Annotated in this window: 58 protein-coding genes (1 of these 58 running past the window's edge); 16 read left to right on the forward strand and 42 right to left on the reverse strand. The window is 53.9% G+C overall.

The window, feature by feature from the left end:
- Positions 1-4: 4 nt before the first annotated feature.
- Complete coding sequence (locus tag WC562_09465; GenBank protein MFA5056374.1) at positions 5-1,456, reverse strand: 3-oxoacyl-[acyl-carrier-protein] synthase III C-terminal domain-containing protein; 1,452 nt, start codon at positions 1,454-1,456, stop codon at positions 5-7.
- Between the two features lie 688 nt (positions 1,457-2,144).
- On the opposite strand from WC562_09465, the gene WC562_09470 reads away from it, so the two are divergent.
- A complete protein-coding gene (locus tag WC562_09470) occupies positions 2,145-3,341 on the forward strand; it encodes a pyridoxal phosphate-dependent aminotransferase (protein MFA5056375.1) in 1,197 nt (398 codons plus the stop codon).
- Between the two features lie 314 nt (positions 3,342-3,655).
- Here the strand turns inward: WC562_09470 and WC562_09475 are convergent, their stop codons facing one another.
- The 4 genes from WC562_09475 to WC562_09490 form a co-directional block, all read right to left on the reverse strand.
- The gene (locus tag WC562_09475) at positions 3,656-4,891 is read right to left on the reverse strand and encodes a hypothetical protein (GenBank protein MFA5056376.1); all 1,236 of its coding nucleotides are present in this window, start codon (positions 4,889-4,891) and stop codon (positions 3,656-3,658) included.
- 111 nt (positions 4,892-5,002) lie between these two features.
- Positions 5,003-6,463, reverse strand: coding sequence for a hypothetical protein (locus tag WC562_09480; protein ID MFA5056377.1), 1,461 nt, complete (start codon positions 6,461-6,463; stop codon positions 5,003-5,005).
- A gap of 209 nt (positions 6,464-6,672) precedes the next feature.
- Positions 6,673-6,915, reverse strand: a complete 243-nt coding sequence (locus WC562_09485) for a type II toxin-antitoxin system HicA family toxin (GenBank protein MFA5056378.1) — start codon at positions 6,913-6,915, stop codon at positions 6,673-6,675.
- On the reverse strand, positions 6,912-7,121 hold the full coding sequence (locus WC562_09490) for a 2-oxoisovalerate dehydrogenase (GenBank protein MFA5056379.1): 210 nt from the start codon (positions 7,119-7,121) through the stop codon (positions 6,912-6,914). The genes WC562_09485 and WC562_09490 overlap by 4 nt, the downstream gene beginning before the upstream one ends.
- Before the next feature lie 224 nt (positions 7,122-7,345).
- Here WC562_09490 and WC562_09495 point away from each other — a divergent pair, with 224 nt between their 5' ends.
- The 5 genes from WC562_09495 to WC562_09515 all read left to right on the forward strand — a co-directional run bounded on the left by WC562_09495 (position 7,346) and on the right by WC562_09515 (position 10,807).
- Positions 7,346-7,783 carry an SRPBCC family protein gene (locus tag WC562_09495; GenBank protein MFA5056380.1) on the forward strand — a complete coding sequence of 146 codons (438 nt, stop codon included), beginning with the start codon at positions 7,346-7,348 and terminating at the stop codon, positions 7,781-7,783.
- Positions 7,784-8,142: 359 nt separating this feature from the next.
- Positions 8,143-8,886, forward strand: coding sequence for a TIGR04255 family protein (locus WC562_09500; GenBank protein ID MFA5056381.1), 744 nt, complete (start codon positions 8,143-8,145; stop codon positions 8,884-8,886).
- On the forward strand, positions 8,876-9,376 hold the full coding sequence (locus WC562_09505) for a hypothetical protein (GenBank protein ID MFA5056382.1): 501 nt from the start codon (positions 8,876-8,878) through the stop codon (positions 9,374-9,376). The genes WC562_09500 and WC562_09505 overlap by 11 nt, the downstream gene beginning before the upstream one ends.
- Positions 9,327-9,767, forward strand: a complete 441-nt coding sequence (locus WC562_09510; protein ID MFA5056383.1) for a hypothetical protein — start codon at positions 9,327-9,329, stop codon at positions 9,765-9,767. The genes WC562_09505 and WC562_09510 overlap by 50 nt, the downstream gene beginning before the upstream one ends.
- A gap of 59 nt (positions 9,768-9,826) precedes the next feature.
- Positions 9,827-10,807, forward strand: coding sequence for a hypothetical protein (locus tag WC562_09515; protein MFA5056384.1), 981 nt, complete (start codon positions 9,827-9,829; stop codon positions 10,805-10,807).
- A 45-nt stretch (positions 10,808-10,852) separates the two neighbouring features.
- Here WC562_09515 and WC562_09520 read toward each other — a convergent pair whose 3' ends face one another.
- The 6 genes from WC562_09520 to WC562_09545 all read right to left on the reverse strand — a co-directional run bounded on the left by WC562_09520 (position 10,853) and on the right by WC562_09545 (position 16,457).
- A complete protein-coding gene (locus tag WC562_09520) occupies positions 10,853-11,290 on the reverse strand; it encodes an acyl dehydratase (protein ID MFA5056385.1) in 438 nt (145 codons plus the stop codon).
- A gap of 201 nt (positions 11,291-11,491) precedes the next feature.
- Positions 11,492-11,950 carry a MaoC/PaaZ C-terminal domain-containing protein gene (locus tag WC562_09525; GenBank protein MFA5056386.1) on the reverse strand — a complete coding sequence of 153 codons (459 nt, stop codon included), beginning with the start codon at positions 11,948-11,950 and terminating at the stop codon, positions 11,492-11,494.
- 282 nt (positions 11,951-12,232) lie between these two features.
- Entirely contained in the window at positions 12,233-13,249 is a 1,017-nt protein-coding gene (locus tag WC562_09530; protein ID MFA5056387.1) for an NAD-dependent epimerase/dehydratase family protein, read from the reverse strand.
- Between the two features lie 78 nt (positions 13,250-13,327).
- Positions 13,328-14,263, reverse strand: a complete 936-nt coding sequence (locus tag WC562_09535) for an NAD(P)-dependent oxidoreductase (GenBank protein MFA5056388.1) — start codon at positions 14,261-14,263, stop codon at positions 13,328-13,330.
- A gap of 586 nt (positions 14,264-14,849) precedes the next feature.
- Positions 14,850-15,410 carry a DUF6125 family protein gene (locus tag WC562_09540; protein ID MFA5056389.1) on the reverse strand — a complete coding sequence of 187 codons (561 nt, stop codon included), beginning with the start codon at positions 15,408-15,410 and terminating at the stop codon, positions 14,850-14,852.
- Between the two features lie 96 nt (positions 15,411-15,506).
- Positions 15,507-16,457 carry an Lrp/AsnC family transcriptional regulator gene (locus WC562_09545; GenBank protein ID MFA5056390.1) on the reverse strand — a complete coding sequence of 317 codons (951 nt, stop codon included), beginning with the start codon at positions 16,455-16,457 and terminating at the stop codon, positions 15,507-15,509.
- Between the two features lie 406 nt (positions 16,458-16,863).
- Here WC562_09545 and WC562_09550 point away from each other — a divergent pair, with 406 nt between their 5' ends.
- The gene (locus WC562_09550; protein ID MFA5056391.1) at positions 16,864-19,218 is read left to right on the forward strand and encodes a PAS domain S-box protein; all 2,355 of its coding nucleotides are present in this window, start codon (positions 16,864-16,866) and stop codon (positions 19,216-19,218) included.
- A 180-nt stretch (positions 19,219-19,398) separates the two neighbouring features.
- Entirely contained in the window at positions 19,399-19,743 is a 345-nt protein-coding gene (locus WC562_09555) for a hypothetical protein (GenBank protein ID MFA5056392.1), read from the forward strand.
- Positions 19,744-19,809: 66 nt separating this feature from the next.
- Here the strand turns inward: WC562_09555 and WC562_09560 are convergent, their stop codons facing one another.
- Both WC562_09560 and WC562_09565 read right to left on the reverse strand, forming a co-directional pair.
- Positions 19,810-20,772 carry an IS6 family transposase gene (locus tag WC562_09560; protein ID MFA5056393.1) on the reverse strand — a complete coding sequence of 321 codons (963 nt, stop codon included), beginning with the start codon at positions 20,770-20,772 and terminating at the stop codon, positions 19,810-19,812.
- A complete protein-coding gene (locus tag WC562_09565) occupies positions 20,769-21,344 on the reverse strand; it encodes a hypothetical protein (GenBank protein ID MFA5056394.1) in 576 nt (191 codons plus the stop codon). The genes WC562_09560 and WC562_09565 overlap by 4 nt, the downstream gene beginning before the upstream one ends.
- Before the next feature lie 149 nt (positions 21,345-21,493).
- Between WC562_09565 and WC562_09570 the strand changes: the two genes are divergently transcribed.
- The gene (locus tag WC562_09570) at positions 21,494-21,631 is read left to right on the forward strand and encodes a DUF5679 domain-containing protein (GenBank protein ID MFA5056395.1); all 138 of its coding nucleotides are present in this window, start codon (positions 21,494-21,496) and stop codon (positions 21,629-21,631) included.
- A 149-nt stretch (positions 21,632-21,780) separates the two neighbouring features.
- On the opposite strand, the gene WC562_09575 is transcribed toward WC562_09570, so the two are convergent.
- The 3 genes from WC562_09575 to WC562_09585 form a co-directional block, all read right to left on the reverse strand.
- The gene (locus WC562_09575) at positions 21,781-22,290 is read right to left on the reverse strand and encodes a YbhB/YbcL family Raf kinase inhibitor-like protein (GenBank protein ID MFA5056396.1); all 510 of its coding nucleotides are present in this window, start codon (positions 22,288-22,290) and stop codon (positions 21,781-21,783) included.
- 284 nt (positions 22,291-22,574) lie between these two features.
- Positions 22,575-23,777, reverse strand: coding sequence for an acetyl-CoA acetyltransferase (locus WC562_09580; GenBank protein ID MFA5056397.1), 1,203 nt, complete (start codon positions 23,775-23,777; stop codon positions 22,575-22,577).
- Positions 23,778-23,792: 15 nt separating this feature from the next.
- Positions 23,793-25,211 carry a hydroxymethylglutaryl-CoA synthase gene (locus tag WC562_09585; protein ID MFA5056398.1) on the reverse strand — a complete coding sequence of 473 codons (1,419 nt, stop codon included), beginning with the start codon at positions 25,209-25,211 and terminating at the stop codon, positions 23,793-23,795.
- Positions 25,212-25,646: 435 nt separating this feature from the next.
- Here WC562_09585 and rsmG point away from each other — a divergent pair, with 435 nt between their 5' ends.
- Together rsmG and WC562_09595 are read left to right on the forward strand one after the other, a co-directional pair.
- Entirely contained in the window at positions 25,647-26,381 is a 735-nt protein-coding gene (gene rsmG / locus WC562_09590; protein MFA5056399.1) for a 16S rRNA (guanine(527)-N(7))-methyltransferase RsmG, read from the forward strand.
- Positions 26,378-27,463 (forward strand): lysylphosphatidylglycerol synthase transmembrane domain-containing protein, encoded by a 1,086-nt coding sequence (locus WC562_09595; GenBank protein MFA5056400.1) that lies wholly within the window; start codon positions 26,378-26,380, stop codon positions 27,461-27,463. The genes rsmG and WC562_09595 overlap by 4 nt, the downstream gene beginning before the upstream one ends.
- Positions 27,464-27,645: 182 nt before the next feature.
- Here the strand turns inward: WC562_09595 and WC562_09600 are convergent, their stop codons facing one another.
- The 8 genes from WC562_09600 to WC562_09635 all read right to left on the reverse strand — a co-directional run bounded on the left by WC562_09600 (position 27,646) and on the right by WC562_09635 (position 34,201).
- Entirely contained in the window at positions 27,646-28,326 is a 681-nt protein-coding gene (locus WC562_09600) for a hypothetical protein (protein MFA5056401.1), read from the reverse strand.
- The gene (gene tsaA / locus WC562_09605; GenBank protein ID MFA5056402.1) at positions 28,290-28,751 is read right to left on the reverse strand and encodes a tRNA (N6-threonylcarbamoyladenosine(37)-N6)-methyltransferase TrmO; all 462 of its coding nucleotides are present in this window, start codon (positions 28,749-28,751) and stop codon (positions 28,290-28,292) included. The genes WC562_09600 and tsaA overlap by 37 nt, the downstream gene beginning before the upstream one ends.
- Positions 28,752-28,855: 104 nt before the next feature.
- Positions 28,856-29,146 (reverse strand): GIY-YIG nuclease family protein, encoded by a 291-nt coding sequence (locus tag WC562_09610; GenBank protein ID MFA5056403.1) that lies wholly within the window; start codon positions 29,144-29,146, stop codon positions 28,856-28,858.
- 288 nt (positions 29,147-29,434) lie between these two features.
- Positions 29,435-30,619, reverse strand: a complete 1,185-nt coding sequence (locus tag WC562_09615; GenBank protein ID MFA5056404.1) for an electron transfer flavoprotein subunit alpha — start codon at positions 30,617-30,619, stop codon at positions 29,435-29,437.
- 138 nt (positions 30,620-30,757) lie between these two features.
- Positions 30,758-30,925, reverse strand: a complete 168-nt coding sequence (locus tag WC562_09620; protein MFA5056405.1) for a hypothetical protein — start codon at positions 30,923-30,925, stop codon at positions 30,758-30,760.
- Positions 30,922-31,701, reverse strand: a complete 780-nt coding sequence (locus WC562_09625) for an electron transfer flavoprotein subunit beta/FixA family protein (GenBank protein MFA5056406.1) — start codon at positions 31,699-31,701, stop codon at positions 30,922-30,924. The genes WC562_09620 and WC562_09625 overlap by 4 nt, the downstream gene beginning before the upstream one ends.
- The gene (locus tag WC562_09630) at positions 31,698-32,855 is read right to left on the reverse strand and encodes an acyl-CoA dehydrogenase family protein (protein ID MFA5056407.1); all 1,158 of its coding nucleotides are present in this window, start codon (positions 32,853-32,855) and stop codon (positions 31,698-31,700) included. The genes WC562_09625 and WC562_09630 overlap by 4 nt, the downstream gene beginning before the upstream one ends.
- A gap of 122 nt (positions 32,856-32,977) precedes the next feature.
- Positions 32,978-34,201 (reverse strand): homocitrate synthase, encoded by a 1,224-nt coding sequence (locus tag WC562_09635; protein ID MFA5056408.1) that lies wholly within the window; start codon positions 34,199-34,201, stop codon positions 32,978-32,980.
- 141 nt (positions 34,202-34,342) lie between these two features.
- Here WC562_09635 and WC562_09640 point away from each other — a divergent pair, with 141 nt between their 5' ends.
- The 5 genes from WC562_09640 (at position 34,343) to acpP (ending at position 36,796) form a co-directional block, all read left to right on the forward strand.
- On the forward strand, positions 34,343-34,804 hold the full coding sequence (locus WC562_09640) for a DUF177 domain-containing protein (protein MFA5056409.1): 462 nt from the start codon (positions 34,343-34,345) through the stop codon (positions 34,802-34,804).
- Position 34,805: 1 nt separating this feature from the next.
- On the forward strand, positions 34,806-35,000 hold the full coding sequence (gene rpmF / locus WC562_09645) for a 50S ribosomal protein L32 (protein ID MFA5056410.1): 195 nt from the start codon (positions 34,806-34,808) through the stop codon (positions 34,998-35,000).
- 18 nt (positions 35,001-35,018) lie between these two features.
- Entirely contained in the window at positions 35,019-35,960 is a 942-nt protein-coding gene (fabD, locus tag WC562_09650) for an ACP S-malonyltransferase (GenBank protein ID MFA5056411.1), read from the forward strand.
- 154 nt (positions 35,961-36,114) lie between these two features.
- Positions 36,115-36,531: a transcription antitermination factor NusB gene (gene nusB / locus WC562_09655; protein MFA5056412.1), complete on the forward strand. Its 417-nt coding sequence runs from the start codon at positions 36,115-36,117 to the stop codon at positions 36,529-36,531.
- A 4-nt stretch (positions 36,532-36,535) separates the two neighbouring features.
- On the forward strand, positions 36,536-36,796 hold the full coding sequence (gene acpP, locus WC562_09660) for an acyl carrier protein (GenBank protein MFA5056413.1): 261 nt from the start codon (positions 36,536-36,538) through the stop codon (positions 36,794-36,796).
- Between the two features lie 24 nt (positions 36,797-36,820).
- On the opposite strand, the gene trxB is transcribed toward acpP, so the two are convergent.
- From trxB to WC562_09750, 18 genes are all read right to left on the reverse strand, one after another.
- Positions 36,821-37,738, reverse strand: coding sequence for a thioredoxin-disulfide reductase (gene trxB / locus WC562_09665; GenBank protein ID MFA5056414.1), 918 nt, complete (start codon positions 37,736-37,738; stop codon positions 36,821-36,823).
- 28 nt (positions 37,739-37,766) lie between these two features.
- Complete coding sequence (gene trxA / locus WC562_09670) at positions 37,767-38,090, reverse strand: thioredoxin (GenBank protein ID MFA5056415.1); 324 nt, start codon at positions 38,088-38,090, stop codon at positions 37,767-37,769.
- Between the two features lie 15 nt (positions 38,091-38,105).
- Complete coding sequence (gene plsX / locus WC562_09675; GenBank protein MFA5056416.1) at positions 38,106-39,080, reverse strand: phosphate acyltransferase PlsX; 975 nt, start codon at positions 39,078-39,080, stop codon at positions 38,106-38,108.
- Positions 39,077-40,051 (reverse strand): acyl-CoA dehydratase activase, encoded by a 975-nt coding sequence (locus WC562_09680; GenBank protein ID MFA5056417.1) that lies wholly within the window; start codon positions 40,049-40,051, stop codon positions 39,077-39,079. Before WC562_09680 ends, plsX begins: the two co-directional genes overlap by 4 nt.
- A complete protein-coding gene (locus WC562_09685; protein MFA5056418.1) occupies positions 40,041-41,192 on the reverse strand; it encodes a M20 family metallopeptidase in 1,152 nt (383 codons plus the stop codon). Before WC562_09685 ends, WC562_09680 begins: the two co-directional genes overlap by 11 nt.
- A 95-nt stretch (positions 41,193-41,287) precedes the next feature.
- On the reverse strand, positions 41,288-42,406 hold the full coding sequence (locus tag WC562_09690) for a site-2 protease family protein (protein MFA5056419.1): 1,119 nt from the start codon (positions 42,404-42,406) through the stop codon (positions 41,288-41,290).
- A gap of 103 nt (positions 42,407-42,509) precedes the next feature.
- The gene (gene speB, locus WC562_09695; protein MFA5056420.1) at positions 42,510-43,385 is read right to left on the reverse strand and encodes an agmatinase; all 876 of its coding nucleotides are present in this window, start codon (positions 43,383-43,385) and stop codon (positions 42,510-42,512) included.
- 36 nt (positions 43,386-43,421) lie between these two features.
- Positions 43,422-43,874, reverse strand: a complete 453-nt coding sequence (gene speD / locus WC562_09700) for an adenosylmethionine decarboxylase (protein MFA5056421.1) — start codon at positions 43,872-43,874, stop codon at positions 43,422-43,424.
- A gap of 330 nt (positions 43,875-44,204) precedes the next feature.
- Positions 44,205-44,408, reverse strand: coding sequence for a zinc ribbon domain-containing protein (locus WC562_09705; protein MFA5056422.1), 204 nt, complete (start codon positions 44,406-44,408; stop codon positions 44,205-44,207).
- A gap of 157 nt (positions 44,409-44,565) precedes the next feature.
- Positions 44,566-44,895, reverse strand: coding sequence for a hypothetical protein (locus WC562_09710; protein ID MFA5056423.1), 330 nt, complete (start codon positions 44,893-44,895; stop codon positions 44,566-44,568).
- A gap of 150 nt (positions 44,896-45,045) precedes the next feature.
- Positions 45,046-45,375, reverse strand: coding sequence for a hypothetical protein (locus WC562_09715; protein MFA5056424.1), 330 nt, complete (start codon positions 45,373-45,375; stop codon positions 45,046-45,048).
- 1 nt (position 45,376) lies between these two features.
- Positions 45,377-48,454 (reverse strand): FAD-binding and (Fe-S)-binding domain-containing protein, encoded by a 3,078-nt coding sequence (locus WC562_09720; protein ID MFA5056425.1) that lies wholly within the window; start codon positions 48,452-48,454, stop codon positions 45,377-45,379.
- A 25-nt stretch (positions 48,455-48,479) separates the two neighbouring features.
- Positions 48,480-48,812 (reverse strand): metalloregulator ArsR/SmtB family transcription factor, encoded by a 333-nt coding sequence (locus WC562_09725; GenBank protein MFA5056426.1) that lies wholly within the window; start codon positions 48,810-48,812, stop codon positions 48,480-48,482.
- A gap of 280 nt (positions 48,813-49,092) precedes the next feature.
- Positions 49,093-49,422: a hypothetical protein gene (locus WC562_09730; protein ID MFA5056427.1), complete on the reverse strand. Its 330-nt coding sequence runs from the start codon at positions 49,420-49,422 to the stop codon at positions 49,093-49,095.
- Between the two features lie 38 nt (positions 49,423-49,460).
- On the reverse strand, positions 49,461-50,306 hold the full coding sequence (locus tag WC562_09735; GenBank protein ID MFA5056428.1) for a DegV family protein: 846 nt from the start codon (positions 50,304-50,306) through the stop codon (positions 49,461-49,463).
- A 193-nt stretch (positions 50,307-50,499) separates the two neighbouring features.
- Positions 50,500-51,189 (reverse strand): response regulator transcription factor, encoded by a 690-nt coding sequence (locus tag WC562_09740; protein MFA5056429.1) that lies wholly within the window; start codon positions 51,187-51,189, stop codon positions 50,500-50,502.
- Between the two features lie 48 nt (positions 51,190-51,237).
- Positions 51,238-56,247 carry a PAS domain S-box protein gene (locus WC562_09745; GenBank protein ID MFA5056430.1) on the reverse strand — a complete coding sequence of 1,670 codons (5,010 nt, stop codon included), beginning with the start codon at positions 56,245-56,247 and terminating at the stop codon, positions 51,238-51,240.
- Between the two features lie 160 nt (positions 56,248-56,407).
- Positions 56,408-57,671, reverse strand: the 3' portion of a protein-coding gene (locus WC562_09750) for a competence/damage-inducible protein A (GenBank protein MFA5056431.1). Its footprint extends 86 nt past the window's final position; only the last 1,264 of its 1,350 coding nucleotides appear in the window; its start codon lies off the right edge, out of view; the stop codon is at positions 56,408-56,410.

Below are 57,671 nucleotides of genomic sequence, written 5' to 3' on the forward strand. Positions count from 1 at the left end.
TCCTTTAGCACCTGACGGGGCGCGTCTTCCAGAAGTAGTTGTGCACGCCGCGGTCGTAATAGAGTTTCCGGAATGTCGTCTCGACCTCTGTACCGACATCCAGCTTCGCGCCGCCGCGGTCGGTCATATCGAATATGCCGCGTCCGCCGCCGACCCAGTCGATGACCGTTACGGTGGTGGGCGGATCGTTGCTGTCCGCGAGGTTATCCTCGGTGTAGGTGAATATCTTGGCCTTGCGGCCGGAGAACTTGTAAGGCTCCATCTGGTCGATGGCCTGGCAGTCCACGCAGACCCTGAGCGGGGTCAGGTAGCCGTAGCTTCCGCCCTGGCTGAACTGCGGGGTATTGCACGCCTTGCACTTGACGCCGTACAGCGCGAGGGCGATCCTCTTGTCGCGCCTCAATGTCGACAGAGATGTCGGCGACTGCTCGGAGCGTCTCGCCTTCTCCAGCGGCACTATTTTGCGCCAGCGCAGGTAGCGGTCGTTATTTTCGAGCATCTTCTTGGCGGCCAGGTGTTTCTTCACGCCGCGCCGCGGTGAAAGCTTGGTTATCGCGTCGGTCACCTGCAGTATGAAGGCGTCCACGCCGTTGTTGTAGCTGGCCCAGAGGATCTTGTCTCCCGGCTTGGCCTCTTCCAGTGCCGCCACCAGCATCATCGTGGCATGTGCCGCGCCGATGTTGCCGACGGTCGCGAACAGGTTATCCTGAACCTGCTCGTCAGCCAGCTTCAGCTGTTTCGCCATCTGAGCGTGCCTTCTGCCCTCAAGGGTCGTATCGTACACGACCTTGGCGAAGTCGGCGGTTTTCATATCGTATTTCTTTAGAAGGCCCTTGATCCCCTTCTCCAGGATCTCTGAGTAACCCTTATCGTAGACCATGCGGTCTTCCCATGAGCGGATAAACTGCTCGCCCTCCGGGCGCCATATCCCCGAGAACTCGTCGGAGATATGATAGCTGCCCTCTATCGTCGCGATCACGTTCTCGCTGCCGATGAGTACTGCCGCCGCGCCGTCACCCAGCGCCATCTCGAAGTCGCCCGCCGGTGCCGCCATGCGGTGGTCCGATGTGGTGACCAGGATGTTCTTGACCGATCCCGCCGCGACCGCGTCGGCCGCGCAGGCGAACGCGGATGTGCCCGCCCTGAGCGTGTCGGTGACGTCCATGGTGCGCACGTCGTCGCGCAAATCGCAGGCTACGGCCAGAATACTGGCTCCCAGCCTCTCCATATACGTCTGGGTGGTGGTGGCAAAAAATAAACCGTCGACTTTCTTGGGGTCTATACCCGTCAAACAGTCGGCGGCTGCTTCCTGTGCCATTGTTACGCTGTCTTCATCGAAGTTGCAAACGGCGCGCTCACCCGGCATTTTCGCGCCGCCCCAAGCCTTGTAGAAAACATCGCGTGACATCCGGTACAGGGGTATGTAAGCGCCATACGAAGTTATTCCTACTGCCATACTTATCCTTTCTTTAAAAATTAGACAAAGTTGATGGGGAATTGCCCAAGGAGACAGTATACAGTAAATACGATTCGGGAGTCAACTCTGACGAGGGGGATAATATATTATTGAAAACGGTGGATACCCCCTGGAATCCCCATTGAATCTCGAGGTAGGACGAACACAGGGGTTCGCCCCTACAAAGGGGGAAACGATGATCGAACTCCCTGTCAGTCCCCCATACGTTGGGGTATTGCGTAAGGGCTTGATTAATCAAGCCCTTACAGCGGATCGGGGCGCCGCGGCGATCGTGTAGGTGCAGGGTCGTCCTGTCCGAATAGTAAAGGGCGCGAAAACCGCGCCCCTACAACATACCTCGCAACTGTCATTGCGAGGAGGCTTTCCGGAGAAGGTCGACGCGGCAATCTCATCGTCTCTCAGGCCGTACATTCTGTAGATTGCTTCGTCCTTCCACAGGTCAAATTTTGCGTAAGGACTCGCAAGGACAACGGGCGTATGGCCATACGCCCCTACATCGGGCCACATACGAATGTCGAACCCCCCATTTTCAAAAAACAATCTTCGTGGTATCATTACGTCTCGGCCGGGCTCCGGTTCAAACGGAAAACGGTTTCCGGCCCCTTTCCGGGGCCCATTCCGTCGGCAATCGAGCCGCGGCGCTGAATATAGCAAACCGGAGGAAATCATGGGAAATCTAACTAAAAGGGCACAGTCCATCAGTCCCTCCCCCACGCTGGCCATCACCGCCAAGGCCAAGGCCATGCAGGCTGAGGGCATCGATATAATCGGTTTCGGCGCGGGAGAGCCGGACTTCGATACGCCGGAGCATATCAAGCAGGCGGCGGTAAAGGCGCTCTCGGAAGGATTCACCAAGTACACACCCACCGCCGGTATGCCGCCGCTGAAGAAGGCCATCTGCGACCGTTTCAAGGCGGACAGCGGCCTGGAGTACGATCCCTCGCAGGTCATCGTCTCCTGCGGCGCCAAGCACAGCATCTATAACATCGTGCAGGTCCTGTGCGAGGCCGGCGACGAGGTCATCATCCCATCCCCCTACTGGGTCAGCTACCCGGAGATGGTGCGCGTGGCTGAGGCTACCCCCGTCTTCATCGAGACTGCGGAGAAGGACAGCTTCAAGATAACCCCGGCATCGCTGTCGAAAGCCATCACTAAAAAGACCAGGCTGCTCATACTGAACAGCCCGAGCAACCCCACGGGGCAGGTATATTCGAAGAAAGAGCTCGAAGCTATCGCCAAGATCGCAGTCGACAAAAATATATGGGTCGTTTCCGACGAGATATACGATAAGCTCGTTTACGGCGGCGTGGAGTGCGTGAGCATCGCCTCGCTCAACCCGCAGATCAAGGCAAAAACGCTGGTGGTTAACGGCGTGTCGAAATCGTATGCCATGACCGGCTGGCGTATCGGATACGTGGCCGGCGACAAGGAGATCATCGGCGCCATGTCCAACCTGCAGGACCATTCGACGTCGAACCCCGCCTCCATATCGCAGCGCGCCGCGCTGGCGGCTCTCACCGGCCCGCAGGACGAGGTGAAGAAGATGGCCGCCGAGTTCGAGAAGCGGCGCGATTACATGGTGGAACGCCTGAACAAGATGCCGGGCATCTCCTGCCTGCTGCCGCCGGGCGCCTTCTACGCCTTCCCCAACGTGTCCAAGCTGTTCGGCAAGTCCTACAACGGCAAGCCGATAAAGGACTCGATGGGATTGACGGAGCTGCTGTTGACCGAGGCCAAGGTGGCGGTGCTTCCCGGAATCCCGTTCGGCGCGGATGGCTATTTGAGGCTTTCCTACGCTACGTCGATGAAGAACATCACGGGCGGGATGGACCGCATCGAGGAGTTCGCGAAGAAGGTGAAATAGCGTCGCGATTCATATTGTCGATTAAAAACAGAGAGGGGAGCCTGAAAAAGGCTCCCCTTTTTAATTTGGAACTGTCATTGCGAGGAGTCCTTCCCCGCTAGGAATATACGGAAGGACGACGCGGCAATCTCGATGATTATCAACCCCCTGGAATCCCCCAATCTTGGGGGATTTAAAATAAGAATAGGGGACACCCCTAAGACCCCGTCAGGAGACTTTGTCTCTTGTACCTCTGTTTTGACCTGTCATTGCGGGGAGCACCGCATCGGCGGATTGGAAATCCGCCCTACCAGGGCGAGCACAGGGGTTCGCCCCTACTTGTTGATATAGCTATCGAGGCAGGACGGGCAGTAAACCTTGTCGCCCAGGCCGGTGTGGCACATCTCGCAGACGCCGCACCGGCAGATGCTGCAGAAGGCAACGGCGCCGCGGGTCTGATGAAGAAAGCACTTCACGTCGCTGCCGACGGCCCCGTCCGCCGCGGCAGCCTCCTTCGCTTCGGTCCGGCCTGCCGGCCCCCGCGGCACTTTAGCCTGCGCATGGCGCTCGCGCAGCGCCAGCAGCCTCCTGTTCTCGGCCCGCTCGCTCTCCAGGAGCTCTTCCTGTGTCGCTTTGTACCTCTCGAATTCGGCCCTTTCGAACTCGAGAAGTTCTTCCTGTTCCGCCCTGTACTGCTCGAACCGGGCCTTCTCATCCCGGATTATAGCTTCCTGGATCGCCCTGTACTTGGCGACATCGGCTTTATCGCTAACGGCTTCACCGCAGGCCGTTACCCCCTGCTCCGCCCCGGGCCTTTCCAGCTCGGCTTTCAGGCTGCCGAGCGCCGCCTCCTGCTCCGCCCTGTATTTATCCAGCCCGGCCTTCTCGCCGGCGATGAACGATTCATATTCCGCACGGTATTTCTCGAACTCCGTCTTCTCTCTGCTTATTATCGTTTCCTGCTCCGATTTGTAGCGCTCGAAACGTGCTCTTTCCTCCCGGATCAGCGCTTCCTGCTCCGCCCTGTACCTGGCGATCTCGTCCTTTCCATCCCCGATGAGCTTCTCCGCGTCCGCTTGCAGCCTTTCCAGCTCAACCGTCAAGCCGTTCAGGCGGGCATGCTGTTCATCCCTGTACCTCTCGAATCTGGCTTTTTCCCTGTCGATTATCGCTTCCTGCTCGGCCTTGTATCTGTCGATCCCGGCCTTTTCCTCCTGTATTATCGATTCCTGTTCCGCCCGGTATCTCTCGATCTCCGCTTTCTCCCCGTCGATAATCGCCTGCTGCTCGGCTTTATACCGCTCGAACCTTGTCCTTTCGTCCTGGATTACGGCCTCCTGCTCGGCCCTGTACCTGGCGATCTCGTCCTTTGCCGCCCTTGTGCCCTGCTCCTGCATGTCTCTCAGCCTGTCCAGTTCTATCTCTATGTCCTGAATCTTAAAGGGCACCCGCCCTTTGCACTGGGGGAAACGGTCGCAGACATAGAACTGCTTGCCGGTATCCGGGCCTTTCAGCACCGTTTTGATGGTGGTGGAGCATCCGCAGATGGGGCACCTGATAGAACTGGTCAATGCGCAACTCCTGTAAACAAGGATGTCCGTATCAAATAAGGGGACGCGTAAGGTTAATATAATTTAATGCCCGTACGGAACTATGTCAAGCAGGGCGGGGGTTTCCTTTGTTCAGGGCTGGCCGGGCAGCTCCCGCGGCGCCTGGCGGCTCCTGTCCTTAGCCCTTTCAAGCTCCAGGAGCGTCTCCTCCGCCGCTTTATACTGTTCGAACTCGGCCCTCTCGTCCGCGATGGCCCTGTCATGCTCCGCTTTGCGTTTCTCCAGCGCGGCCTTCAGGTTGATTAAGCCTTCCTCGTACTTCGCTCTGTATTCCTCGAACTTTTCCTTCTCCCCGTCGATCAGCGCCTGCTGCTCCGCCCTGTACCGTTCGAACGAGGCCTTCTCACCCGCGATTATCTCTTCCTGCTCCGATTTATACTTCTCGAATTCGGCCTTCTCCGCCTCTATCGTCGGCGCATTTTCCGCCAGGTACCTTTCAAAATCGGCCTTCTTCCCGTCGATTATGGCTTCCTGCTCGGCCCTGTATCCGTCGATCCCGGCCTTCAGGCTTTCCATCTCCGCCGTCCGCTCCGATTTATACATCTCGAACGCTTCCCTGTCGCCCTCGATCAGCGCCCGCTGCTCCGCCAGGTACTTCTCAAAATCGGCTCTCTTTCCGTCGATTATGGCTTCCTGCTCGGCCCCGTACCCGTCGATCTCGGCCTTCTCGCCGTCGATGCGCTGCTCCAGCTCCGCCTTGAGCCTTGCGAAGTCGGCCTTCAGGCTTTCCAGCAGCGCATCCTGCTCCAATACGGATCTCTCGAATTCAGCCCTTTCATCCTCGATCATGGCCTGCTGCTCGGCCCTGTACTTCTCAAAATCGGCCTTCTTGCCGTCGATGACGGCTTCCTGCTCGGCTCTGTATCCGTCGATATCGGCGTTGCCGCCATCGATGCGCTGCTCCAGCTCCGCCCTGTGCTTCTCGATCTCGGCCTTCTTCTCTTCGATGACGGCTTCCTGCTCCAGCCTGTACTGCTCGAAGTCGTCCCTTTCCTTCTGAATCGCCTCCTCCTGCTCCGCCCTGTACGTCTCGATCCCGGCCTTCTCCTCCTCGATGGCTTTCTCGCGCTCGATGCGTTTCTCCAGTTCCGTCTTGAGCTCGACGAAGACGACTTTCAGCCTTTCCACGTCCGCCTCATGCTCCCGCTTGTCTTTCTCGAACGCTTCCCTGTCGCCATCGATCAGCGCCTGCTGCTCCGCCCTGTACCCTTCGAACCTAACCTTCTCGTTTGAGATAAGCTCTTCCTGTTCCGCCCTGTATTTCTCGAACGCGGCTTCCTGCGCCCGTATTATGGCTTCCTGCTCGGCCCTGTACTTTGCTATCTCGTCCCGCGCGGCCTTTTCGGCCTGCTCCCGCCGCTCCGCCGGCCCGGCCGGTTTTGCGGTTCCGCCACGGACCCGGCCGGACGTCTTCCCTTTGCATATGGGATAGAGGTCGCAGACATAGAACTTCTTGCCGGCATCCGGGCCTGTCTTAGACGTTCGTATGGTGGTGGAACATCCGCAGAGGGGGCATCTGATATCGCTAGTCAATTCGCAACTCCTTTAAATAAGGCTGTCCGTATGAGATGGGGGAGTGGAAGGTTTATATAATTTAATGTACGTGCGGAACTATGTCAAGCGTAACGCATAAGAAGGTGAAATAGACGATCGATATTGGGTCGATATTGGCAAATGACGAGGGGAGCCTGTGTGGACTCCTTTGTTATTTTATTTCGGTGGGTTGTAAACCCACCCTACATCTAGAACAGCTTTTCGATGAGGGTTTTTCTATCCATCTCAAGATAGGCGGCAACTTCATTCAATATGCTGCTGAGAGTGCCGATCTTCAGTGGGTTGTGTGAGGGGATCGTAATGTGGTGTTCCGCGCCTTTTATAGCAGAGGTCAGCCTTATGTGACTGCCCGTTTGCCGCGTTATCTTATATCCGTACTTATCGAGTACCCGGGCCAGTTCCTCGCCGTCGATGTCCCTGGGGAGCTTCACGCCGGAATGACCTCGTCCTTAACGATGTGCAGACGAATAATCGGCGGTTTGTGCGTTTTATCGAAGTGGCAGCGAACGGCATCCTGTGTCATCGCTTTAAGCTCTTCCAAACTCTCCGCCTCGGTGAAGATGCCGTGGTCAAGAGCCTTAGCGGTGAATCCGCCTTCGGGGTCTTCTTCAACCAGGAATATTATTTCCTTATCCATAACACGCTCCGGTTACAGGATTGTATCATGTTTATACTCTTTATGCATACTACCATGTCAGCGGGTTGGAAACCCTCCCTGCGGTTCTCCTGCAACGTTGTTGGCCCGCGGGGATTCTGCCAACGAATAGACATAATCTTTACTAGTGGTTGATAACGTATTAAAATGGCACTCACAAGGTGGTCACTCCGGGTATCATAAATAACTTAAAAGGAGGTAGTCAGATGGCAAGGATCGAAGAGAGCGTGGAGATAAAGCGTCCGGTCGAAAAGGTGTTCGCCTATACGATTGATGCAAAGGATTGGTCAAAATGGCTTTCATTTATACCGGAAGCAGAGCAAACGTCTCAGGGTCCCATAAGTGTCGGCACCACATTCAAAGGGAGCAGCCGCTTGATAGGCCACACTAACAATTGGACAGCAAAGACCGTGGAATGCGAGCCAAATAAGAGCTTTGGTGCAGATACTACCGGCCCGGGCATTATCATGAAAGAGCACTACACCTATAGCTCCGTGAATGGAGGCACAAAGTTTACCATCGTGTACGATATAAGAATGTTCGGGCTCTACAAGCTGTCATCGCTAATGGTGATAAGCAACATGCGCAAGGAGTTAAAGAATAGCCTCATCAACTTGAAAAGCATTCTTGAGGCGCAGGCATAGAGCGCTGATATCTTTTTCTGCTGTTGAAGGTGTTCTTCACCTTCAACAATACCCGCCGCTTTCGGCGGGGTGAATCCTTCCATACAACGTTGATCATGGAAGGGCACGTCGAGCATTAGGAGCATGAAGAACATCACGGGCGGGATGGACCGCATAGAGGAGTTCGCGAAGAAGGTGAAATAGGCGGCGTTGAGGCGAGTCAGCATTACAAATGACGAGGGGGGGGGGCAAAGGCGCCTCTTTTGTATTTAGGGGACTACAATCCTAACCGAGCCACAATTTGTTGACAAAAATACCAAACCCAGCTAAAGTATCAGCAAGCTAACACATATTTAACCCATTTAGTTAGACAGCGTACAATGGCAAAGCCGAGACATTTAGAAAAAGCACCTATCACAGAGGCTGTGATTGATTTCCGTGCCAATTTAACCCGTGACTTCAACCTTGATAAAATTAGCTCGCTAAAAGAAGAATTATTCAACGAATACCCCAATTGTAAACCAATAAAAGTCAATGAGTTCATATTCGGTTTGGAGGGGGATCAGCCTATCAAGAAAAACCTTGAGCAACTAGTTGGTTACCGTCTTGAGACACAAGACGGTAAGAACGTTGCTCAATTCCGATTAGATGGATTTACCTTCAGCCGCCTAGCACCATATACAGAATGGAAGAAGGTTTTTGGTGAAGCAAGACGACTTTGGGAAATCTATGTAGCTAAAGCATCTCCAGAATCAGTAACAAGAATAGCCACACGGTATATTAATCAATTGCGCCTCCCTTTTTCAACTAGCGACTTTTCACAGTATCTCACGGTTCCACCAATAATACCCGATACGCTTCCCAGAATAACGAATTTCCTTATTAGAGTCAGTATATGCGAACCAGCGTCAGATATTAAGGCAAATATAACCCAGGCATTTCAGATGGGTACTGATCCTAGTGACCATGTTATAATTATCCTAGATATAGATGCCTTTAAAACAGGTAGTTTTGTTGTAACTGAATCTGGAATGTGGGATACATTCGAAGCTCTACGTAATATGAAGAATCGCATCTTCTTTGAAATGATAACTGAAGATACAGCGAGGTTATATGAAGTGTAATTTAGATGATAATATAAATCCTTTTGCAGTTCAAAAAGACTATGGTGTAAGTGAAGATGCCAGCAGTTTGATTAGACGCTTCATGGATATATTTATTGATTCTATTGATTCTCGCAGAACTATCACAGTTTCTGATCGCTTCGACAAATTCGAAGAAGCGTTCAATAGTATCATAGAAGAATGCTCAGATAACAACTGGAACGGCTACAACGCACGGCCTGTAGACACAAAATCCATTACCCAGGCACGTCGTTTCTTGAATAATCTACCACTCTCTACTCCTCTCCCAGATATCTCAATAGATGCAGATGGAGAGATAACCCTAGAATGGCATGGCGGTCCTCATAGAGTATTATATTTGAGTATTGGCGCAAACGGGCAGATAAACTATGCTTGTATAGTTGGTGCTACTACGTCAAAGGGGATAGAATTTTTTGAAAATGAACCGCCTGCAACGATTTTACACAACATTAAAAAGGTTCATCAGTAAAAGCTGCATAGGACCTCAGACACTCCTGACTCGATTTATCTTAAGCAAACAGGCTTATAAAAAAGATCGAGTATTGCCAGGAGCTTTTACAATCAAGGAAAGCGAAACTGAAATATCAGTTTTTCGTATTGATGGATTATCAGACAACGTTATCTGGGAAATCGGAAAGAACTACATTATACCTCGTCGTCCTGATCGTCATATCCATGCTCGAGCCGATCTAGAAGCATTAGCAATCATGGAGTTAGGATTAAAGATAAGGCCAGACAATAATCCTGCACGACATACTTTAATTACTAATCTTCCTAAAGAAAAATATGAACGGCAAGAGATAGCGATAAAACTTTCAGAAGCCTCTAGATTAATTCTCCCTTCGCCCCCACTTAAGTAGAAATGTTTGCTGATATTTCTAAATTCTCATAAATCCGAAAATCTCTAAATGAGGTAGATATGGAATCAGGCAACGATAAGCCGATTGATACTTATTCTGATAGCGTTAAGACACTACTAGAGGAATTTGTCGCTTCATTAGAAAACGTCTTTGCTAGGCGCTTCACCAAAGCCGAGCGGGTTGAAATAGAAGCACAGCTAAATGCGCTACAGTTGTCAAGCATTATTAAGTATGCACAACGTGTCGAAGAATTGAAAACCAGTGGTGATATTGTGCAGTTTGCCAAGGTGTCTAATGAGTTTATGAAGGAACTAATTCCTGGCATTCCTTCTAATGTTTCTGGCTTGGAGCATATACAAAAGACACTTTTTAAACCTACCAGCATAAAGTTGGCATATGTACGGGAATCAAGGTATAGTGAATATCTCGAAACTATATCCAAGGTAATTAATGACGAGATTAGTTCAAAGCCGAATGAAGTCCGTTCGTACCTATTTTCAGTTGATAAGGTGGAAATTGATAACTTAGCCTGGATTCAATCATTGACTGTTGAACTTCATGGAATAATTAAAAACCTATCTACAGATAGAAAACGGTTTTCACGACAATTAGCAACTAGGTGTATTTCGGACTATAGTAAAATGTCAGGTCTATATGAGAGGTTGATAGTCTTTGTTGCTGGTTTCGTCTCCATAAAATCGCCTAGTCCAACAGAATATATTAAATTTAGGAAGCAAAGTCTGGCTAAGAATATAGATATTGTGCGAAATAGTCGTCTGGATATTCTAATACAAGATTTCGATAAACTAATACGAAATTCTATCGTACATAAATCTTATAAGTTCAATCCTAATACTGGAGTTGTAGATTTCGTTGACCCAATTAGTGGAGATGCGGAGTCGCTGTCTTATCAAGCACTGTTCAAAAAGACTAGAGACCTGAGTTGCCTTTTATTAGTGTTATGCCAATTTAAAGGTCTAGCTGAGAGTTCTATTATTATGTATCTCGATTCTCTCACGAAAGCCAACAGAAGTGACTAATAGAGCCCTAAATTTCTTGTCAGGGAGCTAAGGAGAGTCTTTCTCCTATTCCGGACGTCGCATCACCAGCAGTGAAACCTCCGCGCTGAAGACCAGCTTCCCCTTCTGATTGAACAGGTCGTTCCTGCACGTCACCACACCGCAATCCGGCCGCGAACCTGACGGCCGGGCCTCCAGGCAATGACACTTAAGCGAGATCTCGTCGCCGGGGCGCACGGGCGCGTACATCTTTATATTTTTCCATCCCAGCCCGCTCAGGGCGGCCACGTCTTCATCCACGTGGTGCGCCAGCCATGAGACCATGCAGACAAGATGGGCCGGGCAGGCCGCAACGCCGCCGGAGTTCGCCGCGGTAGCGGGGTCGGTGTGGAAGGGGCGGGGGGCCCAGCGGCGGCCTACCTCGATTATCTCCTCCTCCGTGACGCGGTAGGGCTCATGGGAGGCGTGTATCTTGCCGGGCCAGTAGTCCTTCATGTAGTACATATCTTACAGCTTCTATTTTTATCTTATTATCTCATAGATTTCATGTCGGGTGGGCCGGCATGTACTGACCTAGGTCGGGATGGTACATTCGGTATGTATTACCTGCGTAGGGGCACAGCATGCTGTGCCCCTACATCGTTTCCCTAAATATAAAAAGGCGGTACAATTTGTGACCGCCTTACAGATTCCCGGTCGAGTAGCTTAAGGGTTTTTTCCCTGTTCCGGCCGGCGCTGCAGCAGGAAGGAAACCTCCGCGGTGAAGACCCTCTCGTCCCGCTGGTTGTACAGGTTGTTCTGGACCGTCACAATGCCTATGCCCGGCTGCGTCTTTGAGGGCCGTGACTCGATACATTTGGCCTTCAGGGTTATCTTATCGTTGGGACATACGGGCGCGTGCATCCTGATATTGTTGCTGCCGAGCCCGGCCACGGCGGCCGTGTCGTCCTCCATGTGGTGGGACAGCCAGGACAGTATGCAGAAGAGGTGCGCCGAGCAGGCGATGACGCCGCCGAAGGGCAGCTGCGCCGCGGCCGCGGGGTCGATGTGGAAGGGGCGGGGGTCCCAGCGTCGGCCCACCTCTATTATCTCCTCCTCTGTGACCACGTACGGCTCCACGGAAACGATGACATTGTCGAGAATATAATCTTCCTGGTACCACATAACTTTACGCCCCTGTTTTTTTGTTTTATTATCTCACAGATTTACCGGCGGCGGGATGGCGATGGTTTATCAACCCCCTGTATCCCCCAATCTTGGGGGATGTAAAAAAATAGTTAGGGGACACCCCTAAGACCCCGGCCCCGATTTATCGGGGCACCTCTGTTGCAGCCTGTCATTGCGAGGAGTCCTTCCGAATTGCGGAAGGACGACGCGGCAATCTCGGCATCAACACCCTACAACATATCCCCGGGGGCGAGGCGACCTCGCCCCTACATCGCGTCTCTAGAAATCCTGTGTCTTCAGCCAGTTCAGGGTGATATTGAAGGCCTCATCGGCGCTGAAGATGGGCTGGTAGCCGAAATCGCGCGTCGCCTTGTCGTGCACGAAGGTGGCGTCCACACAGGTGCAGTACACGGAAAACCTGTTCAGGTTGGACTTCGAACTGAATTTCTCTATGACCCATGCGAGGGCATACGCCAGTCGGTAAGGTACGGCTATTTTAGGTGTGGGTATGCCGAGCGCCTCCAGGAACGGATTCATAAAGGTGAAGAAATTCCCCGTGTCATGATCGGTGATGAAGTAAAACTGGCCCGCTACGGGAGAGCCGGGATACAGGTGCTCGGCGGCCAGTATGTGGGCGTGGGCCGCGTTGCCGGCGAAGAGGTGGCTGAAACATGCCTTGCCGTCCCCCAGGCGTATGTTGACGCCGTGTTTGGCGTTCTTCACGATGTTGGGCAGGTGATATTTATCGCCGGGGCCGTACATCCCGGTAACGCGAAGGGAGCAGGTGGACAGGGCCGGCCCGTTGGCCGCGAGCACGGCCAGTTCCCCCACCATCTTGCTCCAGGCGTATCTGTTCATATTCTCCGGGCGGGCGGGGTAGGGTGCGGATTCGTCGGCAAGACGATGGGCACACACGCCGTCCAGAACTACATCCAGGGTGCTGGTATAAACAAGCCTGGGTATCCCCAGCTGCAGGCAGGTATCGATGATGATTTTTGTGCCTGTCACGTTGGTGCTCTCGTATATATCCCGCGGCAGCCTGGGGTCCCACACGGCGGCGGCGGCATGGAAGACCGTGTCCACGCCTTCGCAGGCCTTTCTCACGGCCGCGGCGTCGCGGACATCGCCAACCATCACCTCGGCGCGGTCGTTCTGCGCTTTTTCGATATCCAGGATGCGGACGCTCGCGCCCTTATCCAGTAGCTGGGAGACGATGGCCCGCCCCAGCATCCCCGCGCCTCCGGTGACCAGGCAGACCTTCGGTTGTGACGGACTTGAGCCATGCGCTGTATTCATGCGATATCCCTCCATAATGACATTCATCCGCGAATGTGGAATCTGTCGCTCAGTAAATCCTCTGGCCTCTTCCTATAGCTATGCCTTCAGCTTGATCTCAGGGTGCCTGGCGGCCAGCATGCGCCGCATGCCGTCACGCCACTGGACCCGGCATCCCCCCGCCATCTCCTTGCGCCGGGCGTTATCAACCACCACCGTCCTGGCCGCAAGAGGGTCGTCCGGGGCCTCCTTGAACTGAACCTTCAAACCCGCGATATCCGCCATGTAGGAACAATAGGTCCGCACATCCACGGCCTCGTCTCCGCCCCAATTGACGATTACCGCCGGGACACCGGCTGCCGCCAGTAGCGCACCGACATGGTTGTGAACATCCTCTTCGTGGATCGGGTTGCACAGCGAAGCGCGGTTCGGCTGAACAGGCACAGGCATGCCTGCTTTCATCCATTCAAACTGCCACGCCGGCAGGCCCCCGTAACCGCCGTAGTACACGTTCATCCGGGCGATGGTGGTGGGCAGCCCCAGTTGTCGGGCGGCGAACCTGGCCACCGCCTCTTGCGCCGTCTTCGATATGACATACGTTGGACAATGCGCCGCCTGCGGGCCGTTAAGAGGGTCCGTCTCCCTGACGGGGTGATTGGGATCCTGCGGCAGCTCGTAGACCGCGCAGCTCGACATGATGAGCACCCCTTTTGCCTTGCGGCAGTGCGTCATCAGCAGGCCGGTGCCCTCGGCATTGACGCGAAGAGCTTCGTCGAAGTCCAGACCTCCCTCCTGGTACACGGCGAAGTGGATCACGTAGCTGAAGTCATCCGGCATGTTCCCATAGTCCGGCCTGGCCAGGTCCATGACGCGCGTGTTCACTCCCGCCTGCTCCAGCTGTTTTTTCTTGTCTTCATCTCTGAAGATGTCCAGGCCCCAGACCTCATTCTCCCCGGCCAGATGTAAAGCCAGAGGGAAGCCAATCTGGCCCGTCAGCCCCGTGAACAGAATCTTCTCACCATTCAGGCTTTTCATTGTCAACTCCTTTTATATCGCCGGCCTACAGTTATGGATCGGTTGATCGATATTAACGATATCTAATCGAGTTATTGCGGCATGACGTTAACCCCCGATTAACTTCGAGATAGGGCGAACACAGGGGTTCGCCCCTACGGAATATACCGACGCGGCAAATCTCTATATTCAACCCCCTGTATCCCCCAGTCTTGTGGGATGTAAAAAATAGTTAGGGGACACCCCTATAACCCCGTCAGGAGACAAAGTCTCCTGTACCTCATATCTTGGTTATCGCACGTAGGGGCTTGATTAATCAAGCCCCTACAACACATCCCCCAGGACGACGTGGCGTTCTCGACATATCCCCACGCATTGGTCACCGGGTAGGGGCACGGCGCGCCGTGCCCGTCGAGTTCCCCCTCTTTTTAGAAGAGGGGGATAGGGGGTGTTCTTCTTTAAAATATCTTCCCTCTCCCTCCGCAGGGAGAGGGTGTGCAGGGTGAGGGCCGTACACGTCATCCTCATTGAGAATCAACCCCCTTTATCACCATACGTCGGTCACCGTGTAGGGGCGACCGGCCGGTCGCCCCTACGGAACCATCGTTTATTTCTCCAGGTAGATATCCCAGACGCAGGCGGGCTCGTCCTTGCTCTGGCGCGGCGGCAGCTTCACCGGGACCCACTTTATCTTGGGGTCGAACCAGTCGGCGGAGCGCTGGTTGTAGGGTATGCAGACCCGTTCGCAGGCCTGTTTCAGGAGCTCCATGTCCCCGTGCTTCTCAAAATAGTCCAGCGCGTGGCACTTGGTGATGGTGTATCGGCCGTGCTCTTTGTCGAAAAGCTCGCAGTCGATATGGAACAGTCCTCCCAGCGAGGCGCTGGTCTGCACATACTTCATCACGGCTTCCACGTCGGCCTTTTCAATGTTCAGTGCGCCGCGGGTGCGCATGACCTCACCCTTGGTGCCGCCCTCCCATACGTCGATGTGGTACTGCCACGCCTGCTTGTCTCCGTACGTTTTTCGCATCAGGCCGAGCCATAACCCGTCGATGCCGAGGTAGTCCCGGCACGCCGCCTGATAAAGCCGGATCAGGGCTTCCTTGGAGAAATCTTCCAGCTTGATGTCCTTTTTGAACGGGCCGCTGTAATCCTGTAGATCTGCCATTTGATACCTCCTGATTTTTTATTTGGATGCTGTTACAGCTTTATTATCGCAGTCATCTAATCGTCATATATCTCGTATCTTATTTCCGTCATCACTTCACAGGTTCTTCGTCGGGTAGCCCAGCAGGTCTTTGACCACCTTGAGCGTCAGCATGATCTCGTAGCCGGCGATGCCGTCGACGGCGCCCAGTTCGCCGCTGATGAAGCCGGACAGCTCATCGGTATTGCGGAAGACGCCCCAGGCGATCAGGTCGTAGGGGCCGGTGGTCAACATAGCGTAGTGCACGTTGGCGTATGAAGCCAGCTTATCGGCCACGGCGTCGAGCATGCCGGGCATGGTCTTCATGCCGATCATGGCGCGGACGTTGTAGCCCAGGGCGCGGGGGTCGGCGATGGCCACGATCCTGATAATGCGCTCATCGAGCAGGCGCTTGAGCCTGCGGCGCACTGTGGTCTCGGAGGCATCGAGCTTCCTGGCGATGTCGGCCTGCGGCTGCTGCGGGTCGCTCTGCAGTTCGCGGATTATCATCAGGTCCAGCGCGTCCATGCCCGGTATCGATATCCCGTCCTTGGGAAGCTCGTCCGGCGTCATGAAGCTGAACGAGGCCTTGACCATCTTCAGCCCGATCATGGTATCGACGGCGCTCACGCCCGCGACGGCGCCGAGGCGGTTCATCATGAAGTCAGAGAGCCTATCGGTATCGGAGAAGACCGCACCCATGACGATGTCGTAGCGGCCGGCGAAGATTATCACGTTCCGCACCTCGGGCACGGAGGCCATCTCCTCAGCTACCGCTTTGACACTGTCCGGCAGCACCTTGAGGCCGAAGAGTACGCCCATCTTATAGCCCGCGGCCACCGGGTTGTGCACCGGGACTATCCTGACCACCTTTGTATCGAGCAGCTCCTGCAGGCGGTGCTGCACGGTGGAGCGGCTCCTGCCCAGCTTTTTAGCCAGATCGGTCGTCGTCTGCGTGGCATCCAGCGCCATCTCGCGCAGCAGCATGAGATCGAGCGGTTTTATGTCGCGGTGAAGCTCTTTTACCATCTGCCCCCCGTTGCGCCTATTTTACCATAAAAGCCGCATTTGCAATAGCTTTTTATCGTTTCCGCCACGATTTTAGTATCTAATTCGCATTTCCGCCACCATTAGCCGTCGTAATCCCGGTCGAACAAGGAGCGTCGCAATGATGGAGGCCGGTAGCAGGGGCACGGTCCTTCCAAGACAAGGCTGGTTGGAAGGATGCCCCTACGCATCGACGTATATAGAAAAGGGGGATCCATCATAGATTCTCTTTTTATAGATCGACATTACGTTTAGCGGAGGCCTTGATTCGGGTTAACACTGAGCTTATAATGCTGTAGCTAATGGAATACATTACAGCAATGAATAAGCCGGGCGCCTGTCCTTACGAATGATGTCGGACGGGCGCTCCTGGGAATAGGAGACAATCATGGCAGCAAAGAAGAACGACAGGGCGATAGAGAACGAAGGGACGTTTAATCCCGATTCGATAGAGTCGCTGCGGGCCGCCAACGAGCTGTTCACGCAATTCATGCGCCGCTCCCCGGTCTACGCCTACATCAAGTCGGTGACGCCGACCGAGAGCCGCATACTGCTGGCCAGCGACAATTATCAGCAGATGCTGGACATATCGAACCTGGATATCGTGGGCAAGACCATAGGCGAGCTGTTCCCTGCCGAGTTCGCCGAGAAGATAACCTCCGATGACTGGGTTGCCTTTGCCAACGGCAAGGTTCTGGCGCTGGACAAGTACATGAACGGGCGCAACTATGTCACCATAAAATTTCCCTTCGTACATGGGGATAAGAACATACTGGCGGGCTACATCGTCGACGTGACCGTGAACGAGCAGGCGCAGAAGGAGCTGCGGGAGAGCGAGGAGAACTTCCGCCTCAGCCACGATGAATCTCCCCTCGGGCTCTGCGTGGTCACCGCCGAGGGCGAGATACTCTACGCCAATCGGGCCCTGCTCGACATGTACGGCTTCGATAGCGATGAAGATCTCAAGGCGACGTCGCTGGAGGAGAAATACACTCCGGAGTGCTATGCCGAGCATCGTGTCAGGGAGGAGAGGCAGAGGCGCGGCGAGCAGGTCCCGTCGAACTACGAGATAGACATAATAGGCAAGGACGGACACATTCGCAATATCGAGGTGTTCAGGAAGGAAGTGCCGTGGAGCGGCGAGGTGCGGTTCCAGCTTTTCCATTACGATGTAACCGCGCGCAAAGAGGCGGATGATAAGCTGAGGCGCGGCGGCGAAGAACTGAAGGCGCGCGAGGAGATGCTGCGCGCGGATAGCGAGGCGCTGAGGGCGCGGGAGGAGGCGCTGCGTGCGGAGTCGGAATCGCTGAAGGGGCGGGAGGAGAGGCTGAGAGAAGATAGCGAGTCGCTCAGGTCGGGTGAGGAGAAGTTGCGTGTTGATAGCGAGGCGCTACGTGAGGACATGGAAAGATTGCTCTGCGAGAGGGAAACGCTGCAGGCGAGCGACGAGAAGCTGCGGGAGCAAAGGGAGAATATCAAGAAGGACAGGGGTGCGCTGCGCGCGGACAGGGAGAATTTGCAGGAAGAAATGAAGGCGCTGCGCGAAGAGTCCGATAAGCTGAAGGAGGAGACAGAATCGCTTGGAGTTCGCGAGGAGAATTTGAGGGAGGAGACCGTGGTGCTGCGTACGGGCCGGGAGAAACTGGAGCGTGATACCGATGCGCTGCGTGCGGGCGAGAGGAAGCTGCAGGCGGATAGCGAGTCGCTTAGCGTGCGCGAGTGTACGATGCGCATGGTGTTCGATGCCGCGGGTGCGGCCGTCGCGGTGACCGATATGACGGGGAAGATCGTCGACGTGAACAAGGCCTGGCTGGAGATGTCAGGCTACGGCGACAGGACGGAGGTCGTCGGCAAGAGCAGGCTCGACTTTGTCGGAGAAAATGACCGCGACATGTTTGCTGAGGGGCTGGCGGATGGCGAAGCCCCCGGAACGGGCTCTCCCGTTGAGATGACCATGCTGCGCAGGGACGGCGGCAGATATCTTTGCGAGGTAAGCAGCAGCGTGATGCGTGATGCGTCGGGTAAGGCAGCGGGACTGATTTACGTGGATAGGGACATCACCAAGCGCAGGACGGCGGAGCAGATGGTCCTGGCGTCGCTCGGGGAAAAGGAATTTCTGTTACAGGGTATCAACCGCCAGGCCGGTAACAACCTGAATGCCGTTATCGCGCTCATGGAAATGCAGCGTAGGACGGCGGAGAAGTCGATGTGGAGGCCGGCGCCTGTGATGACGCCTGCATATGTATCCGCCTTTGAGAACAGGATCAGGACGATGGCTCTCGTCCACGGACGGCTGGCTCAATCGACGAACATATCGCTAATCGATGTGCAGGATTACCTCGGAGCGCTGGTCTCCAACCTGCGAACGTCGCTGGAGGTATCTCCTGATATATCATGCTCCGTTAAAGCCGCGGGGATCGCTTTGAAGCCAGAAACCGCTGTTGCCGTCGGGATGGTTGTAAATGAGCTGGTTACCAACGCGTTCAAACACGCATTCCCGGATAACAAGCCGCAGTTCGGCGCCGACAAGTGCGAGGCGTCAGTCTCTCTAGAGAGGAAGGGCGAGGAACACATGCTGATAGTCGATGACAATGGAGTCGGCCTGCCCAAGAGCTTCAAGCTGTCCGCGACGCCTACGCTGGGCCTTCACCTGGTCAAGATGCTGGGTGTCGATCAGCTCGGCGGGAAACTGACACTGAACCGTACACGCGGGACACGCTATGTTCTGAGGTTCAAGGCTTAGTAGCGGGCTCGACATTGTAATCGGGTAGAAAATGCAGGGTCGACACAAATACGACCGGTCGACGGGAGCTAACACTTGAATTCCAGACGATTAAATTCAGAGAATTAAGTGTGTTCTGATGGGTTCCGTTCGGTTTAGTTTGATGCATAGACTACCTCCATTGTGTGATATAATCGTAGAATGGATGAAATAAAGCCCAAAGAAGATACAGAACTTATTTTAAAATCACACCAAAGTAAGAAGGAAAATAACTTACAGACAATAGTTTCTGCAATTAATGAAATAGACCCCGATAAATTAACTAAGGTTGTAGAAGCTGTTGTCGCACCGTTCCATAAAGCATCGAAACAGATGCGGCGAGAAATTATTATCGGTGTAGGAACTATTATGATCATCATCATCGGCGTACTATCTGCGCTTACCTTTATGAACTATATCGAACCAGCTTACCTCATCTTTTTTCTGACAACTGTATTTGGGTATATTATGGGCTTTGTTACTCGATTTTTTATTCACGATAAATAAAGCATCTAACCCCATAACGAACCCCAATATAAAGAAACATGTGGCAGAAATAGCAATATCCATCATTTAAACCTCAATCAAAGCATGATAGCCGAGAACTATATCCTTCCATGACTTGTATTGAAACGTCGATTTAGCCGCTTCCGCAGGTGTTTTGTTATTTAACGATTCATGCGGCCTAAAGAAGTTATAATGCACGAGCCAACCGTCCATAATAAGCTTTGCCGTCTCTTTGTTCCTCATACCCCTCATGACCTTCGTGCGGGCTTTCAGAGTGCCGTGAAAACGCTCAATAAGGTTGGTATTAGGTTGGATTTTGAAACCCTTCGTCTGTATGTGTTGTGTCTCAGAGCCGAACGATTTCTCGATACCATCCAAATAAGCTGCTAACTTATCCGTGATAACTATCTTTGGAGATTTACCCACCCGCTCTGCTGCCCTCTCCATTAGTATCTTTGCGCTGGCAGTGGTGCGATTTAATGAGAGGTAAGAAGCTAGTAGAAATCTGGTTTTGTCGTCTATGATGTCCCAAAACCATACGTCTTTGCCTTCGTCCATCTTGAGAACAGTTTCATCGGCTATCCATGTGTCGCCAACGGTAATATCCGATATTACGGCTTCTTCTACCGCCGCTTTGGTGAATTTAAGTATCCATTCATAAACCGTAGAATCCGACGGGTAGATGTTGTACATACTCTGAAGTTGCCGACGGATAGCATCTATAGAAAGCCCGTCATAAAACATGCTGATAGCCGATGCTATTTGAGTTGAAGGGAAGCGCATTCCAGGTAGAGCGTCATTGTCTACGAACGTATGACCGCAATCACGGCATAGGTAAAGCTGTGTTTGCCCCTTCCTGCCGTTTTTAACTACATTCCTTGATCCGCAATACTTACACCTCACAAAAGTAGTTGTAGTGAGAGAAATCCGACATATACCCTTATCATTACATGTAGTTATTGGCTCTTGATAAGGAATGGAGTGTTCAGGACGGATAACATGCTCAGTGTGTTCTAGTTTATGTGTCATGGCTTCGGTTCTCCTATGGATTTAAAAGGTAATGGAAATTCATCGGAATCATATCTAGTCTCTCCAACACGAGCAAATAAACGAGCGGCGATATCTTTAATCTGTAGCTCTTTTGGAACTTCAAAAAATCCTTCCCATGAACTCCCTTTAGAAACTTCTTTAGGCGGGAACTCTGTTGGAATTTCTTTCCCAGCTATTTCTAACTTAAATTGAGTAATAGGTAATGATTCAGATGTAGTACCAAAGCCAGCTTTCACTAATACTTTAGCGTTGCCTTCAGTTTTTACGTTACCGAACATCACACTATAGTAATCACCATAGTCTATAGATTCAACTTGGCCGAAAATTCTTAGTGCTGGTATAGAATTTTCGGCAGTCACGACCTTGTTATTACCCTGATTTGTTTTTCTATCTTTGAAATATTGATAAATTGCCCACGAGACAAGTATTAGGGCGATCACTAACAATACGTATATCACTGCATCAGGCATATTACTCACCATCTTATCAATAAAAATTAATATTAGACTAACTCCAAAACTTAATACACCGCCGATTGCTTTTTCCCGCATGCTTCTACCTCCGTAGCTAGAGATAGAAGCATTATAAACTTAAAGTGCCTCATCATCCAAACCAAGCAAACAGTACCTTCTGATGGTACCTGTTGACAGATTGACGCATAAGTGGTAGGCTCATGACATCTTCATAGTAGGAGGAATGAATGCAAGCTTATTGTATGAAGTGCCGAAAGAAGGTAGAGATCAGCAACCCCAGGTCGATTAAGATGAAGAACGGTCGGCCAGCTACCCAGGGGACATGCCCCAAGTGTAAGACCAAGGTATTCCGTATCGGCAAATAGGGCAGGGAATGTTTTATCTATGAATAAGGCCACTTGACGTGGCCTTATTTGTTTATACGGAAGGTGATTAAGGTTAAAAATGCACTAATTGCCTCCGTGTGACGGCGGCTTGAAGACTTCCTGAAATTAAACGTGCGTTACCCGATGTTTTAACCGAAACGGCCGGTTATAGCCGCTTCCGCCAGCACGTGGCCTGATATCGCCTTTTGGAACTCTGCCAGGGTGTCGCCCGGCTTGAGCTTCAGTTCGGTATCAAGCGCATACACTTTATACTCATAATCATGCACGCCTGTGCCGGGCGGCGGGTTCGGGCCGGCGTAGACGTCGCCTTTCTGCCCGAATTCAGCCGCGGTTCCGGTCAGGATCGTGCCGAAATCGGTCTCTTTGTTCAGGGACCTTTCCGTGCCCGGAATGTTTATTAATACGAAGTGGGCGTACTCGCCCCCTTTAAGTTTTTCCTTCGGGGGCAGGGTTATGTTACCCCACTCGGAGATGGTTTTGTTCGCCGCGTAGTTCTTGTCAATCACGGTAAGAGCAAAGGTTTTAGTCTTCTCCGGAGCCTGCCTCCAGACTAAGCCCGGAAATTGATTCCCCTCCATCGCCCCACATTTTGCCGGCAATTTCCCGCCGTTCTCGAATACATTCGACCTGATATCCATGTATCCACCTCCGATTTTTTTTGGGATAGCTTCTTTTAGCATTTTTTTATAAATAAATCAAGGGTTTAGGCTTTAGGTAAAAAATTAAGGTAAAATCCCTGAAAAGCCTGCAAAATATTTTCTAAAAAAGGGAGAAGGACATCGGCCGCGTACTCGTCTGACGACTGCTATATCGACATGATTTATACCTAGGCGCGGCTATGTTTGCCGTAATCCTTTATATGCGATGAAAGAAAAAAAGGGGGAGCCGTTGAGGCTCCCCCTTCGCATATCGTCGATCGAGTTTACGGCTGGCCTATGATGCAGATGCTGGCGATGAACCTGCCGGGGTTGCCGCCCTGGTTGTGGCCTAATGCGAACTTAACATCCTTGAGCTGGCGCTCGGGAAGCTGGGCCAGGCCCAGTATCTCCTGGTAGCCCTCGAACACTTCGCGGATGCCGCTGGCGCCGACGGGATGGCCGAACGACTTCAGGCCGCCGCCGACGTTGAACGGGTGCGCGCCGGTCAGCGCCAGCTCGCCCGCCTCTATGTCGTGTTTAGCCTTGCCCTTTTCGCACATGCCCAGGTCCTCGTATGTTATCAGCTCGGCGATGGAGAAGCAGTCGTGCACCTCGCACATGCCAATCTCTTTCTTCGGGTCTTTGATGCCGGCGTCCTTGTACGCCTGCTGGGAAGCCCTGACCGTCTCCTCCCAGTGTGTGTAGTCGTAGTCGGTCCTGACCTTGCCCATGCCAGGGCCCGTGGAGAGGCCGAAGGCCTTGATTGTTACGTAATTGCCGTCGGGCTTGAACTTCTTGGCATCCTCGGCGCGGCACAATACCGCCGCCGAGCCGCCGTCCGTCACGCCGCAGGCGTCGAACAGGCCCAAAGGCCAGGCGATCATCGGGGCCTTCATGACCTGCTCCTCGGTGACCTTCATGCGCAGGTGGGCGCGCGGGTTCAGCGAGCCGTTGTAGTGGCTCTTGACCGATATCTTGGCCAGCGTGCGCTTGCCCTCCTCCGGGCTCAGTCCGAACCTGTGGAAGTAGCGCGTCGCGGCCATGGCGTACCTGGCCGGGGCCGTGTCGCCGGAGCCGATAACGGGGTGCCACTTCTCGCTGCCCGAAGCCTGGACCGCCATGGGCAGACCGCCGTATCCGGTGTCTTTCAGTTTTTCATATCCTACGGCCAGCACCACGTCGTATGCCTTTGCCATCAGCGCGAAGGCCGCCGCCCTGAGCGCCTCCATGCCGGTGGCGCACACGTTCTCCATCCTGCTGACCGGTTTGTAATCCAGCTTCAGCGGGGCGGATAGCTGCGTGGCCGTCGATCCCATTATGGTGCCGACCCATGCCGCATCGATATCCTTCGGCTCGACGTTGGCGTCCTTGAACGCGTCATAGGAGGAGTCGATCACCAGATCGTAGCTGTCCTTGTTCCACAGTTCGCCGAACTGGGTGCAGCCCATTCCGATTATAGCTACTTTATCTTTAATACTCTCAGCCATTTAAGTCATCTCCTCCTATGATACCCTGACCGGCCGGCTCTTCCAGAAGTAGTTGTGCACTCCGGCTCCATCGTGGATTTTTCTGAAGGTAAATTCCACCTTCATGTCGATGTTGACTTTCGACGTGTCGCGGTCGGTCATCTGGCAGTAGAACCGTCCTCCGCCATCCAGATCGCAGATGGTCCATACACGGGGCGGATCGACCTCTACGGCACGCTCGTCCATGCTGAACGTAAATACAATTCCCTTCTTATCGGAAATCCTTACCTCTTCATAGTCGTCTTTGGACTGGCAGTATGCGCATATCCGCTGGATGGGGAACTGCAGCTGGCCGCACTTGCGGCATTTGCCGCCGTGCAGCGGTATCACCTGGTTGCGGTCGCGCCACATCATGGGCAGGGAGCTCATGTACTGCGGCCTGCGGTCGGCCTCTCCCTGCATCAGGTTGCGGAAGCGCACGTATTTCTCGTAGCTCGCTATCGGCATCTTGGATTCGAGGTGTTTCTTGACGCCCCTGCGGTTCTTGATATTTGCTATCTTATCGGTTACCTGAAGGACTATGGCGTCCGCGCCGTCGCCGTAATTGGCCAGCAGTATCTTATCGCCGGCCTTGGCCTCCTCGAGCGCCGCTATCAGCATCATGGGCGCGAGAGCGGCTCCGGTGTTGCCCAGGGCGCCGTACAGCGGGTTCTGCACCTGGCTCTCCTCAAGCTTGAGCGCCTTGGCGAATCTGCTGTGGCTCCTCGCATCCGGCCCGTAAAACACCACCTTGGCGAAATCGCCGGTCTTCATGCCGGTTTTCTTGAGCAGCCCCTTTATGGCGTACATCATCTTCTCTGTGTAGCCGTGTTCTATGATGAACCGGTCTTCCCACGTGCGAAGGTAGGCATCCTCGGTTCTCTTCCATACGTCGATGAAATCGCTGGATATGGAGTAGCTGTCCACAAACTCCACCGCAACGTCCTCATCACTTATGATGAAGGCTGCGGCTCCGTCGCCGAATACCGGCTCGGACTCGGAGGCCGGGGGCGCCAGGCGGCAGTCGGCGGCGGTTACCAGAACGTTCTTCGCCGAGCCGGACTTAACCGCTTCGCAGGCGACCTTGAGCGCCGCGGTTCCCGCCCTGGTCGAGCTGGTTATATCCATGGTATTGACTTGATTGCCCAGATCCACCGCCCCGGCCACGATACTGGCGGACATCTTCTCGATATACGGCGGCGTGGTGGATGCAAATAACAGGCTGTCGACAATCTTGCGGTCATAGCCGGCAAGACAATCGACGGCGGCCTCCACCGCCATGGTGATGCTGTCCTCATCGTAGTTGGCCACGGCCCTCTCTCCCTTGCCTCCTCTTCCTCCCCAGGCTCGGGCCAGTTCGGCTTCGCTTAATCTGTAAACAGGTACATAAGCGCCAAAAGATTTTATCCCGATCACTGTTCGCTCCTCTCTTGTTGAATCAAAATGTGAAAGTCGACCGTGATTATTTTAATCGTTGGCGGTGTTCAGGTCAAATTTCAGAATGGAGAAATGGGTGGTTTACCCCCTACAATCCCCCTTGAAAGGGGGAAACAATATCCGAACCCCCTGTAGTCCCCCATACGTTGGGGGACATAATTAGAATCCGGGGGACACCCCCGGTTCCCCCGGCCCCGATAAATCGGGGCACCTCTTTCTAGAGGCTGTCATTGCGAGAAGTCCTTCCTTGATAAAGCTATAGGAAGGACGACGCGGCAATCTCGGTGGTGATAAGGGCGAACACAGGGGTTCGCCCCTACATCGGGATAAACGTAGAGGCACGGCGAGCCGTACCCTTTATCTACGATTGAATGTGAAAGCGGGGCTGTGCATATAGGGATGATTGGTACTATAATGTTGAAAATGCAGAAGCTGGTTGAAGGGGCGCAGCGCCTTGGATTAACACTTACGCCGCGGCAGATAGAGCGCTTTCAGGTCTATTATGATGAGCTTGTCGATTGGAACCGAAGGATGAACCTCACCGCTATAGTCGATTACGACGAGGTGCAGGTCAAACACTTCCTCGATTCCCTAACCGTTTCCGCAGCATTTTCTGATATTCCCTCGACGGTCGTCGATGTTGGTACGGGCGCAGGGCTGCCGGGAATGGCCTTGAAGATTGTACATCCCGAGATCGCTTTGACACTTATCGATTCGGTGCAGAAGAAGGCGCTGTTTCTCAATTACCTCGTCGATGTCCTTAAGCTCGACGGCGTAGAAATCGTGACCGGGCGCGCCGAGGAACTGGCGCACGATGAATGTTACCGCGAACGCTTCGATGCGGTGCTGGCACGCGGCGTGTCGAAGATGGCCGTGCTTGCCGAGTTGACGCTGCCCTTCTGCGCCGTCGGCGGCGTGTTAATCGCCATGAAGAAGCGGGAAGATCATGGCGAAGTCGATGCGGCGGATGCGGCGTTGCGGATGATGGGCGGACGGCTGAGGCGGGTCGTCGGCATAGACCTCCCGGAACTCACCGACAGGGCGCTTGTCGTTGTAGATAAAGTGAAATCGACCCCTGATAAATATCCGCGGCGCAGCGGCATACCTCAGAAACGCCCGCTGCTGAGGAAAGCGGAGGAGTTCAGTTGACAGAGGACAACGGGATAAAAGATCCCTCCGTGCAGAAAGCGGCCGTGGTTCAGGAGAAGAACTTCCTGCGCAAGCGGTTTTTTAATTTCCGCACACTGATATCTCTCGTATTGGCAATCGGCCTGATAGTGGTCATTTTCACTCAGCTTAATGTCGACTTTGCCGCGATGTGGGATAAAATAAAAGGATGCAATCCGGGGTATTTCGCACTCGGCTTCATTTGCTATTATTTAAGTTTCCCGCTCCGGGCTTTGAGGTGGCGTTACCTTCTGTATCATGCCGGGATGCGCAAAGACCAGGGCGTGGACATGCCGTCGCTACCGTCGCTGACGCAGATGGTGCTTATGAACTGGTTCGCCAACTGCGTGCTGTACGCGAGGCTGGGCGATTTCTATCGCGCTTACCTCTTTAAAGAACGCACCGGGGTCAGCTTCTCAAAGACGGTGGGCACGCTGCTTTCAGAGCGCTTTCTCGATGTTCTTGTGATAGTTTTATTAACGGTCGTCTCTATCATCTGGCTGCTTCTTACGGGCGGTCATGACTGGAAGGTGTTCGGGACCGTTCTTATCATCGGAATCGTCCTGCTGCTGGGGATGATCCTGGTTCTGGGCGGGATGGGTAAGTTCGGACACAAACTTGTTAACCTTATGCCCAAGAAAATAAGTATCTTCTACACCATGTTCGAGCAGGGCGCCCTTAGCAGCTTCGGGCAGCTCCGCATGCTCACCTTTCTCACGGTGGCCATCTGGCTGCTGGAGGCCGGACGGCTGATCCTGGTGGCTCAGGCACTGGGGTTCGATATCGTGCAGGTCGGCATAGCGCTGTTCATCTTTGCGTCACTGGCCAACGCCCTGATAACGGCGATACCCCTGACGCCGGGCGGTCTGGGGCTTGTGGAGCCGGGGGTGGCCGGGCTGCTGATGATAACCGGCCTTGCCAGGGCGGAGGCGTGGTCCATCACCCTGGTAGATCGCAGTATAAGTTTCCTTAGTGTAATCGCCGTGGGGCTGCTGGTGTTCGCTTACTGGCATGTGATGGAGGCTGTGCGAAAACGGCGTTCAGCGCGTGCAGATATAAAATAGAATGTGTGGTCAACCCCCTGCTGTCCCCCTTGAAAGGGGGAAACAATATCCGAACCCCCTGTTAGTCCCCCATACGTTGGGGGACATTTATTAAATTAGGGGACACCCCTATCCTTCCGTATTGCGGAAGGACCGCCAGAGGGCGATCCCTCTGGACTTCCCTGTTACTATTAAGAAATCGCTTATGCGGAAAGACACTTATTTTTCGACAGGGCCGCCAGGCAGCAGCCGTTGCATTTCGGCTTCTTGCGGCAGACCTCCTTGCCGTGGCGCACCAGCAGCGCGTGGTACTCGTTGAAGAACCCCTCGTCGTGTTTCAGGTTATCCATGAACAGCTGACGGTATGTTTCATAGCTGTCGTTTGCTGACGCAATCCCCAGTCGACCCATGATTCGCTTCGTATATGCGTCGATGACGAATACCGGGCGATACGCGGCGTAGAGCAGTATCGAGTCAGCGGTCTCCGGCCCGATGCCGTGTATCGACAGCAACTCATGCCGCAACGATGCGGTGTCGAGTGCGAACAATTGGTCGAGGCTGCCATCGAATTTGTCGTGCAGTCGCTCGACGAAGGCTTTTACCTTGGTCGACTTGGCGTTGTAGTAGCCCGACGGCCGTATCAATATTGCTAGATCGCCAGTCGGTATTGAGTGGAGCGATTCAGGGCCGAGGACACGCGCCGTCTTGAGGTTGGCGATTGCTTTCTCTACATTGCTCCAGGCCGTCGACTGCGTGAGTATCGCGCCTATGACGACCTCGAATGGTGTCTCGCCGGGCCACCAGTGCTGCGGGCCGTAGCGGTCGAACAGTCGGTTATAGATGTCGTTCAGGGCTTGGGAGGTTTTCTCAGCTTTGCTACCCATTCCGGCATCCTTAACTCATTTCGGGCGATCTTCGGGATCATGTACGACTTGATGTCTATCACGGGCGTGCCGTCGATTGCGTCCAGCCCCTGCACCCTGAGCACGTTGCCGCGTCGCTCCAGCAGTTTGACGATGGTGATGCCTATGGAGTTGGGGCGGTGTGGGGAGCGGGTGGCGAAGGTGCCTACCAGCGGCAGGTCGGCGCGGCCGCGGGGGTGGACCTTGACGGGCGGCGGGGTGTTCGGCGATACCTTGTGCATCCAGAAAAGCACGATGATGTGAGAGAACTCCTCGATGCCGTCCAGCAGCTCGGTCCACTTCGCGTCGATCTCTATCTCGGAGACGATGTTCTGGTGCTCGTGGAAGCCGGTCTTCTTGATCTCGTTGCGCACCACGCCGATCGGGGTTAGTGTGATTTCGTTCATAGCGACTATAATTTTATCACGTTTTGATAATGAAGGAATCTAAGAGCGTCGAGTAAAATGTTATGGATTCCGGCCTGCGCCGGAATGACGAAACGCCTCTCCAGTTACAGCAATCTATCATACAGGTCGTTCCATTCAGGATTGGAGAGTTCTATCATTTTCACCTTCCAATTCCGCTTCCATTCCTTAATGGCTTTCTCTCGGGTAATTGCTGACTCCATTGTTTCATGTTGCTCATACCAGACCAGCATATGAACTTCATAACGCTTTGTGAAGCCCTCGGCGGCATTATTCTTGTGTTCCCAGATACGCTTTATGAGGTCTGATGTGACGCCGACGTATAATGTGCCGTGCTTGCGGCTAGCGAGAATGTATACCGCTGGTCGTTTGCTCATTTGTATTCGGTAAATAGCTGTGGATTCCGGCCTGCGCCGGAATGACGGAGGAATAACACTACTCCATCGTTCCCCCGCCTATCGTCACTCCGGTGAAAACCGGAGTCCACGTTTGAATTCTCTTGTCACGCTCTATTTTGCAGGCGGAGTTTTAATCGCCTTCCCGCATTTAATGCACTGACCGGGGACTCTATCGTCTGCATACCACTTACCACATGAAGGGCAGATTACTGACATAATACCATCTCACTTTCAAAAACTCTTGTATGCTTCAAGCTCGCAAGGCGTTTACTGTCCCCGCGCCTGCTTCAGCTTCTTGGTAAGCACGGGCACTATCTCGAACAGGTCGCCGACGAGGCCGTAGGTGGCCACCTCGAATATGGGGGCGTTGGGGTCCTGGTTGATGGCGATGATGACATCCGATGTCTGCATGCCGGCAAGGTGTTGCACCGCGCCGGAGATGCCGCAGGCGATGTAAACCTTGGGGCAAACCGTCTTGCCGGTCTGGCCCACCTGGTGCGAGTATGGTATCCAGCCCTCGTCCACGGGCGGGCGCGACGAGCCCACCGCCGCGCCGAGCATACCGGCCAGCTCCTCGATCAGGGCGAAATTCTTGGGGTCGCCCAGGCCGCGGCCGCCGGACACGATGATTTCTGCGTCGTCGATCTTTATCTTCTCGCTGAGGTCTTCGACGAAATCGAGCAGCTTTGTTCGAGCCGTAACGGATTCCTTCTTGAAATCGATCTTTACTATCTGGCCCTTGCGCAAACCGTCGGGGGCGGACATCTTGAAGACATGGGGACGCACCGTGGACATCTGCGGGCGTTTCGCCTGACATATAATCGTCGCCATCACATTTCCGCCGAATGTTGGGCGCGTCTGAAGCAGGAGTTTGGTCTCAGGGTCGATGTCTAGGCCGGTGCAGTCGGCTGTAAGACCTGTGTATAAGATCGAAGCCACGCGGGGGATGAACGAGCGTCCCAATGCGGTCGCACCGGCGAGCAGAATCTCAGGCTTGTGTTTGTTTATCAGGTCGACGAGCGCCGCGGTGTAGTAATCCTCCTGATGGTCGGCCAGCGCCGCATCGTCGATGGCATAAACCTTGTCGGCTCCGTATGAAATGAGGCTGTCGATATCGCCGACGTTGTGCCCGATGCACACGGCGGCCAGCTCGGCACCCAGCTTGTCGGCCAGCTTGCGCCCCTCCGATACCAGCTCGTAGGAGACGCCCTTCAGCTTTCCGCCGCGCTGCTCGGCGAAGACCCAGACGCCGCTGTGGCCCTCCGCCTTTTCCTGCTTCACGCTCTCCATGGCCAGTGCGTCGCAGGGGCAGGCGTCGATGCATGCGCCGCAGAGGTTGCAGCCGTCGGCTATGACCACCTTGTCATCTACGAGGCTGATGAGGCCGAAGGGGCAGGCCGTCTCGCAGGCCCCGCACTGTGTGCATTTGTCTTGATTGATGATTATGGACATGAGATTCCTTTTATCAACCCCCTATATCCCCCACTCTTGGGGGACTTTAGGAGTTGGGGGACACCCCCAATTCCCCTGTCAGGAGAATTTCTCCTGTACCTCTTTCTTTAGTTGCGTGGACCGAGTCGGATGATGACATTACTTGACCTCACCCTCGTCCTCTGTTTCATCTTCTTCCACTATAAACTGGGCGCTGTTGTCACAGCCTTCGATCTCGCACTTAGTTTTCATCTGGGATGGTATCCGGGGACTGTTGGGGTTGTAGCCCAGATCGATCAGGTGGTGTTTGCAGATCGCCAGGCTCATATTATCCCCTCCAGCTTCTTGATAAGCTGGTCCGCCTGCTCTTCGCAGCTGCCGGCGAGCATCTCGCTCTTGCGCTCGCGCTTGGGGAAGAATATCTTGACCACGCGCGTCGGCGAGCCGTTAAGACCCGCTTTATCGGCCTCGGCTCCGATGTCCGCTGCGCTCCACACAGGAATCTTGGCGCTCTTGGATTTCATCGTGCCGCGTATCGACGGCAGGCGGGGCACGTTTATCTCTTTCGATACGGTGATAACCGCGGGTAGGCTCGCCTCGATCGTTTCGTGTCCTTCTTCTATCATGCGCTTGACGCGCATGTGCCCGCCGTCGATCTCCTCTATCTTACTGACGTATGCGATGAACGGTATCTTCAGACTCTCCGCGATGCCGGGGCCCACCTGGCCGGTGTCGCCGTCCAGCGTCTGCTTGCCGCAGATTATCAGGTCGAACGCGCCTGTTTTTTGAATCGCTTTGGAAATCACATACGATGTGGCCCACGTATCGGAACCGGCGAAGGCACGGTCGCTCACCAGCACCGCTTCGTCTGCGCCCAGCGATATCGCTTCCCTGAGCGCGGCGTCCGCCTGGGGCGGGCCCATCGTGATAACCGTCACCTTGCCGCCGTGCTTCTCGCGCAGTCGCACGCCCTCCTCGATGGCGTAACAGTCGAAGGGGTTGATGATGCTCTGCACGCCCTCGCGGACGAGGGTGTTGGTGTTGGGGTCGATCTTTATATCGGTGGTGCCGGGCACCTGCTTGATGCAGACGACGATATTCATTTGCGCAGCGCTTTCCTCTTAAGAAGCTCCATGGCGATGACGTTGCGCAGCACCTGGTTCGTGCCCTCATATATCTGGTTGATCTTGGCGTCGCGCATCATCTTCTCCACGGGGTAATCGCGCATGTAGCCCGCGCCGCCGCACACCTGCACGGCATCGGTGGTCACGCGCATGGCCATGTCGGTGCAGAAAACCTTGGCCATGGCGCCTTCCTCGGAGTAGTTCTTGACGCCGCTGTCGATGGTCTTGGCGGTAGCGTACATCAGCGCCCGTCCGGCCTCTACGTCCATGGCCATATTGGCCAGTATGTGCTGCACGGCCTGGATGGAGGATACCGGGTGATCGAACTGCTCGCGCGTTTTGGCGGAATTGACGGCGGCCTCGAGCGCTCCCTGCGCCAGGCCTACCGCCAGCGCTGCCACGCCGGGGCGGGACAAATCAAGAGTCTTCATGGCAACGATGAAACCCTGCCCATCTTTGCCCAGAAGGTTTTCCTTAGGCACGCGGCAATTATGGAAAACGAGTTCCCTCGTCGCGGAGCAGCGTATGCCCATCTTCTTTTCCTTCTTGCCAAAGGTGAATCCGGGGGTGTCCTTATCGACGAGGAACGCGCTCGCGCCGCGCGGTCCCCTTGTCGGGTCGGTTAAAGCGATTATCGTATATATCTCGGCCTCGCCGCCGTTGGTGATGAACTGCTTGGTGCCGTTGATGACATAATCATTGCCGTCGAGGACGGCGGTCGTCTTTATCCTGCTGGCATCGCTGCCGGCGCTGGACTCGGTCAGCGCGAAGGCGGTGAGCTTATTGCCGCCGGCGACCTCCGGCAGGTATTTGCGTTTCTGCTCCTCGTTACCGTAAAGGAATATCGGTATCGATCCCAGCGCGTCCGCGGCATAGGTCAGCGCTACGCCGCAGCAGGCGCGGCTCAGCTCCTCGACTGCGATGCACAGGCCCACGGCCTGCTCGCCAAGCCCTTCGTATTCCGCCGGGATGAAAACCCTGAACAGGTCGCTGGCGGCTATATCTTTAACTATCGCCCAGGGGAACTCCTCTTTTTCGTCCAGTTCCGCCCGTACCGGCAATATCCTTTCCTCGGCCACCCTGCGGGCCAGCTCCCTTATTAGCTGCTGCTGTTCAGTTAGGAAATAGTCCAATGGCTCACTCCTTTATGGCTGATAGCGTATATTGTAGTGGGTTTTAGCAAAAGTGCGCAAGTCTGGATGTTTTTGGTAAACGGCGCAATAAGTCAAAACATATGTTACTCGATAAAGCTGCTTTAGGGCGTCACGGTCAGTATCTTGCGCACCTGCTCGGGATATCTGGCTATGAAGCGCAGCTCGTCGTCGGTCAGCGGCTTCTGGGTGTGAGCGCTGGCGAACTGCACCAGCTCCAGTATCTGTTTGGCGCTCTCGTTATCGGCGAATGTTACGCCTATCTTTTCGTAGACATGCCTGAACCCCGCGACGCCGCCGAACTCGCCGGTTGTGATTACCCTCCCCGTAGGGATGCGCGTGTCCTCCCCGCGCCCGAGTATCTCATGGTCGAAAAGCTCGTAGTTGCGCCGATCTTTCAGCGCGCCGTCGGCGTGGATACCGGCCTCGTGTGCGAAGATGTTGGCGCCCACGCCGGGCTGGTTTATCGGTATCGGGATACCGAATGCGTACGAAACGTATTTGGCCAGCTTATCGGCCATCCTGAAATCCAGAACGTCGCCGATGGCGTACCGCTGCATGTCCCTGCCGAACTTGAGCGCCAGTATGCAGCTTACCAGGTCAGTCTGCCCGGCCCGCTCGCCCACGCCGTTCACCGACGTATTGATATAGGCGTCCACTCCGCCGTCTATGGCCGCCGTCGCGCCCGAGACCGCGTTGGCCACCGCCATGCCGAGGTCGTTGTGGCAGTGCAGCTCGATGGGCATCCCGGCCTTATCGGCAAGTTTCCCGATGCGATCCTGGATTGTCGCCGGCGTGTCATATCCCAGCGTGTCGCAGTACCTGACACGGTCGGCGCCGGCCTCCCTTGCCGCCAGTGCGAACTCGATGAGATATGAGATGTCGGTGCGGGACGCGTCCTCCGCGTTCACCCCGATGGTGCTGACGCCGTGTCCGCGTGCGCATTGTACGGCATCGACCATTTCACGGATCACGGAATCGCGGTCGAGCTTGCCGTGGAATTTATGCAGTATCATCTGATCGGAGGTTGAGATGGAGACGTTGAGGTCTTTGACACCCGTGGCGAGAGATGCCTCAACATCGGAGACCATGGCGCGGCACCATCCCTCCAACACAAGGTCGTGAAAGATGCCTTCCTCCTTCAGCCCCAGGTTCCCCTGAATATAGTTACGCTCGTGTTTTACCGTGGGGAAGGAGAACTCTGATTGATATATTCCCATCTCGGAGAGATAGAGATTGAGCATGGTCTTCTGAAGCTTGGCCATGATGATGCGGGAGGCCTGGACGGCGTCCCGGTTGGTGACATCGATGAATCTTATCTGAGGCATTTGACTCGTTCTCTAACTTGAAACTTAGCGGCAATATATGGTAGCATAAGGTAGGTTTAGATGCAACGCTGAGTGCACCTTGACAGATTGTTGCAATATACCTATAATTAGCAAACTTTAATATTCGTAAGTAAATGGGCCATGATAATCAATGTATCGCAGCTGCTGCAGGAGCATATCGGCTCCACGCGCAGCTACAAAGTGGATGGTGAGGAGAACTTCCCTTATAAAGGAGAAGTTGTTCTTATCCGTACTGATAAAGGGTTACTTGTGAGAGGCGCTCTCACAACTATGGTTGAGGTGGTCTGCAGCAGATGCCTCTGCGGCTTCGATCAGGAGCTTTATATTGATTTCGCAGAGGAATTCCTGTCGCAGTGTGAGGAGGGGGACTTCATTATTGATGAATATCGGCAGATAGATTTGAGCGAGGTGGCGCGTCAGTACACGCTTCTGTCCGAGCCGATGAAGCCATTGTGTCGCGAGGATTGCGCCGGTTTGTGCCCTCAGTGCGGCAGAAATCTTAATCTCGAGACCTGTGGCTGTGTAAAAGAGATCGATCCTCGCATGGCTATGCTGTCGAGTCTAGTAAAGGATAGGTTGTAAAATGGTTCCATTACCGAAACACAAAACTCCAAAATCAAAACAGGGTCGCAGGCGCTCTCATCTTGCGTTAAAGGCGACCGCTATCGATTCTTGCCCCCAGTGCCACAGCCCCAAGAGGGCCCATCACGTTTGCCTTACCTGTGGAACATATGGCGGCAGGGAAGTGATTAAAATAAAGACAAAGAAAAAGGAATAAAGCTGGCGGATTAAGTCTATGAACGATACGGTAAATCAGACAGGTAATCACGCTTACGTTTTCCCCGGTCAGGGCTCACAGAAAGTGGGCATGGGGCGGGATCTGTATGATGCGTTCAGTTCGACGCGGAAGGTGTTTGAGGAGGCGGATGAAGCATTGGGCATGCACCTTTCCCGGCTTTGTTTTGAGGGCCCCGAGCAGGAGCTGTGCCAGACGGTTAACGCCCAGCCGGCAATACTAACCATGAGTATAGCATGTTTGCGGGCGGCCGCCGAGATATATGGAGAGCTGGTGCGTCCTGCATATGTGGCGGGGCACAGCCTTGGTGAATATACAGCGCTGGTTGCGGCCGGCGTGCTGGATTTTGCTGATGCCGTGCGCCTTACTCGAGAGAGGGGCAGTCTGATGCAGCATGCGGGGCAGATAGCGCCCGGGGGCATGGTTGCCATCATCGGGCTGGACGAGGTCGCCGTTGAAGCGGTATGTCAGGAAACCGGGGCCAAGATTTCTAATATTAACTCGCCGGGCCAGATAGTCATCAGCGGTTCGCGTGAGTCTATGGTGCGTTCTATTGACCTTTCTTTGTCGATGGGAGCTCGGTACAGCAAGCCCCTTAATGTGAGCGGCGCGTTCCATTCTCACCTCATGGAGCCGGCTGTTGAAGGCATGGCGAAAGCCATAACCGATGTCAGATTCAATGATCCTATTGTACCGATTGTCGTTAACAGCACTGCTAAGCCCGTAGCTACCGCCGAAGAGATTAAGCAGGAACTCCTGGACCAAATAGCCAACTGCGTACAGTGGCAGAAGAGCGTTGAGTGTATGGTCAAGGATGGTGTGGGTACTTTCGTCGAAATCGGGCCCGGTCAAGTGTTGACCGGTCTTATTAAGCGCATCAGCAAGGATGCGCGTACTGTTAACGTCGGGGATGTAAGCTCGGTAAAGGGCATGAAGCTCTAGGTTGTTTTTAGATTCAGCACATTTTTGTGTAACTAATCAAACAATCGAGCTGAGAGTTGGCGTGGATTCTGGAAAGCCCCCAGTTTTTGAGTGAAGGTTTACTTGTCTTGCCTTGATTTAGTTTATTTGTTAGCTTCGGCGAAGGTGAAATGAATTGGGAACAAGGAGGAAGGCAAGGGTTAGGGCGCTTCAAGCGCTATTTGAAATAGACTCTGTCGGACATGATCAGGCTGAGGTGCTGGGACGGCAGGCGGAAGAAGATACGCTCGAAGAGGAATCAGTCGCGTTTACGAATGATCTGGTGGAGGGAGTTCTGGGGAATGAGGAGGAGATTGACAAGGTAATAGAGCGGTATGCCCCGGCTTGGCCAGTGGCGCAGATGGCTCTTATAGATAGAAACATATTAAGGCTTGCCATCTTCGAAATTTTGTTTAATAATAAAGTACCAGTCAAGGTTGTAATAAATGAGGCGGTGGAGCTCGCCAAGATGTTTGGCGGAGATAACACGCCGAAGTTCATAAACGGGGTTTTGGGAACCGTAAGCGCCCAGTCGGGAAAAAAGAGGAGGTGATACAGTGGCCACAGTCCTAGAGAGACTGAAAAAAATCGTAGTTGAGCAATTAGGAGTCGAGGAAGATCAGGTAGTGCCTAAGGCTTCTTTCGTCGACGATTTGAATGCGGATTCGCTGGATCTGGTTGAGTTGATTATGGCTATGGAGGAGGAATTCAGCGACGGTAGCAAGCAGATAAGGATACCGGACAAGGATGCCGAGAACATCAAGACGATACAGGATGCTATAGATTACATCAAAGACTTGGGGATAGAGGATAAATAGCAATCATATTTCTTCATCATAGTCTTAAGAACTTAAAAATTTCTCCGCGGATATCGCCGCGGTAGCTCCGTCGCCGGCGGCGGTGATGACCTGTCGCGATGAATTCTTGCGAATGTCGCCCGCCGCAAACACGCCCTTCACCTGTGTCTCCATTCGTTCGTCTGTGATGATAAATCCCTCTTTATCCATCGGGATTTGTTCTTTTAAGTAACCGGTGTTGGGAACCTGGCCTACATAAACGAAAACGCCGTCCACGGCAATTTCTTTCGTTCCTCCCGTCTTAACATTTCGTACTAACAATTGGGATACCTTATCGCTTCCTTTGATCTCTTCAACAACCGTATCCCATACCGGCTCGATTTTTTTATGGGAAAGAGCCCTCTCCTGCGCCGTCTTGGAAGCGCGCAACTGATTGCGACGGTGAATGATAAATACCTTTGATGCGAACCTGGTGAGGAAAACGGCTTCTTCTACCGCCGCGTCGCCTCCTCCCACCACAGCGACGACGCGGTCTTTGAACAACGCTCCGTCGCAGGTGGCGCAATATGAAACACCCCGGTTAGCGAAGATATCCTCCCCCGGGACTCCGAGCCACTTTCGCTCGGCGCCGCTTGCGATGATAACAGCTCTTGCGGAGAGATCGCCTTCCGTCGTTTTTATGTTCTTAGGGTCATTCAGCAGGTCGACGCTGGTGACTTCGGCGGACAGCGTTTCAAGGCCGAACTTCGATGCCTGCTGGTACATCCGCTCTCCTATGTCGAAACCGGATATACCCTCGGGGAATCCGGGATAGTTCTCCACCAGCTCAGCGCTAGCGATGAGCCCGCCGAACATCGCCTTCTCTATTAACATGGTTCGCAGTCTGGCACGGGCAGCATATATACCTGCGCTCAGACCCGCGGGGCCCCCGCCGATTATTAACACATCGTAGTTTGTATTCATCGTCATTGAACGTAGAGGAGCCTGTATTTTATATAACTTCGTCGATTACCTTTTTTAGCTCGGCTTTCGGCTTATATCCGACCATCGACTGCACCGGCTCTCCGTTCTTGAAGATGAGCATGGTCGGAATAGCGGAGACGCCGTATTTGCTCGCATTTTGAGGGGCCTCGTCAACGTTCAGCTTGGCAATCACTATCTTTTCGTTATAATCTTTGGCCAGCTCGTCTAGAATGGGGGCCACCGCCTTGCACGGGCCGCACCACGGCGCCCAGAAATCTACAAGCACCGGCGTTTTAGATTTAATAACCGTCTCGTCAAAATTGCTGTCGTCGATATGAACCGGTTTCGTCATAGCTGTATCCTTCCTTTAAGTTATTCCCTTTCTAATCGCATCGACTATGTCCTGTTCCACGGCCCGCTTGGCGATAAACAGGGCGCTGCCGATAGCCTTGGCATTGCTGCGACCGTGTCCGATAATGACATTCCCGTTCACGCCGAGAAGGGGAGCCCCGCCGTATTCGGAGTAATCAACCGAGTTGAAGGCGTTTTTAAGGGCGGGTTTTAATATGAGTGCGACAATCTTTAAATAAGGCCGGCTTGATAGCGCCTGCTTGACCGCCTGAACAATGACAGAGCCTATGCCTTCGCCCACCTTGATTAATATATTGCCGGTGAATCCGTCGGTGACAACTACATCCGTTCTGTTGTATGGAAGGTTGTTTCCTTCGATATTGCCGACGAAGTTCAAATTTGTGGCCCGAAGCAACTTATTCGCTTCGCATACAATGCTGTTTCCCTTGATATCCTCCTCCCCGTTTGAGAGCAATCCCACCCTGGGCTTTTCCACCCCGAAAATCTTCTCCATATACACGCTGCCCATCTGAGCGAACTGTACCAGGTAGCTAGGCTTACAATTTGCGTTGGCGCCGACATCGAGGAGAAGGATAGGGCTTGATGGCAGTGTGATGAAGATGCTCAATGCGGGGCGCTCTATCCCTTCGATGCGCCCGAGTATCAACGTGGCGGCGGTAGCTACAGCTCCGGTGTTACCCGCCGATACGAAGGCGTCAACCTCTTTGTTCTTAAGCAGTCTCATGCCGACCGATATGGATGAATCGCGTTTATCCCGCATAACCTCGCTGGGGTTATCTTTCATCTCGATTACCTGATTCGCTTCGACGATTGGGAGATTGTAGCTGTGTTTCTTCAACTCCGCCTCGATCACTTCCTTTTTGCCCACAAGTACAATCTCGATCGAATGTTCTCTGGCGGCGGCTATCGCGCCCTCAACTTCGGCGGTGGGGGAATGTTCACTCCCCATGGCATCCAGAGCGATTTTCATATATTTCTATCCTCTTCTTCCCATATGTCGCATTGACCGCCCCATCTGGCTATGACCTTGTCGTCGCGGAGCACCTGCGATATCTCACACAGGGAGTCGCATCTACTGCACTCAAAAGATGAAGCGCTTAGAGCGGCATCTGCGATGTCGAACCCGTTAAAAGAAGTCGTTATATCCCTCGACTTGAATTCTTCATGTACAACAAGCGCCGCGCCGATGGCCCCGGTGATGCCGGGGTAAGGCGGCACGACCACGGACATATCTAGCGCTTCCTCGATGGCTGTTATCATGCCCCGGTTCAAGGCTACGCCCCCCTGGAATACTACAGGGGTCCTGATTTCCTTACCTGTCGCTATATTACTTAAATAATTTCGCGCCAGCGCCCGGCAAAGGCCTTTTATGATATCGGGTCGCCTGTGGCCCATTTGCTGCTTGTGTATCATGTCCGTCTCGGCGAAAACGGCGCATCTTCCGGCTATCTGTACCGGCCTTGTGCTCTTAAGCGCCTCTGCGCCGAAATCTTCGATTTGCATGTTCATGCGCTGCGCCTGCTGATCCAGGAAGCTCCCCGTGCCGGCGGCGCAAACCGTGTTCATCCCCATATCGGCGACGGCACCGTCCCTGATTATGATTATCTTGGAATCCTGCCCGCCGATCTCGATCACCGTCGCTGCGTCCGGGATAAAGTGTAGTGCCGCCGCGGCCTGGCACGAGATCTCGTTTTTCACCAGGTCGGCGTTCACCAGCACTCCGGCCAGGTAGCGCGCGCTGCCGGTCGTAGCTACGCCTGCGATTCGCATGTCGCTTGAGACGGCGGTCGACAGCTCTTTGAGGCCGCGCTGTATCGATACAATGGGCTGGCCCTCGGTGCGAAGATATAGAGAGGTAACCAGTTCGTCTTTGTCGTTAAGGACAGCGAACTTAGTGCTCACCGAGCCCACATCTATTCCTATGTAGATATTATCCGGCACTGGTGAATTCCTTTTTGATATTCGCAACAAGCTTCTTATCCGCCAGCAGGTCGACGGCTGTCATCCCCATAGCCTTAGCCCCGTCCAGCAGCCCGCGGTTGCCTTCGGCTGAAACAGCCGCGTCGCGGAACTCGGGAGAATGGAGCCCTATGTTGCGTGGTACAATCGCAACTTCAGGGTGTATCGTCGGCACCACCGCGCTCACGTTCCCGACATCGCTTGAGCCGGAGGCCTTTTCAGGAATCGGCTCCGGGTCGCGGCCGACGGCGCGCATGTTGGCGGCCATAACGCCGGCCAGCGTCGTGTTGACTAAAATCGGTGAATAGTAATCCTTCCAGGCGTATTTGAGCCTGGCCCCCGTGGCCTTGGCGGCGGCCTGGAAGCATTTGAGCACCTTGCCCTTCAGTTCTTCAATATAGGCCTCGTCTATGGCGCGCACGAGGAAGATGCCAGCCGTGTGATCCGGCACGACGTTCGGCGCATCGCCGCCCTTGGTGATTATGCCGTGTACGCGCGCCCGTTCCCTGATGTGCTGGCGCAGCGAGTTTATGCCGTTGAATGACAGTATCATGGACTCGAGGGCGTTGATGCCTTCCTCTGGCCGTGCGGCGGCGTGGGCTGCTTTGCCGAAGAATTCGACCTCCAGTGTGACACAGGCAAGCGCCCGTGCGCTGGAGAGGTTGTGGGAGGAGGGGTGAACGATCATAGCGATATCGATATCTTTGAACGCACCGCGTTCTGCCATGATAATTTTGCCGCCGAACATCTCCTCCGCAGGCGTTCCTATGACGATCACTCTGCCGCTGTACCTATCGACGGCCTCTTTGGCGGCGACGGCGGCGCCGACCGCCACTGTGCAGATGATGTTGTGCCCGCAGGCGTGACCTATCTCGGGCAGCGCGTCGTATTCCGCCATTAGCGCTATCGCTGGTTTACCCTTGCCGTATGTGGCGCGGAAGGCGGTAGGCAGCCGGCAGATGCCGTGCTCGACCTTGAAACCGTTCGTCTCAAGATATTCGCATAGCCACTTCGCGGCCTTGACCTCGTTGAAGCCGGTCTCAGGGTTGTCGTGAATCTTTTTACTCAGAGCGATAAGCTTGCCGCTCTGAGCGTCGACATTCTTGGTAACAATAGATTTCATCTTCCGGATATCCACCTGTGTTCCCATATCGGATATTATAAACCTGAGACGGCCAGGATAACAGTCTCAGGCAAAATTCCATAAAAGAATTAATGCTAGCCTTTTAGAATCTGCAGACGCCGGGCGAAATCGAACAGGCCTTGCCTTGTGATTATCCCTGCGACCTTACCGTCGATTGAAACTGCCAGGGCTTCATCCTGGCTCCTGGCGAACTTCTCAAGTACCGAAGACGCTTCGTCCGTCGGGCGGACCGTTTGCATCTGCTCCACCGGCGTCATTATGTTCGCGACGGTGGTGAGACTCCATTGTCTCTGCGGCACTTTTCTTATCTGCCATAAAGTGAGTATCCCGGCCACCTCGTCGCCGTCCGTTACCAGATAAAGATTGTGCGGCGATCTGACAAATGCCCCTTCGACGAGGTCCATGAGGTTTACGTAGCGGGCAAGATGGGGTGCGTCCCGTATAATTACGTCCTGAGCGGTGTATCCTTTGAGGTTCTCGCGCAGCGCTGTCTGCTGGTAATTGGCCCGGGCCGCGCTGTTCAAAAGGAATCCTATGAAAATAAGCCATATACCTGAAAAGTATCCCCACAGGAAAAATATCAGCACTCCGGCCGCGATCATAGCTATCGATATCGCGCTGCCTGCGGTTGTCGCTATCCTGGTGGCCCGGGAGTAGTTGCCCGTAGTCATCCATATCACGGCGCGCAGTACGCGGCCGCCGTCGAGCGGGAAGCCGGGGATCATGTTAAACGCGGCCAGGATCAGGTTCACGAAGGACAGGTACCCCGTCAGCGCAAACAGATAATCATTCCAGCCGTTGCACAGGTATGCGATGCCGTAGAATATCCCGGCCAGCAGCAGGCTGCTTACGGGGCCGGCGATGGAGATCAACAGTTCTGTTTTTGGCTGTGCCGCCTCTTTATCAATTTGCGCTACTCCCCCGAATATGAAAAGCGTGATGCTTTTTACCGGGATGCCCTTCTTCCTGCTCACAATCGAGTGTGACAGTTCATGCACCAATACCGATCCGAACAGCAGCAGTACGATAGTAACCCCGATTGTCCAGTGATGGAATGCGTCCCAATCGGGATAGGCGCCGGGCAGGAATGAGGTGGACAGCAGTACGGCAAAGAGGATGAAGCCAAGGAACCAGCTGAAATCCACCATCACGGGGATTCCGAAGATTTTACCTATTCGAAAAGACTTGCCCAATAGTTGTCCTCGCAATTAGAGTGGAATGCTCTCATTATCATAACATAGTATCTGTATGAAGCAGGTGTCGGGATTATTGTCGGAGATCAATCGGCGCCGCTGTTTAATCTATGAGCGATAGCCCGATGAGCTTATAAGTCAACTTGGCGGCAAGGTAGGTGCAGGCGATCGGCCCTTCGCGCGGGGCCAGCTCCATGACATCGAAGCCGACGATGCGTTTCTCTTTTGCGACAAGTTTGAGCAATCGAATGACCTCGTACCAGCCCATGCCGCCGGGCTCCGGTGTGCCCACAGCGGCCATGATAGACGGATCGAACACATCGAGGTCGATAGTGATATAAACGTCGTCGGAGAGCTGTGATACTATCGCTTTCTCGTCGGCCCGGGTCAGCGGGGTTTCCTTGGCGTAGAACGGGCGCAGCTTCTTCTTCTTGATGTAATCCATGTCGTCCTGACCCATGCTGCGGATGCCTACCTGAACGATGGGGCATAGCTCGTGCACGCGGCGCATGACGCAGGCGTGGTTGAATTTGGTGTCCTCGTATTCGTCTCGCAGGTCGGAATGGGCATCGAGTTGCAGCACCGACATGTTCTTGAATCGCTCACGATATGCGCGCACCGTGCCCGCGGTCAGCGAGTGCTCCCCGCCGAGCATGACGACGAACTTGCCCTTGCCGAGCAGTTGCTTCGTCGCTTTATACACGCGTTCGACGGTCTCCTCCGGGCCCTTCATCGAAGGCACAAGCTCGGGGAGCGTATGTATGCCCAAGTCGTGTATGTAGCAGCCTAATTCGTGGTCGTACTGTTCCAGGAAATGCGAGGCGTCGATGATGGCGTTGGGTCCTTCGCGGGTGCCGGCGCGCCAGTCGACGGTGCTGTCGTAGGGGATAGGCAGCACGACTACTTTTGCGTCCTTAAGTTCGCAGTATTTTGGAGGGAACGAGAAACTGCGCCGGGGATAGAACATCTCTGTGGTCATATCGAGCTCATCGTATGGCGTATCCCGCCCGCATCGCTAGACGGCTTTGCTATGTGCCATCTCTATGGGGGCGTCCTGCAGTCCCCGGCCCAGCAGGTAAGTTTTGAACTCCGCGAGGCCGAACTTTTCTTTCATGTCCTCTATGGCCTGTTTGTCGTCGAAGTCTTTGCAGGAGAATATATCGATATTTATATACCGTCTCTCGGGGAAGGTATGTATGCTGATGTGACTCTCCGCGATAATAACGAAACCGGATACTCCCCAGTCCTCAGGCTTGGAACCGATAAAACGGAAAACACGAGGAGGAGCGACCTTCGTCATATTTATCTGGGAAGGGTATCTGTCAAGAAGCTCGTAAATCTTGTCTTCGCTTTCGAGCATCTTTCGGTCTGCTCCAAAACCGTCGATAATTAAGTGCATCTTATCGACCCCCTTTCTCTCAGATAAAAAATCCACCCCCCCTGTCCAGGAGAGAGTGGAAGTCGGCATGCCTTCAGCTTTAACTGATCTTCACTGTACCGATAACTTTGACCTCGCAACGCCTGATCCAAATGACGATACAGGAAGCCTCAGGTTGCTGTTCCGCCGCTTAGCGGCAGACATGCTCACCCTCCGGTTTCTGGCCTTTTCATTTAGGGACAATAAGTCGTCTTCGTCCACAAAAAACCAGTCCCCCTCTCCTACACCCCATCATCCATGCGTTTAAAAAACACGCACGTCATAATAGCATAATTTCTACAGCAATGCAATAGTTTCTAAGACTTCCCTATGGCAAGCTTCTATGGTTTTGCGGCCTCAACGAGGCCGCTCGGTCTATCCTCAACCGCCCCTTCTTGGGATATAGCAGGACTGCCCGCTCTCGGTCGAACCGCCGGAGCCTTGAGGAGCAAAGCCGGTGATCTGCTTGCGCGGGTTGGGCTCCGCGCACCTGGGGCATTTCAACTTGGAGCCGTCCTCTCCATAGCACTGGCGAACATCGAACTGTTTGCCGCATTTTTCGCATTTGTATTCATAGAGTGGCATAGTGACCTCCTATTATCTCCCTTGAAAGGGGGGAAACAATATCCAAACCCCCTGTGTTGGGGCGACCCTGGTGGTCGCCCCGTGGCGGGCAGGTACAAGACCTGCCCCTACATTACAGATACCAGATAGGGCGCGATTAATCACGCCCCTACGTCGATTATAAAAACTCTACGATACGCACGAACTCGCTTCCTTTTATGATGTCGGTCAAATCCCTCCTGGCTTTTTCATCCGTTATCGGCTCTACTTCGGATATAAACGAGCCGTCCTTGTCCACCTTCGATTTCCAGTTCACAATGTATCCGGCCACCTGCGCGTAGCTCGATTCGCTCTTGCCGCAGCACCAGCCGTCTGTAGCATACTCTCCGAGGAGGATCAGCACTTCCCTTCCGTTATACGGCATACTCTTCTCATCGACGGCCGTGTAGTAGCCGGAGAGGGCGTGCACCTCTTTGCCCAGTTCCGCATGGATGTAGTCGCGTATCATCGCAAAATTTCCTTTATTTGGATCTGTCATGCTGAGTGAAGCGAAGCATCTCGTCGCTGGTTGGGTGAGGGTACGAGATTCTTCAGTCGTCCTTCCACATCTCGAACTTCTTGGGAGGAGTCCTTCAGAATGACAGTAAAACATATACTCCTACCAGAAATTGACGTCGTTGACGGTCTCTTTCTTCTTCACGATTGCGGCGATCTCCTGACGCTCTGCATCGTCCCTGATCGGCTCCACGTCGGATACCGGCAGGCCTTCCTTGCTCTTCTTATTCTTCCATTTAACCACATAGCCGGGCACCAGCGCGTAGCCGCAGCCGCCGGCGCCGCAGCAGCTGTTGTCCACAACGGCGGCGCCGAAAACGTAGATAAACTCCTTATCCTTATATTTGAGCTTTATTTCCTTCTCCGGTATGTAGTACCCGGTTATGGAGCGCACTTCCTCTCCTAGCTCGGCATGTGTATATTCCTTTGGCATTTTAATTCCTCCCTTGAAGATATTTAATCATCGGCCCGGTGACCAGCGGCACCACGTCGCCGATCATGTGCGGCATCAGATTATCCATAACTTTAGGCATTAGCTCCGGCATCTGCTCGGCCATGTATTCCGGCATCGGTATGCGCTCGCCGACGCGCTTGAGCATGGTCGGCATGACCTTGGGCATCATCATCGGTAACAATCTCGGAAACAGTATCGGGAACATCGGTTTCATGAGCGGCAAAGCTCCCGGTATCTTGCCCATGGCCCGCATCATCGGCCCCATCTTGAAGGGCATGGCGTTGATAAGCTCGGGCCACATGCTGCCCATCAGGTCGGCGAAGCCCTGCGGCGTCATGAGCGCTATCATGGCCTCGAATACAGCCCATTGCTTCTGTACCTCCGGGTTCGGATCGGGGAATTTATATCCCAGGGCGGATGAGGCGAAACGCGCCAGGTCGACGACCTCGATCGGCAGATTCTTCTTATCCGCGCTGACACGCAACTGGAACTCGCAGCACGGGCACAGCGCCAGTACCTTGTCCGCGCCTACCTCTGTGGCCTCGTCCAGCCTTATCTTACCGATATCGGCGGCCACGGGCGGATCTTTTATCAGTGTCAGGACGCTGCCGCAGCAGTGGGAACACTCGTGGTGGTGCGACATCTCAACGAAATTTACGTTCGGTATGGCTTTGATGAGATCTCGCGGCGGCTCGTACACGCCGGAGACCCGCCCGATGTGGCAGGAGTCGTGCCAGGTCACGGTGCAGGGCTTGCTCCCGTTCTCGGGGAAGGCGAACTCGCCCGATTTTATCTTTTCAGCGATGACCTCGCTGTAGTGCTTCGCTGAAATGCCATAGTCGATGCCCAGCTTCTTGCACCAGGACGGGTAAGCGTGGCGCCACATCATATCGCAGGCGGGGCAGGAAGAGATAACCGTATCGGCGCCGGTGGCTTTTACCGCCTCTATGTTCTTCTTTATCGTTTCGACAAAGACGTCCCATTTGCCGGCGACTAACATGGGCGTGCCGCAGCAGTTCTCCTTCTCGCCGACGTAGGTGAAATCGACTCCGGCGGCGTCGAGCAGGCGCACGCTGGCCATGGCGATGTCGTGCTCGACGTAGCTTGCGGTGCAGCCGGCGAAATAGACATTTTTCGACTTGACGCCAGGCCCGTGCTTCGCTTTAAGATCGTCAGGGAACCATGCGGTGCGGTCCTTGCGGTAGCCGGCCCAGATATCGCCCTCTTTCTGTAGCGCCGCCGCCATCATCTCGAAGGGCGGGAAGGTCATGTTCTTCTTCTCGTCGATGAGCAGCCCGCGCAGCTTCATCCAGGATGGCTCGATGGGCAGGGACGCCGAGCAGCGCAGGTTGCACAGCTCGCAGGTCGTGCAGACGATCATCGTGTCGACCATGAACTGGTCCCACTCGGCACGGCCCTCCATGTATTCGCGCAGCCAGTACCATTTGCCGCGCGGCGACTGGCTTTCCCAGCCGCGCCCGTAGAACTGGTCGCACTCCTCGACGCAGTAGCCGCACTGGGAGCAGCCGTAGGCGTACCAGGCCACGTCGGCGGGGATGTCGCGCACGGGTTTCGTCGGCCTCTCTCCGATCTCGGGGATGACGCGGTTGCCGAGGGGGCGGATGAATGGTTCCATCACCTTGGCCAGATTCATGAAGATCCCGATGGGACCGTATGCGATAACCTTCTTCGGATTCATTATCCCGACGGGATCGATTTTCTTCTTGAATTCCCTCAGTTGCTTGAGGCGCCCCGCACCAAACACCTCCTCGGCTTTGCCGACGAAATATAACCCCGTGGCGTAAGGTCGTCCGCCGTGCCTTTCAGCTATCTTCATTATCGTCAGCGACAATCCGAAAACGAAATTATAGCTGAACTTCCTCTGGTCGCTGGGGATGAACCCAAGTATCACGACCTCGGGTTGCCCATCCTTGCCGTCACGGATGATAATGCCTTCCTTGACTATGGGCTGGGCTACCTTCTTCTCTATCTCGGCCATGACGTCGCCCATGGCCGACAGCGGTATGACCACCTCGGTGGGAACAAGGCTCGGCCCCAGCCGTTTCACTATCATAAGCTTGAAGCGGTGGTGCCATTCATGCCGCGCGATGGCCTCGCTCAGCATCTCGGCCTGGCACGGCTTGACTATTGATGCCAGCTTGTCGGTCACCTGCTGTCGGTCCTGCTCGCGGAAGGCCAGCGTTGTTATATACGCTGCGGGCAGCAGCACCCGCTCCTCGGCGGGGTGGCCGTAGTGTTCGCGGAGGGGGGCCTTGTTCTTCATCTCAGCCATGCGCGGGTTGATGAACATCATGGACCAGATGGGAAGCTTCGCATCTATTATGGCTTGTATCACCTGCTGCATGTCATGCGCATCCGGACAACCTATCGATATTATTCCCAGCTCCTCGAGCGGCTTCAGGCGAACGGTTACCTCGCTGATTAGACCGGTTGTGCCCTCGGCGTCGGCGATCAGCTTAAGGTCTTCGCCTGTGAATTCTTTTATAGCTCCGTCGGGCAGCACGACGCGGGCGCTGACAACATTATCGGGGAACCAGCCCATCTCGTATGAGCCGATGCCGGCTCCGCCCTGCGCCAGCCAGCCGCCGACTGTCGACGCAGGGTAGCTGGTGGGATACAGTCGCAGGGTCAGGCCTTGTTTGACCAACTCGCGGTCCAGCTTCTCCCAGACGACGCCCGATTGAACCGTCGCAGACCGGGCTTCCCTGTCGATTTTAATTATCTTGTTCATGCGATAGAAGTCTACGACAACACTCTTATTAACCGGCAGCACGCCGCCGTAGCCGGAGGAGGCCTTGCCGCGCGGGGTGAGCGGTATACGATTTTCGTTGGCCCAGCGCACCAGTTCGACCAGCTCCTCCTCGGTTTGAGGCTGCACCACAGCTTCGGGGACGGTATTGCCGATGAGCGGCTTTATCAGGCTGGGCATAGCGGCGATATCGTGTCCGTACAAAACACGTTCGGTCTTATTAAAGCAGGCTCTGTCGCCGAACCTGTCTTTTAAGAAGTCCTGCTGCTTCGATTTAACTTTGCCCATCTCGCAAGCCTCCTTTATGCTCTATCTATAGTTTGATGGATCCGGCCAGTGATTGCATATTCGACATCTGATCTTTAAGCACTCCCTGGACCAGGTCGCAAGCCTGGCCGATCTTGGGGCTGGCCAGGCTGTAGTAGATCGTCGTGCCGTCGCGGCGGGCGGATACTATGCCGCGCTCGCGCATTATAGCCAGATGGTGTGATATGTTTGATTGCGGCAGTTCCAGACTCGATACTAACTGCCCCACCGATTTCTCCGAGTCGCGCAGCTCGTGTAGTATCATAAGCCGCTTCGGGTCGGCCAGCGTCTTGCATATCTCGGATTGCAGTTTAAAGATATGTTTTGTCGATTCGTCCATACTTCCTTCTTAGTTGTCGAACTATCTATATATGTAGAATAATAGATATATACATAAATGTCAAGAGGATTTGTTATCAGCTAATCAACCCCCTTTATCCCCCAGTCTTTTTTATGTCATTGCCCGACTTGATCGGGCAATGACAGGAGGGACACCCCCGAGTTCCCCCGGTCCTTCCGCGGAAGGACACCTCTTTTTAAAAACGACTCGATTTTGTGGGATGTTTGAGGGGCAACTCCCGTCTTTGGTGTGGCTAATGCGCCTATTTCTACAGATATCTTTACCAGAAGTCGATGATCTTTGCAGGCTCGATATCGTTAATTGCCGCTGAGACAAACTGTCGGACTTCCTCGTCTGTAATCGGCTCGACTTCCGATACAGGCTTGCCGTCGTCGCTTTCCTTAAACTTCCATTTGACTATATAGCCGGGAACAAGGGCATAGGGGCCGCCGCCTGTAAGGTAGTGGCTGCTTTCGATTTCTACATAGCCGAGGATGCATAGCACCTCTCTATCGTCGTGTACAATCTTTAACTCTTTCTGCGGCGTGTAGTAACCGGCGATGGAATCTATCGATTTGCCGAGTTCATCGTGGATATATTCTTTATTCATAAAAAGAAGCAGGTCGATTTTCGCGGGAGTTCGGTCGGCTAATCCGGCTTTCCTTCCAAGTATCCGGTAAACAGGGTACCCGGCCCCGCGTGAACACCGAGCACCGGTCCGAGTCTGGCGATTATGATCTTCTTCCTCTCGAACAGCGAGCCGAAACGATCCGCCATCTCCCCGGCTTCACCGGGTGTGGTGTTATGGACCACAAATACGGCCTCTAATTTTGTGCCGGCTTTGACAAATTCGAACAGGCGTTCCTTGGCTTTGGCGTAGGTGCGCACCCTGCTGACGGGGAGGAACTCGCCGTCTTTCATCGTGATAAGTGGCTTCACGTTGAGCACGGAGCCTACCAGCGATTGCGCTTTGCCGATTCGCCCGCCTAGCTGCATATATTTCAATGTATCGAAAAAACCCAGATAGCGTATTTTCGGTATCAGGCTGTTTATTTCTTTCACAAGCTCAGGCATGCCTTTTCCCGCCCTTGCCCCCTCGGCGGCTCTCATCGCCAGGTAGCCGAGCGCGATTGATGTCCACAGCGAGTCGACAACTTCGATAGGACAGGAACCGCCTACCATCTGTTTCGCGCTGAAGGCTGAATCGCAGGTGCCGCTGAGTTTGCTCGATATGTGGATCGATATGATTCCGTCGGCCTCTTTGGCCAGCTTACTGTAGACATGGGCGAAGTCGTTAGGCGTGGGTTGTGAGGTGCCGGGTAGAACGGGGTCGTGCACAAGACGGTCGTAGAATTCGTCCTCACTAATGTCTATGCGATCGCGATATAGCTTATCGCCGAACCGTACGTACAGCGGCACGACGGTTATGCCAAGCTCCTCGGCTACGCCCGGCGGCAGGTCGGCCGTGCTGTCCGTAACGATCTTTACTGCCATCTGAAGCATTACTCCTTGAGAATGGTATCTTATCACATTACTTGATATAGAAGATTATATAACAAAAGAGGCCCCGAGTTACCGGAGCCTCCAAAAATATAGGCGGGCAAAATAAGCGGTCGATTGAGACCGACTCCGTTCGTTTCCAATCGTGCCTGGAAGAACGTTTCATGTATAAATGCATGTGCTGCTGCTAATCGTGTTTTGTATCCACTTCGTGCAGGGAGATCCAGCCCTTTTTCATAGCGTACATGACGGCTTCCGTGCGCGAGCTGACATTGAGCTTCTTGAAGACCTTTTTCAGCCGGCTGCGCACCGTTTGCACTTTAAGATGAAGCTCATCCGCTATTTCCTTGTTGGTTATGCCTCTTGCCGCCAGACGCAGTACGTCCATCTCCTTCTTGGTAAGAGGCTCGGTCAAACCCTTGCTGCCCGGCCTCATCGCCGCGTTGTAGCGCTCGATTACCTTGCGGGCGATCGAAGGCTGGAGCACCGATTCGCCGGAGCAGATGGCCCTGATGGTGGAAATGAGCTCCTGGCCGCGGACGGTTTTCAGCAGATACCCGGCGGCCTTGGCCTCCAGCAGAGCGAACACGTACTGGTCGTCATCGTAGGCGGTAAGTATCAGTATCGCGGTGTTGGGATATTTCTCCTTTATCTGTTTGGTGGCCTCGATGCCGTTGAGATTCGGCATCGCTATGTCCATTATCACAACGTCAGGCTTCAACTTGCCGGTCATCTGAACGGCCTGGATGCCGTCGTCGGCTTCTCCTATGACCTCCATGTCGGACTCACGCTGTATCAGCTCCCGTGTGCCCTCGCGCACCACTACGTGATCTTCAGCCAGTAGAATCTTAATCTTTGACATTTCTCTTACCTCCATGACGGGATTTGACCATTATATGCCATTATGGGTCATATTTCAACAGGTCTATTTTATCGGTAATTCAAGGCTGATTGTAGTTCCTTTATTCCGGTTCGATTTAATTGATAGAGTCGCTCCGATGAGTTGTGCGCGTTCATACATTCCTGCAATCCCTAACTTGCCGAGTTTGGTTAATCTGGAGATTTGCTTGGGTGGGGTAAATCCTTTGCCGTCATCGATTATGCTCAACGTGGCTGTTTTTCTTGTGAATTTAAGATTTACCTGTATCTGCGATGCCTGTGCGTGGCGTCCGGCGTTTGTCAGTGATTCCTGGACTATGCGGAACATGGACAGTGTTGTATCGGGGTCAAGGCTGCGCTCAGAGCCGATGATAGATGTATTTATCGGGATTCCGAATCGGTTGGACATGTCGGCCGTGAGCCACTCCAGCGCGGGCACCAGGCCCAGATCGTCCAGTACCGATGGACGCAGGTCGCGCGTGAATTGACGGACGCTTTTAAGAATCGTATCAACTTTTTGTCTCGCCGCCTCTATTTTCCTTCTGCTGTCCCTAAAATCTTCTTCCGGCTTTATTTTTAATTCGGTCAAATCGTCCATATCACGCGAGAGCGTAATCAGTTCCTGTATAGTGTCATCGTGCAACTCGCGGGCTATGCGCTTCCGTTCCTCTTCCTGCGCCCTTGTTATTTGTGTAACATAGAACTTCAGTTCCTCTTTGCTCTTCTCGAGCTTTTCCGCCCACTGTTTTCGCTCGGTGATGTCCTCTATGGTAGACTGTATTGCCGGTTGCCCTTTATATGTAATACGTTTGGCGTATGTTTCAAGCTGACGCTTCGTTCCATCTTTTCTAATCATTCTATATTCATGTCTGGGCATCATCTTTTCGCCCTGCAGCCTTCTTTTGACGCGCTCTACGTACGCCTCTCTATCTTCGGGATGAATTGTATCCAGCAATTCTTCAGGAGACATGTTATATAGCTCTTTTAGGCTGTAGCCGTTTATCTTTGCCAGACCGTTGTTGGCGAATACTATGCGACCATTTTGAAGGATGCATATGCCCTGCTCCGATTGTTCCACCAGAGTTCGGTATTTAGCCTCCGATTCCATGAGTGCCTGTTCAATGCGTTTGCGCTCGGTTATATCCCTTATTACGTTTACTATCGCTGAAGGCTTGCCTTCGGCGTCACATATCATGGCGCCTGACACCTCGGCATCGAACTCTTTTCCTTCTTTATCGACAAGCCTGTATTCGGTAGTGATGCCGATGCCTTTCTGCAATACATTGAACATATCGTTTCTGGCGCGGTCGCGATCCGTTTCAGAAATAAACAGCAGCCCGTTGCGCCCGATCGCTTCTTCTTTCTTGCTGAATCCCGAGAACCGAAGCCCGGCCTCATTCATGTCCAGAATATTTCCTTTAAGGTCGGTAACTGTGATGCCGTCTCCAATGGAATTGTATATGGCACGGAGCTTTTCCTCAGATTCTCGCAGCGCTTCCTCCATGCGCTTGCGCTCGGTGATGTCACGTATTGTATTGACTATAGCGATTGTTTCCCCCGGGCTGTTGCGAAGCACGGAACCCCTTACTTCAGCGTCGAACTCCCTGCCGTTTCTGTCAACCAGCCTGTATTCTCCGGACATCCCGACCCCGGTGGCCAGTACCTTAGCGATATCGTTGATAACCCTGTCCCGTTCGGCCTCCGCAATGAAGTTCAATGCGTCGCGATTAGTTAACTGGTCTTTGCTTTCATAGCCGAATAACCTGGCGTCTGCCGTATTCACGTCGATCAATTTACCGTTGAGGTCTATAACGGCTATGCCGTCGGCTATAGATTCGAATGTGGCGCGCAGCTTCTCTTCGGATTCTCTTAATGCTTCTTCCATCCGTTTGCGTTCGGTTATATCACGCATGACAACAAGGATATCGGTAGGATTTCCCTTGGAGTCCTTCAATAGAGCGGTGCTGAGTTCCGCCTGGAACTCTCCGTCTGGGTGGTGCTTAAATGTCCATGATCTGCCGGTAACAAGTCCTTCGCTGAAGAGTTGGATCATATCATTCATGGCAAGGTCATAGTCTTCCTCGGCCATGAAATCGAAGCCGTTCATTCCCAGAACGTCTTCTTTATTATCAAATCCGAATAGACGCAGCACGGCTTTGTTGGCGTCTTTCACTTTCCCTTCGAGGTCGGTTACTACGACGCCGTCTGCCATGGATGCGAACATCGTGCGGAGCTTCTCCTCGGAATTTCTGAGCGCCTCTTCCATCAACTTGCGCTCGGTGATATCCCGGGCGATGCCCATGACTTCCAGTTCGCCCTTTTTTCTAATCGGGAAGCTCACTGCCTCCACGGTGAACCTGCCGCCGCCCTTTCTCATAAGCTGGACTTCATAGGGATATCCGCTCCTCCCCTCTTCGATGCCTTTCAATCCCGCCATCACGTCTTCTATCTGATCCGGCGGCAGGATGCCGGTTTCCAGTATGTTATTTCCAATAATCTCGTCGCGCGAGTATCCGCTTATCTCCAGGGCTTTTTTATTGATGTCTGTAAAGCACCCCTTCATATTGTGCGCAAAAATAATATCGGGCACGTTTTCAAAAAATACTCTAAGCCTTTCTTCGCTCTCGCGCAGCTTTTCATAAGTGACGGCTAGCTCGGAAGTACGTTCCTCCACCATCTTTTCCAGGTTAGCCTTGTAGTCATTTAACTCCCCCTCGATACGTTTGCGCTCACTGATGTCCGTGATGCTTATAATTAGGCCGGTGGGCTTTCCAGGGCCGTCGCTCAATACAGTGGCGATGGCTTCTACTTCGTATTCCGCCCCGTCATTTTTTAAAGCTGTAAACTCCTGAATAACGCTCTTTCCCGCCTGGAAAGCTTCTATCATCGCTGCGATTATCCGGGGGCGGTCCTTTTCCGCGATGATACCGATCCCGTTGCGTCCTATCATTTCCTCCTTACTGTATCCACAAAGCCGGAGCCCAAAGTCATTGACCTCTACGACTTTGCCTTCCATATCGGTGACAGTGATGCCGACTCCTACGGAATTAAATATCTGCCGTATCTTCTCCTCGCTTTGCCGCAACTTCTGTTCCATTTGTTTGCGTTCTGTGATATCCCGCAGGACACTAACAAGGCCTACCGGTCTGCCCGCAGAATCGTACAACACGGTTGCTCGTGCTTCAGCAGGGAACTCTCTGCCGTCCTTGGTCAGCGAAGAGTACTCTCTCAGACCGCTGCGGCCTGTATTGAATGTGTTAAGCATGTCTTGCACGGCCCTGGCGCGGTCTCTCTCAGCCAGCAGTTCCAGCCCAAATTTTCCTATGAATTCGTCGCGATTGTATCCGGATAGCTCCAGTGCTTTCTCGTTAACATCGAGGACGTTGCCCTCAAGATCCGTGACTGACACCCCGTCATCAATAGAGTCAAAGACGCGTCGCAGTGTCTCTTCACTCTGCCGCAGCTTTTCCCCCATCTTTTTTCGCTCGGTTATATCGCGCATAACATTAACAAGGTATAGCGGATTCCATGACTCGTCCCTGATAACCGACGCACGCGCCTCGCAATCGTGCTCAGTGCCGCCCTTGCCGAGGAGGCACCATTCCGCCAGCCCGCTGTCGCCTGTTTGCAGGGTGTTCACCAGGTCTTCCATGGCCCGCTGCCGGTCTTTCTCCGCGATAAGCTCGTAGGCGTTCATGCCGATAACGTCTTCCCTGTCGAAATTGAACATACGCAGAGCAGCCTCGTTTGTGTCGATAACTTTTCCTGTAGTCAAGTCGATCACGCTTATGCCGTCGGCGATGCTTTTAAATATGACGCGGAACTTCTCCTCGCTGTGCCTGAGCGACTCCTCCGTCTTCTTGCGATCGCTGATGTCTCTGACAATTCCTATAAATCCTGTGATGTCTCCCGATTTATCGCGCAGTATGTCGGAGCTGGTTTCTCCCCAGAAAGTGCTGCCGTCCATTCGCTTAAATCTATATTGCACGCACCTTACAGGTATAGCTTCAATGACCGGAGGCCGGTTTTCTTCTACAATGAACGTCAGTCCGCTCATTCCCAATACTTCCTCTTTGCTTTTACAGCCGAAGAGTTTCAATGCAGCATCATTCAAATCGATTATATTGCCGTTTAAATCTACAACAGTGATGGAATCGCCGATAGATTCGAAGACGGCGCGCAGCTTCTCCTCGCTCTGGCGCAGAGCGTCCTCCGTTTTCCTGCGTTCCGTTATGTCGCGAGCGATGGCGATAATCTCCGTCTCGTTATGTTGCAGTATGGGTAGCGCTCTTGCTTCAACAAAGATGCGGGTGCCGTTCTTGGCTACGATTTCATATGGCGTAGGGGTTGTTATCTGTCCCTGTTCGAAGGACTTAATCCTTCTTTCCGCCTTATCGAGCGACTCCGGAGTGAATATATTTGACTCCCTGAATGTCTTTCCCGAGAGTTCTTTTCCCGTATATCCCAGCAATTCCTCCGCTCGTCTATTCACCGAGATAAATCTTCCAACGCTGTCATAAGAGAATATTATATCCGGCGCGTTGTCTATAAGCGCAGTGAGCCGCTGCTGGCTGGCACGGAGCTCCTGCTCCATGCGCTTGCGCTCGGTGATGTCGGTAGTGATTACTCCCAGGCCGTTTTCTATCTTGAATACCTTTATCGAGAGGTACATATCACCGAACCTGGTATGGGGTTGAAATTCATCGATATAGACAGGTTCGCCGGTCTTAAGCACATTAAGGTATCTCTCATACCGTCCTGATTCGACGCTTCCCGGTATAAGCTCCGTGAAATGCTTGCCGATGATATCGGCCCTTGTCGTCCCGGCAGGATAATACTTCTCCAGCGTGATATCGTTGATGTAAACCATTTTCATATTGGAATCCCAAATGCTGAAAGAATCAGTCGCCGAGTCGAAGAATACCTTGAATGTGTCGTAACCTACTGGAAGCGTCCTGAACTCGTCGCCCCGCGACGTCTCAAGCTCTGCGATGCGCCTGCGTGCTTGAGACAGCTCCTCCGCAAGTTGTTCTCTGGATTTGTTATTATCACCCATAGTGCACCTCGATGATCGTGAAAATATGCCTGTTTCGATTCAATTATGCCCGAGCCGATTACTACCAAATGGCGAGGTTGTTGAATCAAGAGGTCTCGGTGGGTAGTATTGTACAATAAAACGTTGCTACAGCATAGCGGATATTTAGTACTATGCGACGTTAAACCAGCATTCGCCGCAGTTCGAACAGCGCGTGGTAGACGGCGCGGCGTTTGACCTGGTGCCGCAGGGGCGGGTAGCGGCCGTCGATCGACCTGGTTTCTTTACCGTTGTCGATAGCGATAAACACTGTGCCCGCGGCTTTGCCCTCCATCTCCGACGGGCCGGCTACGCCGGTTATGCCAATACCTATGTCAGCCTTGAGTCGTTCTCTTGCAGCTTGCGCCATGCCGGCGGCGACCTCCCGGCTCACCGCTCCGTGGCGCTCGATAAGGTCGGGGTCGACCCCGTTAGCTATCTTGGCTTCGTTGGTGTAGGTGACGAAGCCGCCCTTGAAATATTCCGAACTGCCTGGAATGTCGGTGATGATATTCGCCAGCAAACCCCCGGTGCATGACTCCATCGTCGCCAGCGTCAGCCCTTTCTCGCGCAGCAGCCCGCCGACGATCCCCTCCAGCGTTTCGTTATCGTATCCCCAGATGATGTCGCCTATGAGCGGGCGCACTTTATCCTCGTGTTTCGATATCATGACACGCGCTTCATCCTCCGAGGCGGCCTTGGCGGTGATGCGCAGGTGTATGCCGTCGGGTTTGGCGTAGATGCCGATGGAGGGGTTCACCGATGAGAGAATCGGGGCGAGTTTCTCGGAGACTCTCGATTCCGTGTCGGTTAGCGTCTTTATAGTTCTGGAGATGATGACATCGGTCTGGACGAGGTCGCGCAGCTTAGGAAAGACCTCGTTCTCCCACATGCGCTGCATCTCGGCGGGAGGGCCGGGCATGGTAATTAAAAGATGGGGGATTGTCCTGGCGTCTGAGTTCAACCCCCTTGATCCCCCAGTCTTGGGGGGGTTATTTTTAAAATGAGGGACACCCTCAAACTCCCGGTCCTTCCCTTCTGGGAAGGACACCTCTTTATCACGATTAGCCTTCTCCACCCACCAGCCGGGGGCGCTGCCCCGGGGGTTGGGGATGGCGCGCGCCGAGGGGATCAGCATCGCTTGTTTAAGATTGTTCTCCGGCATAACGAAATTGCGGCGGGTGAAGAACTCGCGCAGGCGCTGCTCAAGCTCGGGGTCGACTGCGGGTACTTCGTCGAACAAGGCCGCTATGGCCTCGCGCGTCAGGTCGTCCTCGGTGGGTCCCAAGCCGCCCGTCGTAATCACGATGTCGGATCTGTCCCAGGCGCGTGCGATGCATTCTTTCAAACGTCCCAGGTTGTCGCCGACCTGTGTGACCCAGAGCAGGTCGATTCCCAGCAGGGGA

Source organism: Dehalococcoidia bacterium (assembly GCA_041649635.1).
Taxonomy (GTDB): domain Bacteria; phylum Chloroflexota; class Dehalococcoidia; order E44-bin15; family E44-bin15; genus JAYEHL01.

Coding starts and splice junctions, on each gene's coding strand:
- WC562_09555 (MFA5056392.1), top strand. CDS start 19,399: ATGGATGAAATAAAGCCCAAAGAAGATACAGAACTTATTTTAAAATCA.
- WC562_09620 (MFA5056405.1), bottom strand. CDS start 30,925: ATGAGCCTGGCGATCTGCAAACACCACCTGATCGATCTGGGCTACAAC.
- tsaA (MFA5056402.1), bottom strand. CDS start 28,751: ATGAACGAAATCACACTAACCCCGATCGGCGTGGTGCGCAACGAGATC.
- WC562_09490 (MFA5056379.1), bottom strand. CDS start 7,121: ATGGATAAGGAAATAATATTCCTGGTTGAAGAAGACCCCGAAGGCGGA.
- WC562_09710 (MFA5056423.1), bottom strand. CDS start 44,895: ATGATACGCGACTACATCCATGCGGAACTGGGCAAAGAGGTGCACGCC.
- WC562_09625 (MFA5056406.1), bottom strand. CDS start 31,701: ATGAATATCGTCGTCTGCATCAAGCAGGTGCCCGGCACCACCGATATA.
- WC562_09745 (MFA5056430.1), bottom strand. CDS start 56,247: ATGGGTGATAATAACAAATCCAGAGAACAACTTGCGGAGGAGCTGTCT.
- WC562_09520 (MFA5056385.1), bottom strand. CDS start 11,290: ATGTACTACATGAAGGACTACTGGCCCGGCAAGATACACGCCTCCCAT.
- fabD (MFA5056411.1), top strand. CDS start 35,019: ATGAACGATACGGTAAATCAGACAGGTAATCACGCTTACGTTTTCCCC.
- plsX (MFA5056416.1), bottom strand. CDS start 39,080: ATGAAAATCGCTCTGGATGCCATGGGGAGTGAACATTCCCCCACCGCC.
- WC562_09725 (MFA5056426.1), bottom strand. CDS start 48,812: ATGGACGAATCGACAAAACATATCTTTAAACTGCAATCCGAGATATGC.
- WC562_09540 (MFA5056389.1), bottom strand. CDS start 15,410: ATGGCAGATCTACAGGATTACAGCGGCCCGTTCAAAAAGGACATCAAG.
- WC562_09465 (MFA5056374.1), bottom strand. CDS start 1,456: ATGGCAGTAGGAATAACTTCGTATGGCGCTTACATACCCCTGTACCGG.
- speD (MFA5056421.1), bottom strand. CDS start 43,874: ATGCCGACTTCCACTCTCTCCTGGACAGGGGGGGTGGATTTTTTATCT.
- WC562_09525 (MFA5056386.1), bottom strand. CDS start 11,950: ATGTGGTACCAGGAAGATTATATTCTCGACAATGTCATCGTTTCCGTG.
- WC562_09560 (MFA5056393.1), bottom strand. CDS start 20,772: ATGACACATAAACTAGAACACACTGAGCATGTTATCCGTCCTGAACAC.
- WC562_09495 (MFA5056380.1), top strand. CDS start 7,346: ATGGCAAGGATCGAAGAGAGCGTGGAGATAAAGCGTCCGGTCGAAAAG.
- WC562_09535 (MFA5056388.1), bottom strand. CDS start 14,263: ATGAAAAGCCTGAATGGTGAGAAGATTCTGTTCACGGGGCTGACGGGC.
- WC562_09600 (MFA5056401.1), bottom strand. CDS start 28,326: ATGGGTAGCAAAGCTGAGAAAACCTCCCAAGCCCTGAACGACATCTAT.
- WC562_09615 (MFA5056404.1), bottom strand. CDS start 30,619: ATGTCCATAATCATCAATCAAGACAAATGCACACAGTGCGGGGCCTGC.
- WC562_09715 (MFA5056424.1), bottom strand. CDS start 45,375: ATGCCAAAGGAATATACACATGCCGAGCTAGGAGAGGAAGTGCGCTCC.
- WC562_09635 (MFA5056408.1), bottom strand. CDS start 34,201: ATGCCTCAGATAAGATTCATCGATGTCACCAACCGGGACGCCGTCCAG.
- WC562_09545 (MFA5056390.1), bottom strand. CDS start 16,457: ATGGTAAAAGAGCTTCACCGCGACATAAAACCGCTCGATCTCATGCTG.
- WC562_09735 (MFA5056428.1), bottom strand. CDS start 50,306: ATGGCAGTAAAGATCGTTACGGACAGCACGGCCGACCTGCCGCCGGGC.
- trxA (MFA5056415.1), bottom strand. CDS start 38,090: ATGACGAAACCGGTTCATATCGACGACAGCAATTTTGACGAGACGGTT.
- trxB (MFA5056414.1), bottom strand. CDS start 37,738: ATGAATACAAACTACGATGTGTTAATAATCGGCGGGGGCCCCGCGGGT.
- WC562_09515 (MFA5056384.1), top strand. CDS start 9,827: ATGGAATCAGGCAACGATAAGCCGATTGATACTTATTCTGATAGCGTT.
- WC562_09565 (MFA5056394.1), bottom strand. CDS start 21,344: ATGCGGGAAAAAGCAATCGGCGGTGTATTAAGTTTTGGAGTTAGTCTA.
- WC562_09570 (MFA5056395.1), top strand. CDS start 21,494: ATGCAAGCTTATTGTATGAAGTGCCGAAAGAAGGTAGAGATCAGCAAC.
- WC562_09640 (MFA5056409.1), top strand. CDS start 34,343: ATGATAATCAATGTATCGCAGCTGCTGCAGGAGCATATCGGCTCCACG.
- speB (MFA5056420.1), bottom strand. CDS start 43,385: ATGACCACAGAGATGTTCTATCCCCGGCGCAGTTTCTCGTTCCCTCCA.
- WC562_09610 (MFA5056403.1), bottom strand. CDS start 29,146: ATGAGCAAACGACCAGCGGTATACATTCTCGCTAGCCGCAAGCACGGC.
- WC562_09505 (MFA5056382.1), top strand. CDS start 8,876: ATGAAGTGTAATTTAGATGATAATATAAATCCTTTTGCAGTTCAAAAA.
- WC562_09685 (MFA5056418.1), bottom strand. CDS start 41,192: ATGAAATCTATTGTTACCAAGAATGTCGACGCTCAGAGCGGCAAGCTT.
- WC562_09530 (MFA5056387.1), bottom strand. CDS start 13,249: ATGAATACAGCGCATGGCTCAAGTCCGTCACAACCGAAGGTCTGCCTG.
- WC562_09470 (MFA5056375.1), top strand. CDS start 2,145: ATGGGAAATCTAACTAAAAGGGCACAGTCCATCAGTCCCTCCCCCACG.
- WC562_09720 (MFA5056425.1), bottom strand. CDS start 48,454: ATGGGCAAAGTTAAATCGAAGCAGCAGGACTTCTTAAAAGACAGGTTC.
- WC562_09730 (MFA5056427.1), bottom strand. CDS start 49,422: ATGAATAAAGAATATATCCACGATGAACTCGGCAAATCGATAGATTCC.
- rsmG (MFA5056399.1), top strand. CDS start 25,647: ATGTTGAAAATGCAGAAGCTGGTTGAAGGGGCGCAGCGCCTTGGATTA.
- WC562_09575 (MFA5056396.1), bottom strand. CDS start 22,290: ATGGATATCAGGTCGAATGTATTCGAGAACGGCGGGAAATTGCCGGCA.
- WC562_09510 (MFA5056383.1), top strand. CDS start 9,327: ATGAACCGCCTGCAACGATTTTACACAACATTAAAAAGGTTCATCAGT.
- WC562_09500 (MFA5056381.1), top strand. CDS start 8,143: ATGGCAAAGCCGAGACATTTAGAAAAAGCACCTATCACAGAGGCTGTG.
- rpmF (MFA5056410.1), top strand. CDS start 34,806: ATGGTTCCATTACCGAAACACAAAACTCCAAAATCAAAACAGGGTCGC.
- WC562_09705 (MFA5056422.1), bottom strand. CDS start 44,408: ATGCCACTCTATGAATACAAATGCGAAAAATGCGGCAAACAGTTCGAT.
- WC562_09550 (MFA5056391.1), top strand. CDS start 16,864: ATGGCAGCAAAGAAGAACGACAGGGCGATAGAGAACGAAGGGACGTTT.
- WC562_09740 (MFA5056429.1), bottom strand. CDS start 51,189: ATGGAGGTAAGAGAAATGTCAAAGATTAAGATTCTACTGGCTGAAGAT.
- WC562_09580 (MFA5056397.1), bottom strand. CDS start 23,777: ATGGCTGAGAGTATTAAAGATAAAGTAGCTATAATCGGAATGGGCTGC.